Raw genomic sequence first — 56,181 nt, forward strand, 5'->3', positions numbered from 1 at the left:
CATGCACCCGGTGCGCGTGGTGCACGACACCCGCGGCTTCATGCCTGACGATGGCGTGCTTTGTCTCGATAACGGCATGTACAAGATCTGGTATGCACGCTACTACCGCGCGCGCCAACCCAACACCATCCTGCTGGACAACGCGCTGGCCACCATGGGTGCCGGTTTGCCCTCCGCCATGGCGGCCACCATGGTGTATCCGGAGCGCAAGGTGCTGGCCATCTGCGGCGACGGTGGCTTCATGATGAATGCGCAGGAGCTGGAAACCGCCGTGCGGCTCAAGCTCAACCTGGTGATCCTGCTGCTGCGCGACGATGCCTACGGCATGATCCGCTGGAAACAGGCCGAGATGGGCTACGCCGACTACGGCATGGTGTTCGGCAACCCCGACTTCGTGCAGTTCGCCCAGGCGCATGGCGCCCACGGCCATCGCCCCGCCAGCGCCGATGAATTCCTGCCCACCTTGCAGCGCGCATTCGACGCCGGTGGCGTGCACCTGATCGACCTGGCCATCGACTATTCGGACAATCACCGCATCCTCAACGAAGAGATCCGCCGGCTCAGCGCCGCCGTCTGATCGCTGGAGTTTCCCCATGCTCGCCAAAAGCTATCCCTACTACCTCGCCAACCAGCCGCAGACGTCCAAGGAAACGATGGACGTGCTGGACAAATACAACGGCAAGGTCGCCACCCGCGTGGCCGTACCCGATGCCAAGGCCACCGAAAAGGCCATTGCCGCCGCGGTAAAGGCCACCCAGCCGATGCGCGAGTTCAAGCCCTGGGCTCGCCAGCAGGTGCTGCAACACTGTGCGCGCCGCTTCGCCGAGCGACGCGAGGAACTGGCCTATGCGCTCTGCGTGGAAGCCGGCAAGCCGATCAAGGATGCCGATGGCGAAGTCACCCGCCTCATCGAAACCTTCACCATCGCCGCTGAGGAAGCCGTGCGCGTGAATGGCGAGACCATCACCCTGGACATCGCCAAGCGGCTGGACGGCTACAACGGCTACACCAAGCGCGTGCCGCTGGGGCCGGTGTCCTTCATCACGCCGTTCAATTTTCCGCTCAACCTGGTGGCCCACAAGGTGGCGCCCGCCATCGCGGCGGGCTGCCCGTTCGTGCTCAAGCCGGCCGAGCGCACCCCCATCGGCGCGCTGATCATTGGCGAGGTGCTGGCCGAAACCGATCTGCCCAAGGGCGCGTTCTCCATCCTCAACCTGGACGGCAAGCATGCCGGGCCGCTGGTGGAAGATCCGCGCTTCAAGCTGCTCTCCTTCACCGGCAGCCAGATCGGCTGGGACCTCAAGGCACGCGCCGGCCACAAGAAGGTGACGCTTGAACTGGGTGGCAACGCCGCCTGCATCGTGGACGCCGACCAGGGCCCGCACCTGGATCGGGTGATCGACCGCCTGGTGTTTGGCGCGTTCTACCAGTCGGGCCAAAGCTGCATCAGCGTGCAGCGCATCTACGTGCACGAATCGCTGTACGGCGAACTGAAGAAGCGCCTCGTGGCGGCGGTGAAGAAACTGAAGGCCGGCGACCCGAAGAAGAAAGACACCTTCCTCGGCCCCATGATCGACGAAGCCGCCGCCACCCGCCTGCACGACTGGATCGAAGAGGCCCGCAAGGCCGGCGGCAAGGTGCTCTGCGGCGGCAAGCGCCAAGGCGCCATGCTGGACGCCACGCTGATGGAGAACGTACCCACCAGCGCGAAGGTGCATCGCCAGGAGGTATTCGGTCCGTTCGCCCTGCTGGCGCCCTTCGACGATTTCGACCAGGTCGTGGGCATGGTCAACGACTCCGACTATGGCCTGCAGGCAGGCATCTTCACCGACAGCCTCACCCACGCCATGCGCGCCTGGAACGAGCTTGAACAAGGCGGCGTGATCGTCAACGACATACCGAGCTTCCGCGTGGACAACATGCCTTACGGCGGTGTCAAACTCTCTGGCATCGGCCGCGAGGGCGTGCGTTACGCCATCGAGGACATGACCGAAGTGCGGCTGATGGTAATGCGCGAGCTCTGACAGCCTTATCGCGATCTGCGTGTGGCTCGCGCCGGCCCGAAGGGTTGCGCTGGTGTGCCCGCCAACGCAACGCGGGCTACGCGGAGATCGTGCACAGGCTCTGAGCAGGCGCCGAGCGCTTCGTGCACGGGTGGCGCCGCCCGCGCCACTGGTGTTCAATCAGCGCATCCCTTCGCGGCGGCGACCCCGTGCCGCCGCGATTCCTTACGGAGTCATTCGATGCTCGCCAAGTTTGCTGCCTGCTGCATCGGCACCCTGGCTCTGGCCAGCCATGCCTGGGCTCAGTCCAGCCCCGCCAGCGCGGCATCGAGCCCGGCGCCCGTGGTGAACCTGCAGGGCGTTACCGTCACGGGCGCCCAGCCCGGGCCGCCGCTGTGGGAGGTTCGCTCCGGTGGGCATGTCATGTGGGTCATCGGCTCACTCAGCCCCCTGCCCAAGCAAGCCACCTGGCAATGGACCGAGTTGGAGCGCGTGATCGGCCAATCTTCCGAATTGCTGGAGGAGCCCTCCGCCCGCCTGAAGATGCCGCCCAGCCTGTTCAATCGCCTCGCCATGCAACCCAATGCGCGCCTGAACCCCGGCGGCGCATCGCTGCGGCGGCTGCTCACGCCTGAGCTCTATGCGCGGTGGGAAACGCTGCGGCGCCAATACATGAAGAACGACGACGCGTTGGACTTCATGCGCCCCATTGTCGTGGCGCAAAAGCTCTACGAAGCCGCCCTCGACGCCAACGGCCTGAGCGAAGACATCGACGTCGCCGACATGGTCGAAAAGATCGCCAAGCGTCACCACACGCGCGTGGTCATGGCACGCTACGAATTGGTCGTGTCACGTGCGCCCGGGCTCTCCGGCAGCGTGGAACAGAGCCAACAGGAAGGCATCGCCTGCCTCGACGAAACCATGCACTTGGTGGAAAGCGACCTACCCAAGCTGACCATGCGCGCAAACGCCTGGTCCACCGGCGACATGAAGACCCTGCAGGGCCTGATGCGCACCGAACATTACGAGCCCTGCGTGGTTGCCGCCATCAACGGCGACTTCGCTCACCAACTCAACATTCCCGACCTGCCCAAGCGCATCGAGGCGGCATGGCTCAAGTCCGCGCAGGATGCGCTGGATCGCAACCGCTCCACGGTGGCGGTGCTGTCGATGGATCAGGTGATGGCGCCAGACGGCTACCTCGCCAAGCTTCGCGCAATGGGTTACGTGGTGCGGCCGCCGGAAGGCCTGCAAAACTAATCGGGCACTGCGGCGCACCCTCGACGGAGGATGCGCCGCGACTGTGTGCTTACTTGCCGTTGTACATCGAGGCGGCGTCGGCCTTGAAGGCTTCGGCACTGCCCGAGCGGCTGTAGAACATGTGGCCACCCGGATAGACCGCCAGCTTCACGCGCTGAGCCTGCCCGAAGGTCGGCATCTGGTCGATCACCAGACGCGAAGTGAAGTACGGGCACGACAGGTCGTTGTAGCCGTGCACGATCAACACCTTCATGTTCGGGTCGTTACCGATCGCCTTGCGCAGATCCGCCACCGGCTTGTCGTCGGGGTTGCCGCGCTCCCACTCCTTGTTCACGGTGTAGGAAAGCGCTTCGTAGTGCGCGTCGGTCTTCCAGCCCACCTCGCGCGTGACGAAATCCACCATCGCGCTGGTGGTTGGCGCGAGCAAGGCGTCGAGGATGGGATCGCCCGAACGACGCTCGGCCGAATCGGGGAACGGATCGAAGGCGGTGACGTTGGAGTCGTACACGCTACCGATCTTCTTATCGGTGCGATGCACTTCGCGCAGGTAGGTGCCGATGTCCACACGACCATCCAGCTTGGCCACCACCGATGGCTCCAGACCGGTATAGCCAGACACCTTCTGCACCATGCGCGAGATTGCGCCCGGATCGGAGCGGCCAGCCAGGAAATCGGTCACGAACTGGGTACGCACGTAGCTCTCGACCTCCCCCATGGATGCCGGCGACAGGCGACCTTGCTTCTCCAGGTGGGCGGCCGTCATCGACGGCAGGTTGATCATCCACGGCAGCGGCGACAGCGCATCGCCATCGCCAATGGCGGCCGGGTCGAGATACGGCGACACCATCACCAGGCCATTCACGCCCACGCCCATCTGCGTCTGCAGGTTGTAGGCAATGCGCGGCGCACGGTAACCGCCGTAGCTTTCACCCATGACGTACTTGGGCGAGCGCAGGCGGCCATGCTTGACCAGCCAGTCGTACACCACACGCGAGAGATACTTGATGTCCGCCTCGGTGGAGTAGAAATCCTTCTTGGTCTGGTCTTCGTCTTCCAGCGAGCGCGAGAAGCCCGTGCCCACCGGGTCGATGAAGACCAGGTCGCTCATGTCCAGCCAAGTGTTGGGGTTGTCCTTGGTCACCGCCGCATCGGAAGGCGCATCGCCATCCACGCCGAACTGGATACGCTTGGGGCCGATGGCGCCCATGTTCAGATACACCGACGACGCGCCCGGGCCGCCATTGAAGGCAAACGTGACCGGTCGATTCGCCGCGCCGCCGGGCACCACGTAAGCGGTGTACACCACGTCGGCGATCTTCTTGCCCTTGGCGTTGCGCACGGTAATGGTGCCGACCGTGGCTTCGTAGCTGAGCGTACGGCCGCCCACGCGCACGCTCTGCTTGATGGTTTTGTCGGCAGGCAGCGGCGGCAATTCGCTGTCGGACTTCTTTTCGGCGCCGGCCTCGGCGGCCGGCTTGGCATCGGCCGCCATCAGGGCCGAGCAAGGCGCAAGAGCCAGGCCCGCCAGCAACAAGGCAGAACACCAGGCGGTTCGCCGCCCCACGCGGCGGCTACGGGTGGCAACGGACAGATCAGGTGTCATCGGGCATCTCACAAGGGCATTCGACGGAACTTCGCGGACGCTACCGGCCCGCACTCCCCTACTGTCCCCGGGACAGCCAGGCAGGCAACGGTGCGAAACCCATAGATGCGGCATGCCGCACGCGGGTCACCAGTGCCATTGGACAGGGGTCAAGTTCTCGCGACGCCCGGCAATACCGCGAGCCGCCCTGGAGCCTGCTCTCGATCTCGGCGTGCCCCGCACGCTCACGTGCCGCGCAACCGATGCTCAGCTCAGAAATCCAGGGTCAACGATGCGCCCACCGGCACGGCCTGCCACTGCGCACTGAGTTCGAGCAGGCGGGCGCGCACGGCTTCCAGCGTGGCGGCGTCGAGTGGCAGCATGGGGCAATCGCGCGCCTGGCAGGTGACGCGATACAGGTCGATCAGGTCGCCGGCCTCACCGTTCCAGCCCGCCCATCCGTCCGCCTGGAACACCTCCACCAGGCGCTCCACACCATCGCTTTCCGCCTCGCCCGCCATGCGCTGGTTGGCATCCTCGCCGTGGGCCACGCGCGAAATGAAGCCACGCTTGTGCAGCGTGCTTTCCACGGCGTAATGGACCATGTCGTGAGGAATGATGCCTTGCTTGGGGCATTGCACGACATGCGCGGAACCGCCCGCACGGAGCATGTCCATGCGGTCGTATTTGCCGCTGCCTTTGGTGAAGACCAGTTGCATGCGAGACCCTCGCGAGGGTGACGGGTGTTTGCCCGCGTAGCCTACGCCCATCGGGAGCCTTTCACGCCATTTCCTGCCAGCGGTAATAACGCCGATGGGCCAATTGCAGCAGGCCCATGTCCTCCTTGGTGTCCCCGTAGGCATACACCACGGGGTAAGCGGCCACGTCCACCTTCGCTTTGACCCGCCGGGGCTTTTCGGCATTGACGCACTGCGCGCCACGATAGCCACCGGTCAGGCATCCTTCGTGGCTCTCCAGCTCCGAGCAGATCAACTCCAATTCGTGCTGGCGACACCAATGGCGGAGATACACATCCAGCCCGCCCGATACCACCACGACCCGATCGCCCTGCACCTTGTGCCAGCGAATGCGCTCCAGCGCGTTGTCGCGCAGCACGCCGGGCAATACTTCATGCGCAAAACGCTGCCCAAGAGCATCAACCTGGGAAACCGGCACACCGGCAAGGCCAGCACGCACGGCGGAGCCACGCATCAGGTTGGGCGACACAATGCCCAGCTTGTAACCCAGCACCATCGGCGCCAGCAGCGCAGTACCCAGCGCACGACGCCGAGGCGGCACGGCAAATTCGATGAACGGGCGGAACATCTCCTTGTGGGTAATGGTTCCGTCGAAGTCGAACAAAGCGAGATTCAAGGCGCACTCCCTGGCCATGGCTGGAATCGCACCAGCGGCCCGAGCCATCGATGCGTGGCGCATGCTCCCCAAGCGGCCCCACCATCGTCAAGTGCGCATCAAGCTGCGCTGACAGACTCCGCTTGGCGCAGACGCGTCACATCGCGCAGCGGCGGTGCGCCGAAATGCCGGCTGTATTCCCGGCTGAATTGCGAGGGGCTTTCGTAACCGACACGGTGCGCTGCCGTGGCGACATCGCATTGCCCCGCCACCAGCAAGCGCCGTGCTTCGTGCAGGCGCAGTTGCTTCTGGTATTGCAGCGGGCTCATCGCCGTAATGGCGCGAAAGTGATGATGCAGCGAGGACGCGCTCATGTTCACGCGAGCGGCCAGATCCTCGATGCGCAGCGGTTCATCGAAATGACGTCGCAGCCACTCGATAGCTCGCGATACCTGATGACTCTGGCTGCCCGAGGTAGCCATTTGCGCAAGGCGCGCCCCCTGTTCCCCGGTAAGCAGGCGATACAGCAGTTCGCGCTCGATCAGCGGCCCGAGCACCGCCAGGTCGTCCGGCTGATCCAGCAAACGTACCAGGCGCAGCAAGGGATCGAGCAGGCCACCATCCAGCGGACTCAAGGAAATACCTGTCGCGGAGGCCGCCACCGGGCGCAGGGTGGCGATGTCCGGCAGCCATTCGCGAATGCGCTGCAGGTCCAGGCGGTAATTCAGGCACAGGCACGGCTCGTCACGGGTCGCCCGCTGCACCTGAGAGGACACCGGCACATCCACCGACGTCACCAGATAGGACGCCGGCTCGTGCACGAAGCTTTGCTGACCGAGAAGGATCTGCTTGGCGCCCTGCAACGCCAGTCCCAGACCGGGCTCATACATGGCGCAGGTCGGGGCGCCGGTGGAATCGGCGCGGAAGAAATTCAAGGCCGGCCATGCCGTAGGCTGCACGCCCTCGTGCGGCGTGAATCGTTCAACCAGGCTTGTCAATTCCTGGCGATCCTGCTCCAGGCGGTCCTGGCTAGGGACAGGGGATACGTTGATATTCATGGGCTTGCCAAACATCGAATGGAAAGAGATTGCCTGTTTCTCTACATCCGCGCGAGTAAAACCTGAGCACTTTGCAGGATCGGGCAAGGATCTCGCAGGAATCGGCTACCCCCAGGCCACGGCGCTTGCCCATACTGCGCCCCTTCGCCAGACCCCGCATCCAAGGAGTTACGCATGGCTCTCAGCATTCGCGGCTTTGCCGCCCAGTCCGCCACCACCCCACTGGCGGCTCATACGTTCGAGCGTCGCGAGCCGCGCCCGGACGACGTGGTCATCGACATTCTCTACTGCGGCGTGTGCCACTCGGACATCCACCAGGCGCGCAACGAATGGCACAACAGCATCTACCCGATGGTGCCGGGTCATGAAATCGTCGGCCGCGTGAGCGCGGTGGGCAGCCAGGTCACGCGCTTCAAGGTGGGTGACGCCGTGGGCGTGGGCTGCATGGTCGATTCCTGCCAGCATTGCGCATCCTGCAACGCCGGCCTGGAACAGTACTGCGAGGAAGGCCCCACCTGGACCTACAACGCCATGGATCGCCGTGACGGCCTGCCGACCTTCGGCGGCTACTCCGAGCGCATGGTGGTGTCGGACAAGTTCGTGGTGTCCATCTCCGACAAGCTAGACCTCAAGGCCGCTGCGCCGCTGCTGTGCGCGGGCATCACCACCTGGTCGCCGTTGCGCCACTGGAAGATCGGCAAGGGCAGCAAGGTGGCAGTGATCGGCCTGGGCGGCCTGGGCCACATGGGCCTGAAGTTTGCCAAGGCGATGGGCGCCGAAGTGACGTTGTTCACCCGCACCGCCGACAAGGAAGCGGAAGCGCGTCGCCTGGGCGCCGATCACGTGGTGCTTTCCACCGACGACGCACAGATGGCCGCCGTAACGCGCCAGTACGACTTCATCCTGGACACGGTGCCCTCACCGCACGACCTCAACCCCTACCTCAACACGCTCGCCTTGAACGGCGTGCTGTGCCTGGTGGGCCTGCTCGAACCGATCGAGCCGCCGGTACAGGCGGGCATGGTGGTGCTGGGGCGTCGCTCGATCGCCGGCTCGGCCATCGGCGGCATTCCCGAGACGCAGGAAATGCTCGATTTCTGCGCCGAGCACGGCATCGTCAGCGACATCGAGATGATCGATATCCAGGACATCAACCACGCCTATGACCGCATGCTCAAGAGCGACGTGCGTTACCGCTTCGTGATCGACATCGCTTCGCTCAAGAAAGCGGGCTGACCCCTGCCCCGCCATCACCCCGGCGGGACACCGGCGCCGCTGACGGCAACGTCAGCGGCGTTTCTTTTGCGCCCCACTCACGACGCTTGTGGTGCAGCGCTCGTGCTGCCGAAATGCCGATGCGCCTGGCGCGCTTCACGCAATCGCTGCGCATGCGCCGCCAGCAGGTCGCCGCGCGTGAGCATGCCCACCACGCGTCGCGCGTCTTCTCCCGTCACCACCACCAGGCGACCTACATTGGCCTCCACCATGTGATCGGCGGCATCGCGCAAGCTGTGATCCTCGCGCACGACCAGTGGCGCGCGCCGCAGCAGCGATTGCACCAAAGCGTCGTCATGCACGTGAGGATCGAGCAGATCACGGCGCGTTACCACGCCAAGCAACAAGCCTTCGCCATCCACGACGGGAAAACCCTGATGACTGGCGGACGCCTGCGCCGAAGCCATCCACGCACGCACCTGTGCCAGCGTGTGTGCACCCACCAGGCTCACCACTTGTCGGCTGCACGCCTCGCCCACCGAGATGCGCTCCAGATGATCGGCGGCGTATTCGCTGGGTACGCGTACGCCCCGACGAGCGATCTTCTCGGTCATGATGGTGTGGCGCATCAGCAAGCCTGAGACGAGATATGCCATGGCGCAGGCACCCAGCAAGGGCAGCAAGCCATGCGGCTGTTGTGTGGTCTCGAAGGCGAATACCACGGATGCCAGAAAGGCGCGCGATGCGCCCGCGAATATCGCCGCCATGCACACCAGCGCTGCCACGCGAGGGTCCACGTGCAGCCACGGTAGCCAGTTCACGCAAGCGATGCCCAGCGCACCACCCAGCGTGCTGCCAATGGTGAACAACGGTGCCAGGGTGCCGCCGGACGTACCACTGCCCAATGCCACCGACCAGGACAGCAGCTTCATCACGCACAGCGCGAGCATCGTGCCGAGACTGAGCTGCCCTGCAACTGCCGCGGTGATGTTGTCGTAGCCCACGCCCAGCGTGGCGGGCATCACATAACCCACCACGCCGACCACCACACCGCCCAATGCAGGCCACCACATCCAATGGATGGGCAGCTTCTCGAAACCGTCCTCGATGGCATAGGTCAACCGCGTCACGCCCACACTGACCACGCCCAGCAAGGCGCCCATCACCAGGTAGGCCAATAGCGCGGCAGGCGATGGCGTTGCTATCTCTGGCATCGCAAAGGTGGGCGCGTTGCCTTCCAGCACGAAGCGCAGCCCCGTGCCGGCAAACGCCGCGAGGGACACTGGAATCAGCGACCGCGCGCGCCGCTCGAACAACAACAGCTCGATCGCCAGCAGCACCGCCGAGATCGGCGCGGAAAACACTGCTGCCATGCCGGCGGCGGCACCGGCGGCAAGCAGCGTCTTGCGCTCCTCCGCGGTCACGTGCAGCCATTGGCCAAGCAGGGAGCCCAGGGCACCACCGGTGGCGATGATGGGGCCTTCCGCGCCGAAGGGGCCACCGGTGCCGATGGCCACCGCCGAAGAGACGGGCTTGAGCCAGGTCATGCGCGGAGGAATGCGGCTTTCGTTGAGCAGCACCTGCTCCATGGCCTCGGGAATGCCGTGACCGCGTATCGCCCGCGAGCCCCAGCGCGCCATGGCCCCGACCACCAAGCCACCCAGCACCGGCACCACGATCACCCACGCACCAAGGTGATGGCCGACCGGACTGCTGAACGCCGTGCTCCAGCGGCCGTAGAAAGCGAGATTGGTCACCAGCCCGATCAACGCGGTCAGCAAGCGCGCCACCAGCGCCACCAGCAAACCCAGGCCCATGGCCAGCGCCGCCACGCGCAGCACCCGTCGATCGAGCGGACGAAAGTGACGCGGCATGTGGGCCGCCACCAACGTGGGGTCCAACGAAGGGGCGAGCGAAAGCGCCGCACGCGAGTGCGGTTCGGGCGTCGTATCAGGGGGCATCGGAAAACCGGTCAGCGAAGAATGCCGCGCAAGGTTACGCGGTTACGCGCTTGGTAGCTGGCTGGAAAATAAACGCCAGAACCTGCGAATCAGGTATCCAGCGGCGGCGCCTTGGGCGCATTCCAACCCATGAAGTTGTAGACGTCGTAGCGCCAGATGCCCAGGTACTCGTGCAACGCCGCATCGGCAAGCAGGTAGTTCCAGGAATCGGGTACCGCTTCACGGCGTGCATTGAGCCAATCGCCTGCCACCGGCTGCGGGTGAATGCCAAAGTGCGCAAAGTAGAGCAACGCGCGGCGCAGGTGAATGCCCGAGGTGACCAGCACCAGGTGCTGCGGTGCATAAGCCGCCAGCAATGGACGGCTGAATTGCGCGTTCTGCCAGGTGGTCATGCTGCGCGTTTCCAGCAGCAGGTCCGCCTGCGGCACCCCGAGTTTGCGCAAGGCGCGAGCATAGACCACCGACTCGGCCTGCCCATGATCCTGGGAGTCGCCGCCGGTTATCAGCACGCGGCATTCGTTGCCGGTGGCCTTGCACTCGTTGTAGAGCTGCGCCGCGCGCAACACGCGACCATCGGCAAAATAGGAGGGCTGCAATGGCTCATCACCCGCCACCACCGTGCCGCCACCCAGCAACACGATGGCATTGCGCGGCGCCCAGGCGATGGTCGGCTCCACGTCATACGGGCTTTGCAGGCTACGGATCAACCAGCGCGGCACGGCGCCGCACCCCACGGCGAAAAACAACACTAAGGTGATGCCCACCATCACGTGGCCACATCGCCGCCAGCGCAGGCGATACAGCAGTGCCGCTGCCAGCAACAGCACAAACAGAATGCCCAGCATGGGGTTCCCCACGGAATGGAAAGTCATGGCATCTTAGAGCCTGACCGCTGGCCGAGGCGATAGCGCACGCTACCTATCGCTATAGGCCGACGACCGAAGTCCCGTAAGGAAGGCGCATCGAGGGAGCCGCAGGGATAACGCTGATGACCACGCTCGTTTTCGTGCACGGCTGGAGTGTCACCAACACCAGCACCTACGGCAGCCTGCCCCAGCGGCTCCAGTTACAGGCTCAATCCGTGGGTATTGCGCTGGACATCGCCGACATCTGGCTCTCCGAATACGTGAGCTTCGACGATGCAGTGACCATGCCCGACATCGTGCGCGCCTTCGACCGCGCGCTACGCGACCTGCACCTGCGTGACAGTCAATTCGCGTGTATCACCCACTCCACCGGTGGGCCGGTGGTACGCGAGTGGCTGCGTGCGCAGCGCGAGCGGCCTGGCGCGTTCAGCACCATCCGACTCACCCACCTGATGATGTTGGCGCCAGCCAATTTCGGCTCGGCCCTGGCGCAACTGGGCAAGGGCGTGCTGGGCCGGCTACGTGCCTGGACCGAAGGCGTGGAGCCCGGGCAGCGCGTATTGGATTGGCTGGAGCTAGGTAGCGCCGAATCGCTCGCGCTCAACCTGGATCACATCCATGGCGACGACCTTGCCGCGCGTGGCCAGTACCTGTTCGTGCTGACCGGCGACCGCCCGGATCGCTCGCTCTACGACCACATCAACAGTTATACCGGCGAAGATGGTTCCGATGGCGTGGTGCGCATCGCCGCCGCCAACCTCAATGCACGCCACGCCCTGCTGGCACACAACTCCGGCGATGCCAGCGACACGCTGAGCCTGCACGTCACGGCCGCGCCGCGCACGGCATTCAAACTGATTCCAGGCGCATCACACTCGGGCACCGCACAGGGCATCATGGCCGCCGCACCGGAGGCCACCGTGGACGCCTTGCTGCGCTGCCTTGGCGTGGTGGATACCGATGGCTACGCACAGCTCTGTGATCGCTTCGATGCGGAAAACGCCGCCCGCGATGCCGATAAGGTGGAGTTCGAAACCGTGGGGCCGTTTCCTCTGCGTACGCATATCCACGACGCGCGCAGCATGGTCATCGTGCGCCTCACCGACGAAGCCGGTGAACCGCTACTCGGCACCCGCTTTCTGCTCGGCGCCGGCACACCACCCAATGCCGACTGGATGCCGCAAGGCTTCATGCTGGATCGACAGGCCAACAGCCGCCAGCGTCACGTGGTCACGTTCTTTTTCAACCACGACGTGCTGGCCGGCACATCGCGCGTGGCCGACCCCAGCCACAGCCGCCGAACGTTACGCGCTGCCATCGCCTCGCACCGCCCTTACAGTGCCACAGTGGAGCCGGCCGACCTCGGCGGCCTCGTGCATCACGCCGTGGCATCCATGAGTGAGGGCATCGACCTGTTCGATCTGCTGGGCCCACACCAAACCACCGTGCTCGACGTGGTGCTGCCCCGCAAAGTGCACGAGGGCGTGTTCCGGCTGACTCAGCGCCTGGAGCCCGAGGACTTTCACCAGCCCGTGCCAGGCGCACCTGTGCCCTGAACCTTTTCGGCGAGCCATGACAGCCCTGCCGCTACATGCCATCACCGCAACAACTTGCGTGACGAAAGGAAGGGTCGTCACGCCCTGTCGGCATGCGCCGGCATCTTCAGGGAGGAACGATGCGCACGTGCATGTTGCTGATCGTTGTGGCCGGTCTGTCGTGGTGGTATGTCGACTACAGCTATCGCATAACCGAAACCCAGGTACGCGAGCTCTATACGACCCAACAGGATGCCATCCAGCAGTTCGATGCCGAACGTCAGTGCGCGCAAATGGACGATGACTTCCAAGGCCGCCTGATCATCCGACAGGGAGGACAGTCGAGCGAACAGCAACTGGATCAGAAGCAGGCATGTCGCCTCATCACCCTTTCGACCAATCTGGCTCAACGCATGGCCAACCGCACCAGCGGCCGTGCTGCGCCGAGCGCGGACATCGAGATCGAGAGCATCGAGCTCTCGCCCAACCGCAAACGGGCGACCGTGCAGAGCATGACCACCGTTCAGGTCGGTGAGATGACGGTGTCGCGTGACCGTTCCACCGACACGCTGATACGCCGCCAAGGCCGCCTGCGGGTACTGTCTTCGGAATCCAACACCTGGGCCTACGCGCCGCAGTAGGCGCCCTGCAACCCCTTTCTATCGTGCGGGCCGTTTCACGAACATGCACCCGCACCAAGGCCCAGATGCCACCTCTTGCCCGCTCGCCACACGCCGCCATGTTTATCGGCACCCCCGGTTTGGCTTAACCTCGCCGCCGATGGATAACCCGCCCGATGACGACGCCGCCCTGATGCTTGCCTACGCCAAGGGCGAGCTGGCCGCTTTCGATGCGCTGTACGCGCGCCATCGCGGCACGCTATATCGCTTCCTGTTGCGCAGCGCGCGCGATCCCCGCGTGGCGGAGGAGTTGTTCCAGGAAACCTGGAGCCGTGTGGTGGCCGCGCGGGCTCGCTACACCCCGCAGGCCCGCTTCAGCACCTGGCTGCTGCAGATCGCCCACCATCTGCTCATCGACAGCCATCGCCGCAAGCGACCCGTGACCGGCGAGGATGCCGCCGCGCTGATCGAGCAATGGCCTGCGCCCGAACATGAGCAACCGGACCGGGCGCTATCGGACTTCGAGCGCCGCCGTCGACTGCAGATGGCCATCGAGGCCCTGCCCGACGAGCAGCGTACAGCGGTATTGCTGCGTCTGGAAAATGACCTCAGTGTGGAGGAGATTGCACAGGTGACCGGCGTGGGCCGCGAGACCGCCAAATCACGCCTGCGCTATGCCATGAACCGTTTGCGCGAGCAGTTGGCCGAATGAATACGCACGATCCCCGCGACGATGCATCGCTGCCCGACGAAGACGCCCTGAAGGCGCTCTACGGCAACCTGCCGCGCAAAGAACCCTCGCCAGCGCTCGACCAGGCCGTGCGCCGTATGGCCGCCGCTGCCCTGCGCGAGCCGGGGCGCCATCGAGTGCCGCGCTGGCCACTGAGCGTGGCCAGCGCCGCTGTGCTCGTGGTCGCCGCCGGGTTGGGTTGGCGCCTCTACCAGCAACCGTCCACCGTGCCGTCGCTGCCGTCGCCATCGGCGGTGACCATACCGCCGGCCACGGCGACCGCCCCCGCGTTGCCAGCGCCGCCGCCCAAGCTGTCCGCCGACGAAGCGCGCTCGCCGGAGGCCTATGCACCGACACCTCAGGCCGAACAAGCGCAGGCGCCCGCCCATGCGGCCAAGCGCAGCGCCAAAGTGGCGACTCAACTTGCCGAGCAAGGCAAACCGACTTCGCTCGTTACACCCTCGTCCGTACCGGCGGCGCCGCCTGCGCCACCCGCACCTGTCGCCATGAGCGCGGCGCCCGCGCCGGAAGCAGCGCCAGCCGCCAGCCATGCCATGCGAGCCATGGGCGCCCCGGCCGCCATGACATTCGCTCGCGCAGCGCCGCCCACTGGCGACCCAACAGCCTTCAACGCCACGGACACCCCAGCACAAGAGCTGGAGAAGATCCGCCAGCTTTTTACCCAGCAACGGCGCGACGAAGCGCTGCATCGACTGGCGGCTTTTCGCCAGGCTCATCCTGACGTTGCCATTCCGGACGACCTGAGCGCCCAAGTACCCGATCATGAGTGACACGCTGTACACCCTCGCCAGCGCTTGCCAGCACAGCGAGGACATCAAGAAAAGCCGTTTCCTCGCTCAAGCCGCACCCGTGCAGACGCCCGAACAGGCGTTGGCTTTCGTTCGCCAGGTGAGCGACCCGGCCGCCACGCACAACTGCTGGGCGTATCGCATCGAACAGGATTACCGCTTCAACGACGATGGCGAACCGGGCGGCACCGCGGGCCGCCCGATCCTGCAAGCCATCGAAGGCCAGGGCATCGATCGTGCCGTGGTGGTGGTCACGCGCTGGTACGGGGGCATCAAGCTCGGCGCCGGCGGCCTGGTGCGCGCCTATGGGGGCACGGCGGCCGAATGCCTGCGTCGCGCCGTCCGCCTGCCCATCGTGGCCATGACCCGCCTTGAGCTTCGCTGTGACTTCCCCGAGCTGGCCTTGCTTAAGGCCCGGCTGCGCGAACTGGAGGCGGAATGGTTGCGCGAGGCGTTCGACGCAGAAGGTGTCGTATTGGAGATCCTCTTGCCCGCCACCCGCGTACCCGAAGCGCAAGCGCGCGTCACCGATATCAGTCGCGGCCGCTACAGCGCCCGTGTACTGGATTGAATCGCCAGCACAACACCCCACTTTGATGGACATGCGCCACACCGGCGCGCATGCCAAGCCAGGGAACTCATGACCGATACCGCCGACAGCAAGCGTCCGACCCGCCGTATCGGCGCCCTTCGGCAACTCTGGCCCTTCGTCAAGCCGCATCGCTCGCTCGCGTTGGGCTGGCTGGCGTTCCTGGGTATATCGTCCTCCGCCACCCTGGTGCTGCCGATCGCGGTGCGCCACATGATCGACCAGGGCTTCGGCAACGCCAGCGCGGCGGCCATCAACACCACCTTCCTCGGCTTGTTCGGCGTGGCACTGGTGTTGGCCTTTGCCACGGCCGCGCGCTACTACTGCATCACATTGCTTGGTGAGCGCGCGCTCGCCGCCATGCGCGCCAAGCTGTACGCGCATGTGATCCGCCTGGACGTCGGGTTCTTCGAACGCAGTCGCGTGGGTGAGTTGATCTCGCGATTGGGCACCGATACGGAAGTGGTGCAGGCGCTGATCGGCTCGGGCATTTCCGTCGCGCTGCGCAGCGCGGTGATGCTGCTGGGCGCCACTGCCATGATGGTGTGGACCAGCCCGCGCCTGGCCGGCCTCACCGCCTTGGTGATCCCGGCGGTGATGCTACCCATCCTGGTATTTGGCCGACGCGTGCAAAAGCTTTCGCGTGCCAGTCAGGACCGCCTTGCCGAAACCGCTGCAATCGCCAACGAAACGCTCAACGCAGCGCCCGCCGTCAAGGCTTATGCACGCGAAGACATCGAAAGCATCCGCTACGGCAGCGCCATCACGCGCGCACTCGCCACGGCGCGCCAGCGCATCGGCATGCGCGCCATGCTCACCGCCACGGTGATCGTGCTGTTCTTCGGTGCCATCGCGCTGGTGTTGTGGGCGGGTGCGCGCGACGTGCTGGCCGGTACCTTGGGGCCGGGCGTGTTGAGCCAGTTCGTGCTCTACGCCTTCTTCGCCGCGGGCTCGCTGGCAGGGTTGTCGGAAGTGTGGGGCGACGTACTTCGCGCCGCCGGCGCCATGGAGCGCATCGGTGAATTGTTTGCCGAGCGTGCCGAGATCACCAGCCCGGCGCAGCCCACGCCGCTGCCCAAACCCGTGCAGGGCGCGCTGCGTTTCGAACAGGTCGGCTTCCATTATCCCAGTCGCCCGGACAGCGCAGCGCTGCACGATTTCGACCTGCACATTCGCCCGGGCGAAACGGTGGCGCTGGTCGGCCCCTCCGGTGCGGGCAAGAGCACGGTGTTTAACCTGCTGTTGCGCTTCTACGATCCGCAACAAGGGCGCATCACGCTCGACGGCGTGGACTTGCGCGCCCTTGCACTCCCCGAGCTGCGCGGCACCATTGCACTGGTACCGCAGGAAACGGTGATCTTCAGCGGCAGTGCCGCCGACAACATTCGCTTCGGTCGCCAGGACGCCGACGACGATGAGGTGCGCGACGCCGCACGCGCCGCTGAAGCGCACGAATTCATCAGTGCGCTTGGCCAGGGTTACAGCGAAGAGCTGGGCGAGCGTGGCGTGCGCCTTTCCGGCGGCCAGCGCCAGCGCATCGCGATTGCGCGCGCGATCCTGCGCGACGCACCGCTGCTGCTGCTGGACGAAGCGACCTCGGCACTCGATGCTCAGTCCGAAGCGGCCATTCAACAGGCCCTGGAACGGTTGGAAAAAGGCCGCACCACCCTGGTGATCGCGCATCGACTGGCGACCGTGCAACGCGCCGATCGCATCGTGGTGATGGATGGCGGCCGCATCGTGGCGCAAGGTTCGCACCAGAGCCTGCTGGCCGAGGGTGGTCTGTACGCCGAACTGGCACGCCTGCAATTCACCGCCTGATACCGACTCGGCCAGACGTTATATGTCGTCCGGCCAGCCAGCGAGGAAAGGTCATCCGCGCGCCCAGGCCGTCATCAGGGCGCGCACTTCATCGGTATCGGTGCGCGTTTCGCCGGTGTCCATGTCCAGGCCATCCGGCGATCGGTGCTGCATGCCGGAGGCATAGCTGCGCTTAGCCGAGGCGTGCAACTCACTCGCGCCCGTCAGCGTTGCGACAGTGGCGATATTCGCCGGCGTGATGCCCGCTCCAGGCATCACCTTAATGCGCCCACCAGCCTGCGCGATCAAGGCCTGCAAACGGGCAGCACCGGCCATGGCCGAGCGTTCACCACCCGAGCTGAGCACGCGCTCGGCCCCCAAGGCGATGATCGTCTCCAGTGCCCTGGCTTGATCGGGCACCAAATCAAAGGCTCGGTGAAAGGTCACACCCAAGCCATCGGCGGCGTCGATCAACGTGTGGCAGCGCGCTTGGTCCACCTCACCATGGGCATCGAGCACGCCGATGACCACACCATCGCAACCCAATGCCTTGCAGGCCTGGATATCGCGCCGCATGGTCGTCAGCTCGCCGTCGCTGTAGAGGAAGTCACCCGCACGCGGGCGAATAAGCACATACAAGGGCAGCGCCACCTGCTCGCGCACCAGGGCGATCTCGCCATGCGATGGCGTGAGGCCGCCCAGTTCGAGCGCCGTGCACAACTCGATACGACCGGCGCCACCCGCTTGTGCGGCCAGCGCGGAATCCAGCGAATTGGCAGCAACCTCCAGCAACCGACCCACAATCAGTACACGCTCTTGGAGGGCAACAGGCCATCCTGGCGCTGCGCGTCACACACCGCGTACGAGAAGCCGGACTGAATCGCGAAGGCGCCCACTTCACCGTGCCGGTTCATGGCAAGAAAGCCCACTTGCAGATCCTTGGATGCATTGGGGCGCCTCTTCACGATACGCATCACGGCCTCCTCGCAGGCTTGCTGCGGCGTGCGCCCCTGACGCATCAGCTCCACCACCAGGAAGCTGCCTGCGTTGCGGATCACTTCCTCACCCACACCCGTCGAAGTGGCAGCGCCCACATCGCCATCCACATACAAACCGGCGCCGATGATCGGGCTATCGCCCACGCGACCGCGCAGCTTCCACGCCATACCGCTCGTGGTGCACGCGCCAGCGAGGCGGCCATGTGCGTCGATGGCGAGCATGCCGATGGTGTCGTGGTTGTCCTTGCCGCCCGGCATGCCGGTCTTGCCGTAGTCATGCACCTCGCTGTTGATCGAGGGTTGATAGTGCGCGGTCTTGAGCCACTCCTTCCAGGCTTGCTCGGATTCGGGCGTCAGCAGTTCTTCCTTCTTGAAGCCTTGCTCCAACGCGAACTGCAAGGCGCCCTCGCCCACCAGCAAAACGTGCGGCGTGCGCTCCATCACTCGGCGCGCCACCTGGATGGGGTGCGCGATATGTTCGAGCGCGGCCACCGCGCCGCAACTGCCATCGGCATCCATGATGCTCGCGTCGAGCGACACATGGCCGTCGCGATCCGGGTAGCCGGCGCGACCGACGCTGTGATTCTTCAGGTCTGCCTCCGGCACCATCACGCCGGCTTCCACCGCGTCCAGCGCATGGCCACCCTTGGCCAACACCGACCACGCGGCCTTGTTGGCGGCCACGCCAAAGTCCCAGGTGGAGACTACGCGGGCGCCGCCTGAAGCCGCTTTGGTGGCTTCAGCGCGCACCGCCGAAGTCTGTCCGGCCAGCGCAAGAGCGGAGGCCCCCAACAAGGAAGCCTTGAGGAAATCACGACGGTCTGCCATTGCTCACTCCAACATGCGGTGTGGTTGCTGCATCGCAAAAAAAGAAACCCCGCGTCCTTCGACGCGGGGCCTCTGGGTTACATCGATGACCAGCGCGAACGCTGGCTCGCCGAGATCAACCTGCGATCTCAACGCCCGAAGCCTGGGCACCCTTGGGGCCCGTGGTGACTTCGAACTTCACGCGCTGGCCTTCCTGCAGGCTGCGGAAGCCCTTGGCGTTAATAGCCGAAAAGTGGACGAACACGTCCTCCCCACCGTCCTCGGGTGCGATGAAGCCGAAACCCTTGGCGTCGTTGAACCACTTGACCGTACCGAAACGCATTGCGTGAACCTCTGAATCATGGACTGGATGCACCACGGTATAGCGCTGAACCACCTTGACCCCTTGGTCCGCCGCCCCTGGCACAAGCGGAAGTATCAACATGTTTGATGTGAAAGCGCAATATGGGCGATGCCCTAGTACGAATAATTCCCGGACGATTGATCAGGATTTGAGCAGTACGCCGAGGATGCGGGGTACTTCCGCCGTGGCCGCCGCAAGGTGGGCGAAAATTTCGTCGATGCTGATCTCCGCCTCGTCACCACAGCCCGCTGCGAAGTTGGCCACGAGGGCCAGACAGGCATAGTCGAGGTCCAGCTCGCGCGCCAGCACCGCCTCGGGCATACCGGTCATGCCAACCAGGTCACATCCGTCGCGTTTCATGCGGGCAATTTCCGCACGCGTTTCCAGGCGCGGCCCCTGCGTGGCGCCGTAGCATCCGCCGTCAACGACCGCCACGCCGGCTGCCGCGGCAGCGGCGATCAACTGCACACGCAACGCCTGCGTGTAGGGTTCGCTGAAGTCGATGTGCCGCACTTCCGCACCTTCAACGTCACAGAAACTCGTGTAGCGATCGTAGGTGTAGTCGATGATCTGGTCGGGTACCACGATCACGCGCGGCCCCATGTCCGCACGGATGCCGCCCACGGCGTTCACGCCAATCACCTTGCGGGCGCCGAGCGAATGCAACGCCCACAGATTGGCGCGATAGTTCACGCGATGCGGCGGCAAGGTGTGACTTTCGCCATGGCGTGCCAGGAAGGCCACGCGACGACCGGCGAAGTCGCCAATCACCACGTCGCCCGACGCCTTGCCGAACGGCGTATCGACGCTATGGCGACTGGTGTTTTCCAGGCCAGGGAAGTTGTACAAGCCGCTGCCGCCGATGACGGCCAGATCGATAGTCACGGGAATATCCTGTCGTTCTAATGAGAATGCATCACGCCGTGGCGGCGAGCCGCTCGGCAAAACCTTGCAGGTGCCGGCCCAGCGCCTCGCGCGTGCGCTCGTCGGCGAGCCGGCCTTCGATGATCTTCGTGTGCGCCTGGAACACCAGCACTTCGCCCTGGGGCTCGGTGCGCGCGCCAGCGCGACGCAGCACCTGCCGCAGTTGGTCCTGTGCGCGCACGGTACCGGTGATGCCGGGGCTGGCGCCCATGATGCACACCGTCTTGCCGGCCAGCGGCGATGCCTGGCGCGATTTGCCCGCGCGCGAGGCCCAGTCGATGGCGTTCTTGAGCACGCCGCTGATACCGCCATTGTATTCGGGGCAAGCCAACAGCAAGCCGTCGGCCGATGCGATGGCATCCTTGAAGGCGGCCACGGGCGCCGGATCGCCCTGCTCTTCCACGTCCTGATCGAACAACGGCAATGCGTGCAGCCGATGAATCGAGATGCGCATGCCTGAGGGCGCGAGCTCCTGCGCCGCATGCAGCAAAGCGGTATTGAACGACGCTTGTCGCAAGCTTCCCGAAATGCCGAGGATATTCATGCCACCACTCCCTGCGCGTTGACCGGCCCGAACACGGCTGGTATCGATGTCATTTCAATGCGTAGATGCCCGGCAGGTTACGACCCTGCTCGTGGAAATCCATGCCGAATCCGAAGACGTAGCGATCGGGCAACTCCACGCCGTTGAAGTCCGAGGCGATGCCCTCCACCAGTCGATCGTGCTGCTTGGTGCACAGGCTGGCGATCAGTACGCGGCGGGCGCCGCGACGCAGGCATTCGTCGCGCACGGCTTTCAAGGTGTGGCCTTCGTCGAGAATGTCATCCACCAGCAGCACGGTGCGACCGGCGAGATCCGCCACCGGCTCACGCAGCCAGTGCAGCTCGCTACCGGAGGTGGCGCCACGGTAGCGGGTGGCGTGCACGTAGTCGAATTCGAGGTCGGTGCGAATGGCCAGTGCGAGATGGCCGGCAAAAATCAGCGCACCGTTCATCACGGTGAGGAACACCGCGCGCTCGCCATCGAGTTCGGCGTCGATGCGACGCCCCATGTCGGCAATCACCGATTCGAGTGCGGCGCGGTCGAACAACAGGTCCGCGTCGACGAGAGCGGACGCGAGGGAGGGCTGGTTAGCGGTCATGCCGGCGGGTTTCCTTCCACGGCGTGAAGCGCCGTGATGCGTGCGATAAAACGCTCGCGTTGCGGGTTGTCATTGAGTCCGTCCCAGGTGGAGGCGACGGCGCCTTGGAGGGCGGCCAGGCGTTCCGGTGCGGCGGCGGCACGGCCCTGCACGGCGTCGATGGCCTCCTCTACGACCTCCGGGAAGCAGGCCAGCACGAGATCGCAACCGGCATCGAGGTGGGCGGCGACACGCGCAGCCACACCGCCGGCGGCGCCAGCGGCCGCCATGCTGATGTCGTCACTGATCACCGCGCCCGCGAAGCCCAGTTCGCCGCGCAGGATGTCGACGATCCAGCGTCGCGAGAACCCCGCCGGCTGTGCATCGACGCTCGGGTAGATCACGTGCGCCACCATCACAGCCTCGGCATGCGCGGCGATGCCCTCCATGAAGGGCACGAGATCGTCGCGACGAATCTCATCAAGTGGGCGCGGGTCCACCGCTGCGGCCTTGTGCGTATCGACGGCAACCGAACCGTGCCCGGGAAAGTGCTTGAGCACGGTTGCCATGCCGCCCAAGTGCATGCCGCGAACATAGGCCTGCGACAACTCGGCCGTGATCGCCGGGTCGGCGTGAAAGGCGCGAGGGCCGATGGCCGCATTGCCGCGGGCCAGATCCACCACCGGCGCGAAGCTGAAATCCACGCCGCAGGCGCGCAGTTCGCTGGACATGACCCAGGCGTGTTCCTCGGCCAGGCGAACGGCATTCTCAGGGTCCCGATCGTACGCCGCACCAATGGACGACAGCGGCGGCAGGCGGGTAAACCCTTCGCGGAAACGCTGAACGGGCCCACCTTCCTGGTCCACCGCGATGAGCATCTGCTCGCCACCCACGTCGCGAATGGATTCCACCAAGGCCATGAGCTTATCGCGCGAGACGAAGTTGCGCGCAAAGAGCACCACGCCGCTGACACCCGGCGCCTTGAGCCAGGCGTGCTCTGCATCCGCGAGCGTCGGGCCGGCCAGGCCGATCATGAGCATCAGGCGTTCTCCCCTGCCGCTTCCCGCTCTTGCGGCGACCAGCGCGCGTACGGGTGATCGATCAGGTTCACGTTGTAGTAGCGCGCCAGATGGCTCACCTCGCGCCCCAACCAATGGGGACGCGGGAACGATGCATCCGGCGCGTTGAGTTCGACTTCGGCCACCACGAGGCCGGCGTTGTCGCCAAAGAATTCGTCGATCTCGAACAAGGTGCCATCGACGGTGACGTGGTGGCGAATCTTCTCCAGCACGCCGTCGCACAGCGTCGCCAGCATCTGCTCGGCATCCGCCAGCGGCATGGGGTATTCGAACTCCGCGCGTTCGATGCCCAACTGTGCCGACTTGATGTTCAACCAGGCGTGCTCACCGGCCCGGCGCACGCGCACCGATGCGCGTGCCGCGCCGTCGCGCAGCGCTTGCGCACCCACCAGATAGCCCTGGGCGATGCGTTCGCTCTGTGTCACTGCATCGCGCCACGCGTCGCCGCTGAGGAGGAATTTGCGCTCGATTTCGATACCCATGATGCAACCGGTCCGTGAGAGGTGGATGACGTGGCTCAGCGCTCGAACAGCGCGATGGATTCGACGTGGGCAGTGTGCGGGAACATATCCATCACCCCCGCCGCGCTCAGGCGGAACCCGTGCTTCTGCACCAGGATGCCTGCGTCGCGTGCCAGCGAGCCGGGATGACAGGAGACATACACGATGCGCTGGGTGTCTTTGTGCGGAAGGTATTCCAGCACCTTGTCGGCGCCGGCGCGCGGCGGGTCGAGCAGCAGCTTGTCCCACGACTGTTTGGCCCAGGATGCCTGGCGCTGGTCCTCGAACAGGTTGGCCACTTCGAAACGCGCATGGGTAATGCCATTGCGTGCGGCGTTCTCGGCGGCGCGTTCGACCAGGCCGTGCTCGCCTTCCACGCCCACCACTTCCGCCGCTCGGCGCGCGATCGGCAGGGTGAAATTGCCCAGGCCGCAGAACAGGTCCAGTACACGGTCGCTGGGCTGCGGATCGAGCAGCTCCATGGCGAGCGCCATCATGCGGCGATTCATGCCGGCGTTGACCTGCACGAAGTCCAGCGGACGGAACTCCAGCTCCACGTCGTCCACCACCTCGACTCCGCTGGGAATACGGAACGCCAGGCGTGGATGCTCGGGCCACAGCGGGTGCACGCTGCTGACGCCGCCGGGCTGCAGGTAGATATCAAAGCCATGCGCCTGACCAAAGGCCACCAGGGCGGCACGATCTCGTTCGCTCAACGGCGACATATGGCGGAATACCAAGGCCACGGCGTCATCGCCGGCGGCAAATTCAATCTGAGGGATGTCCTTGGCCGCATCCATGTCGCTCACCAGCTCCGCCAGAAGGCCGATCTTGGGGCCCAGCGCCGGATGCACCACTTCGCAGTGGGTGATGTCGGCGACGAAGCGTGGGTTGCTTTCTTCACGGAAGCCCACCAGCACGCGGCCCTTCTTGGCCACGGCGCGCACCGACAAGCGCCCCTTGCGGCGGTAGCCCCACGGCTGGTCGGTGAGCGGTGGCAGCCAACGCTCAGGCTCCACCTTGCCGATGCGTTCGAAGTTGTCCTTCAGCACGCGCTGCTTTACCTCGATCTGCGCGGTGGCGTCCAGATGTTGCAGCGAGCAACCGCCACACTGGCCGAAATGACGGCAGCGCGGCTCGACGCGATGCGGCGAACGCGTCAGCAACTCCACCACCTCCGCTTCATCGTAATGACGGTGACGCTTGCGGATGCGCAGCTTGACGTCCTCGCCCAGCAGGGCGCCGCTGACGAAGACGGCCTTGCCGTCAATGCGGGTAACGCCTTTGCCGTCGTGGCTGAGGTCGGTAATGGTGGCTTCGAATTCGTTCATGGGGTGGTAACGGCTCCCGGAAACGCGCGCGCCCGGATCATGGGACCCGGGCGCGACAAACGGGTGAAAACGAGGGCGAACGGTTTACTTCTGCTTCCAGGCGCCCGAGGGGTCCTGATAATACCAGCCCGCGCGCGCCCGCTCGATCCAGCCCTTGGCAAACGTGGCGCGGATCTGGCCCTCCCATTCGGGGTGGCTGTTGGCGTTGGCGACTTCGCGGTAGAGCGCGTTGCGGTCGCGATTCTCATCCGCCACCGTGGCGTTCAGGCCAGCGCGCTGGTCCAGCGGCACCTTGCCGGCATCGCGCACGGCAATCAGGCCGTCCTGGGTGAAGCCAATGGCCCCACTGTCGAACAGTGCCGCCAGGCTGCCCTTGAAGCGCGCCTGCATGCGGCTGTGGATCGCCTCGGTGGTCGGCGTCTGGATGCGGATGTTGGGCGCGTCGGCGGCATAGGCGGCCGGCACCAGCAGATCCAGCAGCATGGCGGAGGGCTGACTGCCCTTCTTGGCGGGCGCCGGTTGCGGCTCCTGCTTGGGAGCGGTGGCAGGGGTGCCGTCGATGACGGTGCCAATGAACTGATCGGCCGCCTTCTGCGCTGCCGCCTCGGGGAAATACACGTTGATGGTGACGCACCCCACCAAGGCCACCAGTACGGTGGTCAACAATCCATAGACGAGCTTGCGCATGTTCGACTCCTTCGGGGGTGGGGACTTAACGGGTGTGCATTCAATGGACTTCCGGTCCATTGCCTTCGATGGCGGCCTTGAGGCGACGCACCAGGGTGGGCCAATCCACCTGGGTCTGGTGACCGATCACCTGCAGGCGCGGCAGGCCGCTACCTTCGACAATTGTGTAGCCATCGGCCGTGGTGTCCAAGCCGCCCATATGGCAGACCGAGGCCTGAAGTGCGCAATTGAGGCCAATGCGCTTGTAACCGAAGGTCTTGAACAGTTTCAGCACGGCGCCCTGCAAGCCTGCGGCCATGCCGCCGCCACCGACGGCGGTGAGGTTGTTCACTGCGCGCTGACTGATGCGGCCACCGCTGTTGGCGAGCAGGCTGGCCTTGAAGGCTACCGGATCCCAATTGACCAGGCGCAGATCCTCGATGGAGCCGTCCATGCGACCAGTGATGCTGCCGAAATCGAACACACTGGTCATCGCACCCAGGTCCAACTGGCGCAGCTGCACATCGCCGGTCAGTACCGGACTGGGGCTGAAGGGCCCTTGCAACGTCATGCGGGTGATGTCGACGAAGCCATCGAATACGTTGACCGACAAGCCGCCTTCCAGGTCGAAGCGATCGTCCACCCAGCGCAACGCCGGGATCGCACCGCCCAGCGTGCCTTGGAATTCAGGCCAGCCCATGGCCCGCGAGAACGCCGCCATGTCGATGCCGGTGAAGACCAGCGAGGTCGACAACCGGCGGCCCTTGGCTGCCGCTGGACGCCATTCCAGCTCGCCCAGACGAGCTTTGCCATTGAGTACAGGCAATTCCAATGGACGCTGCAGGCTCAGCGTGCCGCCATGGCTCTGCCAATGCCCTTGGGCCGCGCCATTGGCGATGCGATAGAGCTGAAGACTCTGCCACCCCAGCGTGGTGGCGGGGCGATCGCCCTCGGCACGCCAATCCAGACCACCGCGCAGCCCCTTGATAGCCAGCCGACCTTCGCCGTCGGCAAGGTCCATGCCTTCGGTTTCAAAGGCGAAGCTGCGCAAGCCACTGGCGTCCACATCGAGGCTGCCAGTGAGCTGACCTTCCATGCGTGCGTCGCGGATACCCAAGGTAGCCAACCAGGCTTGACCGTAGCGTTGGTAAGCCGCGGGGAAGCGCGACTGCACTCGATCCAGCTTCAGCTTCTGCAATTCACCCTTGTTGTTGAACGCCATGGCGCCGTCGAACTGCAAGGCATCAGCATCGGCGACGCGCAACCGATTGAAGTCTACCGCGCCATTGCGCGTTCCCGCCGACAGGCTCAACTGCACCGGGTGATCGGGCAAGCGGGCATAGATGGGGCCCAACAGCAGCTCGCCACCACGAAGCCCCGCATCCAGATCGATACGCGATGGGCTCAGGGTGGTGTCGATGTTCAAACGACCATTGCCGTTCACGCCCTGCCCGGCAAGCGTACCGCCAGGGGTGTCGAAACCCGCACCACTCAGCGCGAACTGCCCCGAAGCCTGAATCCCCTTGTCGGCCAGGTCCAGCGCGAGGTCGGCGTCCAGCTTGCCCGCCGTGGCGCGTCCGGACCACACCGTGCTCAACAGACCCTGCAACCACACGACCGGCACGCCTTTTAGGCTGATCTGCGCATGCGTGGGCTGATCGAGCGGGAGGGCCGTGCTGGCCTGGGAGCTGCCTTGATTGATGTCGATCTGCAGCGTATTGGCCGCCTCGTCCACCACCATGCTGACCTTGGCATTGCCAAGCGCCGCACCTGGCGCCCCGGCCAATTGCACATTGCCGTCGAACAGCCAGCGCATGCGTACATCGCGCGCGAGCGTGCCGCGCAAATCCACGCCAATGCGCTTCCAGCCCATGGCTGGCACATCGGCCTTGGCGGCACGCAGGTTAAGGTTGAGGCCACCCTGCCCGTCCTCGCCGAGCCGAGCCTGCATGTCTTGCAGCTTGAGGCCAGGAATGTTGACGACCTTGGCTCCCAAGGCGACGTCCGCCCGCGCGGGCAACGCCAAGCCTGGCCCGAGCAAGAGGCAGAAACTGAGCAATAGATGGCTTGATGTGAGGCGCATGAGGCGTCATTCTGCCAAAATCAGCTGAACGACACGGACTAGTCATGCTTAACCCGCTTTCCAGCGAAGCACCACGCCCCTCTGGTGCGCCCGAAGTACCCCGCGCCCTGGTCGCCGACGACGACCCGAGCAGCCGATTGTTCCTGGTGGAAGCGCTGCGCAGCCTGGGGCTGGAAGCCCAAGCTTGTCACGACGGACTGGCCGCGATTGCGTTGGCCCACGAACAAGCCTTTGACCTGCTATTGCTCGATTGCCGCATGCCCGGCGCAGGCGCCGAGCAGGTGTTGGCGGCACTCCGGCAGGACCCGGGCGCCCGCTCCACGGACTGCACAGCGGTGGCCACCAGCGCCGAAATGGATATGGCCCAGCGCCAGCGGCTACTGAGTGCCGAGTTCAGCGAGGTGCTGCAAAAGCCCTGCAGCCTGGCCGACCTGCGCCGCATCCTTTCCCTCGTGCAGGCCGGTAGCGGCAGCATGCCACTGCTGGATGACGCCCAGGCGATCGCCACCATGGGCGATGCCGAGGTGGTCAAGGCCATGCGCGCGCTGCTGCACGCCGAACTGGTGGGGCTTTATCAGGAACTGGATGGGTTGATGGGGGATTGCGAGGCGTTCGCCGACCGCCTGCACCGATTGCGCTCCTCCTGCGGTTTCTGCGGGGCGGCGGCGCTGGGCTCGCAGGCCACGGTGCTGCAACGCCATCTCAAGCTCGGGCACCCCGGGGCGCTGGCTCCGCTGTCACGCTTTCGCAAAGCCCTGGTGGCGACCATCGACGCCCTTGGCCCTCACGCGCACTGAGCGGCAATTCAGCGCCGCGACATGGCGGCGCCCAGCACATGCCAGGCTTTCAACTCGCCGCCACCCAGGTGGAAGCGGATCACCTCGCGCATCATCACGCGCAAAGACGCCATGCCTGCCGTATCCGGCATACGATCCTCGGCGAGTGCGATGAGATCCCGGCCGAGCAACGCATGAGGTGTGCCCGCCCGGCACGGTGCGGGTCCGGACTCGGCCACGTAGTGGTAGGCCTGCTCCGGGTCGAGCGGCTCCCCGGATTCACCTTCGAACTCCAATTGCAGCGCGTAGCCCACCGCATCGAGCAGGTCGCGCTCGAACCGCCGCAGACTCCAGGCCAAGGGCTCACCGCTGGCCAGTCGCGGCAAGGTTTGCGCGTAGGCATCGAATAACGATGGCAGGGGGTCCTGCCGCCCGGTGAGGCGAACCACCAGTTCATTGAGGTAGAGGCCGGCCAGCCCCGCGTCCCCCAACAAGCGCCAGGGTGTTTCCACGGTGTCGGCGGCCTGCAGTGTCGCCAGCTCACCTCGCGCCAGGAAATCCAGGGCCAGCAACTGGAATGGCTCCAGTTGAGCGCGCTGCACGCGCGCGCGCTCGCGGCGTACGCCCCGGGCCACCACGCCCAATCGACCGTGATCGCGGGTCAGGCATTCGAGCAGCAGCGAGGTTTCGCGATAGGGCCGCGCATGCAGAACATAGGCCGGCTGCTGTTCGATACGCATAACGGGGCGCTATGCCCTCAGTCGGTATAGCCGAGCTTCTTCAGCATGGCTTCGTCGTCCACCCAGCCTTCGCGCACCTTCACCCACAGGCGCAGGAACACCTTGCGCTCGAAGGCGCGCTCCATATGGCGACGCGCGGCACTGCCGATGTCCTTGAGCTGGGCGCCGCCGGCACCGATCACGATGGCCTTCTGGCCGTCGCGCTCCACCCAGATCACCGCGTGGATTTCAGCCACGCCATCCGGGCGATCCTTGAACTGCTCGATCTCCACCGTGGTGGCATAGGGCAGCTCCTGGTCCAGCCGAAGCATAAGCTGCTCGCGCACCATTTCAGCGGCCAGGAAGCGTTCGCTGCGATCGGTGATCTCGTCCTCACCGTAAACCGGCGGCTGCACCGGCAGGCGCTTGAGGATGCCCTGCTCCAGCTCCTTGAGGCCCTTCTGCTTGAGCGCACTGATGTAGTACACGTCATCGAAGCTGTGATGGGCCATCAGCTCCGCCACGAAAGGCAGCATGGTGGACTTTTCCTTGGCCAGGTCCACCTTGTTGATCACCAGCAGACGCGGCACCTTCTGCTCGACCAGGGCGTCGTACAGGGCCTGGTCTTCGTCGGTCCAACGCCCCGCCTCGATCACCTGCACCACCACATCGACCTCGCTGATGGCCGAGCGCGCTGCACGGTTCAGGCTGCGATTCATGGCGCGCTTGGCGCCACGGTGCAGGCCCGGGGTGTCCACGTACATGATCTGGCCGGCTTCGCTGGTCGCGATGCCCAGAATGCGATGACGGGTGGTTTGCGGGCGCGGGCTGACGATAGACAGGCGAAAGCCGATCAGCGCGTTGAGCAGAGTCGACTTGCCCACGTTGGGGCGTCCCGCCAGGGCCACCGTGCCGCAGCGGAAATTGTCATGGGGAAGCTCGGCGGGCGCGCCAAGGTCGAGATCGTCGTTGTCGTTCATGGTCTGGAACCTGTATCGGCCTTCCCGCGCATGCCGCCGAAAGGCGACCCAGGCGGACGGGAACGGGAGAAGTGTAAGTCGTTAGCGTGCTCCGGCGATAACGCCGGAACATCGCGGCTGGCGGGCGCCCCTGCAACGGGGCACATGGCGGGCTTTCAGCCCTGCCACTCCTGCAACTGTTGCAGCACCGTTTCGGCGGCCGCCTGCTCCGCGGCGCGACGGCTACTGCCGCGCCCCTCGGCGCGTATGGCCGTAGGCTCGGCGATGTCACAGGAAACGTCGAAGGTCTTGGCGTGATCTTCGCCGTAACTGTCGATCAATTCATATTGCGGCAACGGCCAGCCGCGCGATTGCAGCAGCTCCTGCAGGCGCGTCTTCGCGTCCTTGGAGGAGCGTGGAATGGCCGCCACCAATGGCTCGAACAAGGCGCGCACCACGGCGCGGCACTCGGCGAACCCGGCGTCAAGGTAGACGGCGGCGATCAGCGCCTCGAACGCATCCGCGAGGATGGATTCCCGCCGGAAGCCGCCGCTTTTCAGCTCGCCCGAGCCCAAGCGCAGCTCGTCGCCCAGTTCCAGCTCGCGTGCGATCACGGCCAGGGCCTGGCCGTTCACGAGCTGGGCGCGCAGACGCGACAGCTCGCCCTCGCTGGCCTGAGGGTGCGCCTCATAAAGCAGCTCGGCCACGATGACGCCGAGCAGCGCGTCGCCGAGAAACTCCAATCGCTCATTATTGGGCTTGCCCACGCTGCGGTGGGTCAAGGCCAGTTGGGCGAGCGACGGGTCGCGAAAACGGTGGGCGAGCTTGGTCAAATCAGGGCCTGTCTTTAACTACCGACGTTGCCCTGCAGATTCACGCTCTTGTCGAAGTGAAGCAGGAAGTCGATGTTGTAGATGAATGGGATGCGCTTCTCGTAGCTCACCGAAAGGACGGCAGCATTGTTGATACGCTTGATGGTGATGTCCTTGGGCTTGATGGTGGCATCGTCCACGTACTGAAAGCCCATCTTGAACATCAAGTCGCGACGCAAGTCATCGAGCGACTTACCCTCGACACCGCTGGAAGCCACCTGGTTCATGGCCTTGCTGACGCCCATGTACTCGGTATACGCCGGCACCAGCTTCATGGCCATGTAGCCAAAGAAGCCCACCACCACCAACACCACCAGGAACCCGATCAGGGTGATACCTGTCTGCTTCGATTTCATAGTCCCCTCGCTACGCCGCCAGGCGGCATCGACCCTGCAGTGAATCGCCGCGTGCCGGCCCACGGCCCGGCAACCCGCACGATAGGCGCATTGTCGCTGCAAGTCACCGCGGCCGTCACGACCGCGGCGTTAACGCCCGTCACGGTTTTCAATGAATGACCGTGCCCATGCGGTGGAAAGCCACGCCCGACCCGGTCCAGCTGAGCCAGATCAGGAAGGCCTTGCCCGCCAGATTCTGCTCGGGCAGGCAACCCCACCAGCGGCTATCCGTGCTGTTGTAGCGGTTGTCGCCCATGACGAGATAGCAGCCATGCGGCACCACCAGCGGCACGCGTGCATTGGGCAACGGCGGCGGGATGGCGTAGTTGGGCATGCGGGCCGTGAGGTGATTGACCACACCGCCCTGTCCATTGGGCAGATGCTCGTTCCACACCGTGGCGCCCATTTCCAGCATGAGGCGCGATTCGTTGCGTTTGGGGTCGCCCTCGTACGGGCCGACCAGATCCGCTGCCACCGGCTCGCCGTTGATCACAAGCTGGTCACCATGCATCTCCACACGGTCGCCGGGCATGCCGATCACGCGCTTGATCCAGTTCTGGCTCGGCACGGGGGCATGCGGATCGGCGCAGCTCTGGTCGCCGCTGCGCACCAGCTTGCCGCCGTCCTCGCAGAGGTAACCGGGGAAGCGGAACACCACCACGTCGCCGCGCTTGGGTTCACCCAGGCTCAGAAACTTGTTGTTGAAGGCCGGCATGCGCAGGCCATAGGTAAACTTGTTCACCAGGATGAAGTCGCCCACATCGAGCGTAGGCATCATCGAACCGGAAGGGATGCGGAAGGGCTCGGCCACGAACGAGCGCAGCAGCAGCACCACCAACACCACCGGGAACAGCGAACGCGCCCAGTCGACCGCCACCGGCTCGCGCACTTCCGTGCCCGCGGCCTCGGCCTTTTCCTTGCGCTGCTTGTAGAAGAACAGGCGATCCAGACCCCACACCACGCCGAACAGCACGGTGAGGCCAAGCAGAATCGCCGAAAAGTCGAAATCCATGCCCTACTCCAAGGTTGCTCGGCGAGGGGGACGCCGATTCCGCAGGTTTGTTATTTGTCCACCTTCAATACGGCAAGGAAGGCCTCTTGGGGAATTTCCACGCGGCCGACCTGCTTCATGCGCTTCTTGCCTTCCTTCTGCTTCTCCAGCAGCTTTTTCTTGCGGCTAACGTCACCGCCATAACACTTCGCCAGTACGTTCTTTCGCAGCGCTTTCACCGTGGAGCGCGCGACGATTTGGGCCCCAATGGCGGCCTGGATCGCCACGTCGAACTGCTGACGGGGGATCAGGTCCTTCATGCGCTCGACCAGGTCGCGGCCACGACGTTCGGCGTGGATGCGATGCACGATCAGGCTGAGCGCGTCCACGCGGTCGCCGTTGATCAGTACGTCCACGCGCACGAACGGGCCGGCTTCGAAGCGCTCGAAGTGATAGTCCATCGAGGCGTAGCCACGCGACACGGACTTCAGGCGATCGAAGAAGTCCAGCACCACTTCGGCCAGCGGCATTTCATAGGTGATCTGCACCTGGGTGGCCAGGTACTGGATCGAGCGCTGCACGCCGCGCTTTTCTTCGCACAGCGTGATGATGTTGCCGATGTAATCGGGCGGCGTGAGGATGTTGGCGACGATGATCGGCTCGCGAATCTCGGCGATCAAATTGGCCGCCGGCAGCTTGGCCGGGTTGTCCAGCATGAGGATGGAGCCGTCACCCTTGACCACCTCGTACACCACCGTGGGTGCGGTGGTGATCAGGTCCAGGTCGTACTCGCGTTCCAGGCGCTCCTGCACGATTTCCATGTGCAGCATGCCGAGGAAGCCGCAGCGGAAACCGAAGCCCATGGCCTCGGAGCTTTCCGGCTCGAAGAACAGCGCAGCGTCGTTCAGGCGCAACTTGTCCAGTGCCTCGCGCAGCGCTGGATAGTCGTCGGCCGACACCGGGAACAGGCCCGCGAACACGCGCGGCTGCATGGTCTGGAAGCCGGCCAGCGGCTTTTCGGCCGGTTTGCCGGCCAGGGTGAGCGTGTCGCCCACGGGGGCGCCATGCACATCCTTGATGGACGCGGTGATCCAGCCCACCTCGCCCGGCGAGAGCTTGTCCAGCTTCTTGCGCTTGGGCGTGAACACACCCACTTCGCTCACTTCGTGAGCGCGGCCGGTAGACATCACCAGCAGCTTGTCGCCGGGGCGAATTTCGCCCTGCATCACACGCACCAGCGACACCACGCCGAGGTAGTTGTCGAACCAGGAGTCGATGATCAGGGCCTGCAGGCGATCGGTGTCGCCCACTTTCGGCGGCGGGATGCGCGCGACGATGGCTTCCAGTACTTCGACCACGTTCTGGCCGGTCTTGGCGCTGACGGCGACGGCGTCCGTGGCATCGATGCCGATGACGGCCTCGATCTCGCCCTTCACCTTTTCGGGATCAGCCGTGGGCAGGTCGATCTTGTTCAGGACCGGCACCACCTCCAGCCCCATTTCAACCGCCGTATAGCAGTTGGCCACCGACTGGGCTTCCACACCCTGCGCGGCGTCCACCACTAGCAGCGCGCCTTCGCAGGCAGCCAGCGAGCGGCTGACTTCGTACGAGAAGTCCACATGGCCCGGAGTGTCGATGAAATTGAGCTGGTAGGTTTTGCCGTCACGCGCCTTGTACGGCAGCGAAACGGACTGGGCTTTGATGGTGATGCCGCGCTCGCGCTCGATCGGATTGTTGTCGAGCACCTGCGCCTCCATCTCGCGCTCGGTCAGTCCACCGCAGATCTGGATGATGCGGTCGGCCAGTGTCGACTTGCCGTGATCGATGTGGGCAATGATGGAGAAATTTCGGATCAGTTCCATGGAGCACGCTAGCTGCGTTCACTGCCGTGCGCGGCGCGCAGGCAGCGCATCACCGGGATGGTGACACGAACCCGGCATTATCGCATGGAACAGGCATGGGCCGAATGGGGGCATTTTGAGCCCTCGAAACATGGCTGGAGGCCATATCCGGTCCGGGAGGGCCCATCAGGCCCACAGGCCGCCCCGCGCCGGAAGGATGGTGACCCAAGCACCCACCTTGCCGGCGCAGTTGGCCGCTGCACTGCCATCGGCAGCGGCCAAGGGGCGTTTACTCGTCCTTGCCGCCGGGCACCGTGAGGCCCACGAAACCGCTCTGGTCGCCATGCCGGACCAGCAGCAACACCGTGTCGCCCGGCTTGGCACCCTTGGTGGCGTCCCGGAACCCGCTGACGCTTCCCACTTTCTTCTGGTTGACCATAAGGATCACGTCACCCGGCTGGAGACCAGCGCGCGCGGCGACCGGGCCGGTAACATTGCTGATGGCCACGCCTTCGCCCGTGCGCAAGCCCAGTTGCTGGCGAGTGTCGCTATCCAGGTCTTCCACGGCCAAGCCGAGCGCACTGGCCGTGGCCGCACCACCGGCCGCCGGGCGATCAGCGTCAGTAGAGGCCAGAGCGGCATTCTTGTCGCGCGGCATCTCGCCCACTGTCACCGGAACATCCAGCTTCTTGCCGTTACGCAGGATCTGCAGGTTGGCCTTGGTGCCTGGTGGCGTCTGACCGACCAAGGGCGGCAGGTCCACGCTGGAGTTGATGCTCTGGCCGTTGAACGACAGGATCACATCGCCCGGCTGCAGGCCCGCCTTCTCGGCGGGGCTCCCCTTGCTGATCTGGGTCACCACGGCACCGCTGCCATTGTCGAGGCCAAAGGCTTTGGCAACGTCATCGCTGACGGCCTGAACCATCACCCCGAGCTGTCCGCGCGAGACATATCCCTTCTCCTTGATCTGCTTGACCACGTTCATGGCCACGTCGATCGGAATGGAGAACGCCACGCCCTGATAGCCGCCAGTGTTGGAGTAGATCTGCGAATTGACGCCGACCACCCGCCCTTGCAGGTCGAACAGCGGACCGCCCGAGTTGCCGCGGTTGATCGGCACGTCGGTCTGGATAAACGAGGTATAGGGCTGATCCTGGCTGCCCAGGTTGCGACCCACGGCACTCACGATGCCCTGGGTCACGGTGTAGTCAAAACCAAACGGTGAACCGATGGCCAACACCCACTGCCCCGCCTTGAGTGCTCGCGAATCCCCAATACTCACCGCCGGCAGGCCGCCCTTGGCGTCCACCTTGAGGAGTGCAATGTCATATTGAGGGTCGCTGCCCACCACCTTGGCGGTGAGCGTACGGCGATCCTGCAGGCGCACGGTGACCGTGTCTGCGCCGTCCACCACATGATTGTTGGTGAGGATGTAGCCATCCGCCGATATGACGAAACCCGAGCCCAGCGATGTGCGCTGCTGATCTTCCGGCGACGGCATCATCGGCATGCCGAAGAAGCGGCGGAACATCTCCATGGACGGGTCGTCGTCGCCCGCGCCAGGCATATCGGGCATGCCGCCGCGCTGGGCGCTACGTCCCTTGCTGGCCTTCTTGCCGGTGTACTTGGCCTCCACGTGCACGACCGCCGGGGCGTTCTTCTGCACGATGCCGGTGAAGTCCGGCAGGCTTGGGGCGGCAGGCGCCGAGGTCTGGGCTTGTACGCCACCCGCCAATGCCAGGCTCATCAGTACGCTGCACGACAGGGTGCGCAGGGCAAGTCGGTTCATCGATTCCTCCATGGGTTGCACGCACGCTTCCACGACAGCCCGAGGCACGGGCTGACGTAGCGCATTTCTTTGGGAAAAGGATCAAGGCGCATAGGCAAGCGCTCGACCACGTGACTTACTGGGCGCTGTCCGGCGCCTGCTCAAGCGGCTGCTGCGCCTGATCGGGGTGGATCAACAGGAGATAACTGCCATCACCATTGCTGACAGGACGACGCCCAAGTCGGTACGGTGACATGCTGTCACGCGAATACAGCAAGTTGCCGCCATCACCTTCCAGGGTGGCCGACGCCTGCTGACTCAACTTGTAGGGCGAGTCGGCATAGGCATTCACCCAGGGCGGTGCCACGGCGGGAGCCTCCGAGCGGGCCACCTGCATGCCACTGCTGGAGCCATTGGCGGCTATGGAGGACGCGGCCACATGGGGCACCGCGCGATCGGCACCGGAGCCTGCGGGCTGGGCGATCATCAAGGCCGCGACGGCCACGCTGGCGGCAATGGCACCGCCGGCAGACCAATGCAGCCAATGCCGACGCTTGCCCTGAGCCGCCACGCCTTCCTGCTCGATGACCAGCATGATCCGAGCGGCGAAATCGCTCGACGCCACCATCGGCAATTGCCGGCGCAATCCGTCGCGGGCCACGTGATAGCGCGACCATGCCTGCTGCAGCGAGTCATCGTGGTCGAGTCGCCGCAGCAGGAAGCGCAGCTCCTCCTTCGACAGCTCGCCGTCCATGCCGGCAGACAGATTTTCGCGTTGGTTATCACTCATGGTTTTTTGTCCTCGCGGTCGGACAATAGTGGCCGCAGTTTCTCATCGATGGCTTCACGTGCCCGAAAGATGCGAGAGCGCACCGTTCCGATCGGACACCCCATGGCTTCGGCGATTTCCTCGTAACTGAGGCCATCCACTTCACGCAGGGTAATTGCTGTCCGTAATTCCTCAGGCAGCGATTGGACAGTGGAAAACACCGTTTGTTCAATTTCCTGTCGCATGAGTTCGCGCTCGGGGGTTGCGCTCTCCTGCATGCGATCGGCACCGGAAGTAAAAACCGCATCATCGATGGCGATATCGTCGGCCGGCGGCCGCCGGCCAAGGGCCACCAGGTGGTTCTTGGCCGTATTCACGGCAATTTTGTACAGCCAAGTATAGAAAGCACTTTCGCCGCGGAATGATCCAATAGCTCGCCAGGCACGGATAAACGCTTCCTGAGCGACATCCTCGGCCTCGGCATGATTCTTCACATAGCGGCCCACCAGGCCGATGACCTTGTGCTGGTACTTGCGCACCAGCAGGTCAAAGGCCCGTGTGTCCCCTCGTTGGATGCGCTCGACCAGCGCGCTGTCCAGTTCGTTTTCGCCCATCCGGGCCCTCTCCTTCGTCGATGCTGCTACGCGCCCTGAGGATGTCGCAGGATGGAAGCGAGTTGCTCAGACAAGAACTACGCGCTCTAGTTCAGCACGCCCTCACGCGATTACCAACCCCGCGGGGGCCCACGCCCAGGGGTGGTCCAGAGGGAACGCAGAACCAGGCCTGCTGGCGGACGTGACCTTTGGGCGAGTCGGCACAGCCAGCCAAAAGGGCGAGCAACCACCTACCACCCGGAGCCTCCATGGTCTGGATATGGGGGCCCGAGGGGCCGGCGCAAGTCAGCTGACGGTGTCACCCACGCCGGCCAGCAGGCTCTGGCGCTCCTGCAGCAGCTTGTCGAAAGCGGGCTGGGGCAAGGGACGGCAGAACAGATAGCCCTGCAACTCATCACAGTGGTTGGCGCGGAGGAACTCCATGTGTTGTTCCAGTTCCACGCCCTCGGCCACCACGCCTCGCTTGAGGCGATGGGCCATTTCGATGGTGGCACGCACGATGGCTTCGTCGTCCGGGTCCACACCGATATTGCGCACGAAGCTCTGGTCGATCTTGATGCGATCGGCGGGCAACTTGCGCAGATAGTCCAGGGAAGCGGCGCCGGTACCGAAGTCGTCGATGGCGATGCGACAACCGAGACGATGCAGGCCCTGCAGGTTAGCTACGAGGTTGGGGGCCGCCTTGATGCTGATGCTCTCGGTGACTTCCATCTCCAGCAACCCCGGCTCAAGCCCGCTCTCGTCCAGGGCGGAGGCCACCATGTCGAGCAGGTTGGGCTGCATCAACTGCACGGCCGAAAGGTTCACGCCCAGACGCAACCCCAGCCCATAGCGACGCTCCCACTCCTGCGCGTGGCGACACGCCGCGCGGAGCACCCACTCGCCAATGGAAACGATCAAGCCTGTTTCCTCCGCCAGCGGGATAAAGAACCCCGGGCCGATAAAGCCCAGCTCCGGGTGCTCCCAGCGCACCAGCGCCTCCATGCCCACGATGTCCTCGGTGACCGCGTCGACCTGTGGCTGGTAGAACACGCGCAGTTCGCCTTTGTGCTCGGCGTGGCGCAAGCCGGACTTGAGCGCCAGGTTCTGCTGCTGGGACTGCTCGGCCCTGCCCTCGAAAATCTGATAGTTGTTGCGGCCCAGGCTCTTGGCCGCGTACATCGCTTCATCGGCGTGCTTGAGCAGGGTTTCGGCATCCGGCGCGTCGTCCGGGAAGAAGCTCACGCCGATGGAGGCCGTCACTTGCAGCTCGGTGCCGTCATCGATGCGCAACGGTGCACTCATCACTTGCACCACCTTTTCGGCGATGCGCAACACGTCCTCGTTCTTGACGATATGGCGCAGGATCACGACGAACTCGTCACCGGCGTAACGCGCCACTGTGTCGGATGCGCGCACCGAACCCCGCAGACGCTGGGTGGTGGTGAGCAATACCTGATCACCCACGGCATGCCCCAGGGTGTCGTTGATGGTCTTGAAGCGATCCAGGTCGACGAACAACAGGGCGAAGGACTCGCCCGTGCGGTTTGCTTCACGGATCACCGTATCCAGGCGATCGTTGAACAACAGGCGATTGGGCAGGCCCGTCAGTGCATCGAGCAGACCCTCGGCACGCCCCTGCTCTCGCGTGTGACGCAGCTCCAGGGCGTGCGCGAAGCGCGAGGCCGCGCATCGCAATACCGGTTGCATGATGGCCAGCGCCGGCAGCGGCTGCCTTGACCCCACCAGCAAGGCGCCCAGTACCGTGCGTCGCTCGTCCTGCAAGGGCCAGCCAGCAAAGCCGGCCAGTCCGAGCTGGCCCAGCAAAGGGTCTACCTGCGCCAACCGCGCCGCATCGGATTGATGCAGCATGGCCTGCCCTGAAAGCACCAGCCGCAGCGAACTTTGCAGATGTGGACCGGGCCACGCGGGCTCTTCGCCACGCCAGTACTGCACCAACTGCACGGGCGCGCCGTCATCCTGGCGAGCCGACCACACCGCGACGTAATCGAGGCCCATCTCCTCGTAAAGCAGCCGGGCTGCCTCGGCAATGCCTTCATCGCCACTGCCAGCACTGAACATGCGGGCGAGCAACGCCAGGGCCATTTCGGCCCGAGCGCCAGCACGCGCGCTGCGAAACACCAGCGCCACCGCATCGCGACCGCCATGGCGCACCGGACGCGCACTGGCCTCCCCACCATCCACGCCTCGCACGGAACGGCGACGACACGCATACCAACGCCGCGCCCCCTCGGCGATGACCTGTTCGGCGCTCACTTCGGCAAAGGCCAACACTTCCTGCAGCGGACGCCCGCGCAATTCGTGGTCCGCCAAGCCGCTGTGACGGGCCAGCGCAGGGCTGTACTCCAAGATGCGCCCCCGCACCGGATCGACGATCAACCATTCATTGTCGAGTTCGTCAAACGCGAAACGGTAGTCGCCCAAGCCAATGTTGCCGCCTTGGCCGTTGGCGCCCGCCTGTTGCACGCGCTGCCAGCGGGCCATGAGTTCATGCTCGATCTGGGAGGCATACAGCCAGTCGGCCACGCCAGCCGGCAGCACAATGGGCTTGAGCATGGCGGCATCGTCGAGCACCGCGATGAGCGGTGCATTCGCGCAGGCCGGAAAGCTTCGCAGCGCATCGATTCCCGCCATGGCCTCGCGCCCGTCGCCATCGAACACCATGACGATCAGGGCCAGTGGCGCACGCCCTTCCAGCAGGATACCGGCGTGGGTGGCGTCACGCGCCGAATGCACGACGAAGTGACCATCGCGCTCGAACGTATCAAATAACGCACGGCGCAACTCGCGCTGCGCGGCCACAACCAGGATGCCTGCAGGTGTCGCCATGTCAGAGCAACCAGCGGCCATCGCGCAGGCGCGGACGCAGCGCTGGTTTGGACTGGCAGCTCAACCGCACCAGCACATCATTGAAGCTGGCCACCAGGGCGGGCTGCGGGTCGAGCAACACGACCTTACGGACGTGCCCGGTGGTGGCGCGCGCCAACTGGCGCAGCAGGGTGGCGTCCCCCATACCCAACGGCAACGGCACACGTTGCAACAGATAGACGCCAAAGTGGTGGCTCTGTTGCACGTAGCGCAGTGCGATGCTGAGCCGCTGGGACCCGGGCAGGCCCGTATGTTCCTCTCGCAGGTTGCCCAAGCCCCCTTCCGGGTTCCACAGGTACACCGCCTGGCCGCTGCGGCGTACCAGCGGTCGCAATTGCGCCACCAGCTCGATCTCCTCAGCGCCCTCCAGGGCGACCAGGTTGCCGCGCGCAGCCAGAATGCGCTCGAGGATCTCGGCGCCGGGCGTACTGACGGTAGTAGGGATAGGTGCACTCATTCGTAGGGTAAGTTACGGGGTCTGGTGGCGTTCGCCTAGGCAGATCGTGAAGCCTCGCCTGATTCTGTGAGCCATTCCATGCGGCAGCGCACACGACGCCGTCTCGTTCCAAACGGGACACCCCTTTCCATACGGTGCCGTCTCGCAATCCTCGCTACGGGAGGGTATGGTGCGAACTTTCCTGGTTACCCCAAATCCCCATGTTCGAAGGACTGCGCTTCAATCACTGGAAGACGAACCTGGATGACAGCGGCATCGTCACCCTGTCGCTGGACTGCGCCGGCAGCAACGTCAACACGTTCTCCCGGGTGGTGTTGGACGAGCTTGGCCAGATCATCGAGCGCCTGGCGATCGAGAAGCCTGCCGGTGTGCTGATCCATTCGGCCAAGCCGTTCGGCTTTGCGGTCGGTGCCAACATCAAGGAATTCGTCACTTACGCCCAGCAAGGCACCATCCTGGAAAGCATCCAGTATGGGCAACGTGTGTTCGAGTCGCTGGCCCGCCTGCCCTGCCCGACCGTGGCGGCGGTGCATGGCGCCTGCATGGGCGGCGGCACCGAGTTGATCCTGGCCTGTCGTCAGCGCATTGCCGCTGACGATGACAAGACGCGCATTGGCCTGCCCGAAGTGATGCTGGGCATCTTCCCGGGCTGGGGTGGCAGTGCGCGCCTGCCTCGCCTCATTGGCGCGCCGGATGCACTGCCTATCATGCTGACCGGCAAGGCCTTGTCCGCCAAGCGCGCGCTTGCCCTGGGCGTGATCGACCGTGTGGCGCCACCGGCGGAACTGCTGGCCGAGGCGCGCGCCCTGCTGCGTCGCCCGCACGTGCGTCCGCTGGCGCAGCGGGCCAAAGCCTGGGCTACCAACACCTGGGTGGCACGCCAGATCCTGGCACCGGTGGTGCTGAAGCAAACCGCCGCCAAGGTGCGCAAGGAACACTACCCGGCCCCATTCGCACTGATCGATACGTGGAAGCGGGGCGGGCCCAATATCCAGCAGCGCCTGAAGCTGGAGGCGCGAGCGGTTGCCAAGCTGGCCGAAACATCCACGGCGCAGAACCTGATCCGCATCTTCTTTCTCCAGCAACGCCTCAAGGGACAAGGCAGCGGCGTCGACCATGGCATCAAGCACGTGCACGTGGTGGGTGCCGGCGTCATGGGGGGCGATATCGCTGCCTGGGCGGCCTTCAAGGGTTTCGACGTGACCTTGCAGGACCGCGAAATGAAGTACATCCAGCCCGCACTGGATCGCGCCCGCCAGCTCTATGAAAAAAAGCTCAAGAATGCCGACAAGGTGGAGGCGACCGTGCGCCGCCTGCGCGCTGACGTCGAAGGTTCAGGCGTAGCCAGTGCCGACCTTGCCATCGAAGCGATCTACGAGAACGCCGAAGCCAAGAAAGCGCTCTACGCGAGTATTGAGCCGCAGTTCCAGTCAAATGAATTGCTCGCCACCAATACCTCCAGCATTCCGCTGGACGAACTGCGCGTGGGCCTCAAGGCGCCGCAGCGCTTTATGGGTCTGCACTTCTTCAATCCAGTAGCGCAGATGCCGCTGGTGGAAGTGGTGCGCCACGATCAGCTCGACCCCGCCGCCGAAAAGCGCGCCCTGGCGTTCTGCAAGGCCATCGGCAAGCTTCCCGTCGCGGTGAAGGGTACGCCGGGCTTCCTGGTCAACCGTATTCTGATGCCCTACTTGCTAGAGGCTATGCGCCTGTACAGCGAGGGCGTGCCCGGCCCCGTGCTGGACAAGGAAGCCAAGAAATTCGGCATGCCCATGGGCCCCATCGAGCTGGCCGATACCGTAGGCCTGGATGTTTGTGCATCGGTGGGTAAAGAGCTAGCGCCCTTCCTCGGCCTGGAACTCCCTCCCGGCCTGGAGGACAAGCTCGCGGCCGGCAAGCGCGGCAAGAAGGACGGCCAAGGCATTTATGTATGGCAGGACGGCAAGCCGCAGAAGTCCGAAGTGGACCCGGACTACGTTGTGCCCGCCGACCTGCAGGACCGCATGATCCTGCCCATGGTCAACGAAGCCGTGGCCTGCCTGGCTGATGGCGTGGTCGACGATGCCGACCTGCTCGATGCAGGCGTGATCTTCGGCACCGGTTTTGCGCCGTTCCGCGGCGGCCCGATTCAGTACTTGCGCAGTGAAGGCGCCACGGTAATCAAGGGCAAGCTCGAACGCCTGGCACAACGCTACGGCGAGCGTTTCGCGCCCAAGAACGGTTGGGATTTGCCTACGCTTGCGCAAACAGGTTTTGTCTTGCCCGAGGTTCCCGAACAGGCGGAGGACGCGACCACTTGATCGGTTGACGCTCTCGCATAAAAAAGCCCGGCATGAGCCGGGCTTTTTTCTATCCGAGCAACGCCGCAAACACGGCGCCGCCTTTCACCACATCAGATCGTCGGGCACGCCATCCTCGCCAACGCCGCCCTCACTGCCAGGAGCCACCAGCAAGGCGATCTGGTGCGCATCGATGGCACGCACCTGCTCCGCGAGCTCGCGCGTCACCAGCAGATAACGCCCCTGCTGTTGCACCACACCCAGCTCGCCCGCATTGAGCGCACTGAGCTGCTCGGCATCCACATGCACGCGACGAATTTTGCCGCCGTACTCAAAGTGGCGAACGTGCTCGACATCGGCCTTGTTGAGCGTCTTGCCCTCCAGCAACTGCTGGATCTTGGCCTTGCGCTCTCGGCGCAGGCGGGCATCTTCGGCGGCCGCCTGCTCTGCACGCTTGCGCTCCTGGGCTTCTGTCTGCGCACGTATGGCGTACGCCTTGGCGAGATCGATCTCGCCTCCGTCACGTGACGGCTTACCCGGCTGTTGCGGCTTGCCACCCTGCTTGTGCTGTGGGGGTCTACCGGCATGCTTATGCGGCTTGCCACCTTGCGGTGCTGCCGGACGCTTTTCTTCGCGGACCTGTTTGACGATGCCGCTCTTGAGGAGCTGATCGCGCAGGGATTCGGCCATGATCAAAACTCGATTGCGTAACGGGGAGAGGGATCAATAGTGCGGCGGGGGCGGCTCGCTGTGCGGATCGTGACCCGACGACACACGCAGTGACGACAACTCGCTGCGCAGGTCTTGGATGATGCGCTCCAGCGTCGCAATGCGCACTGACTGCTCGGCGTCGGCCGTGGCCAACGCACTGACCGTATCGTCAATAAAGGTCAGGCGTACTTCAAGCTCGGTGAGCCGCTCCAACAGTGTTTCATCACTCATGCTTACCGCCTCAGACTACGGCCGCGACCGATGCCGTAATAGGCCAGGCCAGCTTCCTCGACCGCCTCAGGGTCATAAAGGTTGCGACCATCGAAAACGGCGGCCGTTCTCAACATGCTGCGCACCCGCGCGAAATCAGGGCTGCGGAACGCCTTCCACTCGGTCACGATGGCCAGCACATCCGCGCCTTCCAGCGCCTGATAGGCATTGCCACACAAGACGAGGTCGGGCCGTTCACCGTAAATGCGTTGCGTTTCGTGGCGTGCTTCCGGATCGAACGCACGCACCGTTGCACCGGCAGCCCAAAGCGCCTCCATCAGGTTACGGCTGGACGCTTCGCGCATATCGTCCGTGTTGGGCTTGAACGCCAACCCCCAGAGCGCGATGGTCTTGCCGGCAAGCTGCCCGTGGAAGTGACGCGAAATCAGCTCGTACAACTTGGTCTTCTGATCGTGGTTCACGGCCTCGACCGCGCCCAGCAGGCGCGCGTCATAGCCCACGCTGCGCGCGGTGCGCTCCAAAGCCTGCACGTCCTTGGGGAAGCAAGAGCCGCCATAACCCGCACCGGGATAAATAAAGTGATAGCCGATGCGAGGGTCGGAACCGATACCTTGACGCACAAGCTCCACGTCGGCGCCCACCCGCTCCGCGATGTTGGCGATCTCGTTCATGAAGCTGATCTTAGTGGCCAGCATGGCGTTGGCCGCGTACTTCGTCAGCTCGGCCGAGCGTTCATCCATCACCACGGTGCGATCATGGTTGCGATTGAAGGGCGCATAGAGTTTGCGCAACACGTTGATCGCGCGCTCGCTCGAGCTACCGATGACGATGCGGTCCGGTCGGAGGCAATCCTCGACGGCATCACCCTCTTTCAGGAACTCGGGATTGGACACCACATCGAACTCGATCGACGCGTCGCGCTTGGCAAGTTCTTCGGCAATGGTCTGGCGAACACGGTCGGCCGTACCCACCGGCACGGTCGACTTGTTGACCACCACGGTGTACCTATCCATGTACTGACCGATGGTGCGGGCCACGCCAAGAACGTACTTGAGGTCGGCACTGCCATCCTCATCGGGCGGCGTGCCCACGGCGATGAACACCACCTGGCCATGCGCGATCGCCGGCGCAGGATCGGTCGTGAACTCCAACTGGCCGCTGGCGAAATTGCGCTTGACGATGGGCTCCAGACCCGGCTCGTAAATGGGTATTTCACCCTGCCGGAGACGCTCGACCTTGCCTGCATCGATATCCACGCACATCACATGGTTACCCATTTCCGCCAGGCAGGCGCCGGTGACCAGGCCTACGTAACCAGTGCCGAAAATCGTGACCTTCATTGTCGCGGGAAGTCCTGAGTGCAAGACCGCAGATTCTAGCAGGCCATAAGGTGGCAGATGCCTGACGGCACGCCCACGCCGGCCGAAAAACAGCGGGGCGCGACCTTCGTCGCGCCCCGCTGGGTATCACCAGTGAATCGCTAGGCGATTACTTGGCACCACCCTGTTCGCCAGCCGGGGTCGCACCGGTCTTGACCAGGGTCACGTCGAAGATGATCGTGGCGTTCGGCGGGAAGCCGTTCTGCGGCTGCGCACCATAGGCGATGTTCGACGGAATGAAGAACTTGTAGTGACCGCCGACCTGCATCAGCTGCATGCCTTCGCGGAAGCCCGGGATCACGCCAGCCAGCGGGATCGAGGCTGCGCCACCGCCCTCGTGCTTGGCAGAATCATCGAACACTTCGCCATTGACGAAAGTACCGACGTAATTCACCTGCACGGTGTCATTCGGACCCGGACGAGCGCCAGTGCCCTGGCTGATCACCTGGTACTGCAGGCCCGATGCGGTCGTCTTCACGCCGGCAGCGGTCTTGTTCTTGGCCAGGAAGGCGTCGCCTTCGGCCTTGTTCTTGGCGGCGACCTGGGTGTACTCGGCCTTGGCCTTGGCCTGCAGGTTGGCCACAAAGGCGTCACGCACCTGCTTGGCTTCGGCCTCGCTCATGGTCGGCTTCTGGCCCGACAGCGCCGACTGCAGGGCGCGAGCGACGGTGGCGGGGTCGACTTCCTCACGAACCAGCGGCGGGAGCGAGCTGGCCAGGTCCCAACCGACCACATAGCTGGCCTTGGTCTTGTCGACCGCGGCCGGGGCGGCAGCTGCAGGGGCGGCGGACTTCGCAGCCTGTGCGTGCACGCCAGCGGTCATGCCCAGTGCAACAGCCAGCGCGGCCGCCGTCAGCGTGGGACGCAGAAAATGCTTCATGTGGAACTCCCTCGTATTGGATATGCCGGCGCTACCGGACTAAAGCCCCCCCGATGGAGGCAGGCCCCGCATTGTGAGGCGCTTGTCGAGTCTTGGCAACGATGTGGGGCATACGACCGTCATCCGTGATTAAAAGTTCACGGAACCGGCATTTTGACGTGGATTTTTACGATTTCTGCACGATCCCGGGGGTACCGCCACCCTCCTATACCGCCGGCGGCGTGTTACTAGCCATGCCCATCACCGGAACGACCCGATTTTTCCAGGGTGTCGCGAAGTGTCGCCTGCAGTCTTGCGTGCACCTGAACCAGTCCTCGCCACAGTAGCCAGGCCAGCAACAGCAACACGAGGATCAGCACCACCACAACCTCCCGTGGCGGCAAGATCGTTGACGCTAACGCCGCCACCAGCAGGCCCAGCACCCACATCGTCGCCACGGGAATGAAACGTGCCAACACCGCGCGGATACGCATGTTGTACGTGCCCCCGATGCGCTCGGGAATACTCAGCTCCGCCAGCAGCATGCCCAGCGCCGTCGCCTTGCGGTAGGCAGCCACGATCATCGGCAACGAGACCAGCGCCGCGATGGACCAGGCCACCGTACGCTTGACCAACGGGCGATCCGCCAGGAACTCCCAGTGGAACAAGCCGCGTCGATATAGGTACGACATGATCAGAAATACTGCCACCACCAGCATCATGTTGATGATGACGTGCCACACCAGGCGCCGAATCATCTTGGCCACCATGACGCCCTGCCCGCCCAGACTTAACTGACTCATCCAGCCTGTATACGCACGCAGTACTCCGGTAAGCCCCTTCGGCAGAAACCTACCAAGCTGATCTGCCAGCGGGTCGGAAGCCCTAATCAGGTAGGGAGTAAGGAAGGTGGTGATGGCCGACACCGCCACTGCAACTGGATAGAGAAAGCTGCTGGTGACCTTGAGCGTGAGACCCAACGAGGCGATCACGAAGGAGAACTCACCGATCTGCGCCAACCCCATGCCCACGCGGAGCGACGTGCGCCCGCCATTACCCGCGACGAACGTGCCGAAGCTGCACGTCAACACCTTGCCCAGCACTACCACCACCGTCACGACCAGGATGGGCAGCCAATATTCCCGCAACATCGCCGGGTCGATGAGCATGCCGATCGCCACGAAGAAGATGGCGCTGAAGACGTCCCGCACCGGCATGATGATGTGCTCGATGCGCTCAACGCTCTGCGACTCACCCACGATCGCACCGATCATGAAAGCGCCCAGTGCGATGCTGTAGCCCATCTGGGTCACCAAAAGGCAAAAGCCGAAACACAGGCCTAGCACAGCAACCAGGAGCACGTCGTCACGACTGACGCGTGCGATGTAGTCCACTACGGGCGGCACCAGTAACAAGCCCACGACCAGCGACACCGCCATGAACAGCGTGAGCCGCCCGATGGCGCCCATCGCCTCTCCGGCCTCAAGGCCGCCTGTACTGGCGATGCCGGTGAGCAGCGCCATCAGCACAATGGCGAGCACGTCCTCGATGATGAGGATGCCGAACATGAGCTGGGCGAAGCGCTCGCGCTTGAGGTTCAGGTCTTCGAGCGCCTTCATGATGATGGTGGTGGAAGACATCGACAGCATGGCGCCGAGGAACAGCGCATCCATCCAGCTCCACCCAAAGAAGCGGCCTATCTCATAGCCCAGCCACAGCATCAGGATGATTTCGCATAGCGCCGCTACCAACGCGGCGCCGCCAACTTCGCGCAGCTTCTTTAGGCTGAACTCCAGCCCTAGCGCGAACAGCAGCAGGATCATGCCCAGCTCGGACAACGTGCGAATCGTCTGCTCGTCGTGGATGAACACCACGGGGAACGTATAAGGCCCCACCAGCACGCCGGCGATGATGTATCCCAGCACCACCGGCTGACGCAGCAGCTGGAAAATAACCGTCGTGAGGCCCGCGATCAACATGACGGTCGCGAGGTCCTGGATGAAGTGCAGATCGTGCATCGATGAAATCCGAGGGGACGTCACCCAAGACTAGCAATCGATCGCGACATGCACAGCTTTTTGCGATGCACGCGACGCCATCGATATCGCCTGATGAGGCGACTTGCTCAAAAATGCGACACCTCAAGCGAAAAACTGCAAAACAAGAAATCACGTAACTTGTTGTCGTGATTGGTTCGTGAAAAAAAATTGAAAAATTATCGACGGGAACGCTTGACGAAATGGCGATCCCTATCTATTCTTTCGGGCTTCCAGAGGCACACGGGGCCATAGCTCAGCTGGGAGAGCGCCTGCATGGCATGCAGGAGGTCGGCGGTTCGATCCCGCCTGGCTCCACCAAATTTAGACAACGTCCCCATCGTCTAGAGGCCTAGGACATCACCCTTTCACGGTGGCGACCGGGGTTCGAATCCCCGTGGGGACGCCATTCTAAAGACCTTCCAGGCAACTGGTTCGGTCCAAGGAATGGGGTCTAGAGTAGTGGATCTGGAAGAAGTTTGAGTGTGGAGCGGTAGTTCAGTCGGTTAGAATGCTGGCCTGTCACGCCGGAGGTCGCGGGTTCGAGTCCCGTCCGCTCCGCCACTTGAATCACACAGAAGCCCGCCATTGGCGGGTTTTTTGTTGCCTGCGCGAAAGCCCTTCCTGGCCCTGGCTGCCGGTATTGGCAGCCACCCGCACTCACTGCCCAAAGACCACTTACCGCCCCAACGACTCGTCCGGTGAGCGGTGATCCTCCAGTCGCTCCAACGTCCCCTTCGAATGCCCTTGCTCGGCCAGGTATTCCAGCCAGCGCGAGAGGAACCCGTTCATGCGCAGCCGGTGCTGAAGCACCGTATGGGCAGGCGGGAACGGCCCAAGCACCTGCCACAGATGCCGACCCGGATGGCAATGCAGCGCCTCGGCCACATGGGCGTCGGTGTACATGCGCAACTGCGCCGATGGCGACGGCTGCCCGGTGTGGGCATCCACGAAGTTATAGGTGAGCTCCAACTCCAGCGTGTATGGGTGGCGCTCCTGAATCTGCAGCCGCACATCCAAGCCATCGTCCACGCTGGACACATAGAACCCCGCTGGCAGTTCCTGGGGCGCAAACAGCCGGACCAATCGGTGGTAGTTCTCCGCATACAGGCCCATCAGGAAGCCGAAGCGACCCGGTAACAGAGCATTGCGACTGTCCAGTACGGCACTCATGGGCGGCGGTGACTCCTCTTAGAACATGGTTCGTTCGATACCGAAGCGGTCGAAGATCTTGCTGGCGATCTCCTCGATGGAAACGTGGGTCGTGTTGAGATTGGGAATGCCCTCGCGACGCATCAACTTGTCTGCCTGCGCCAACTCCCAACGACACTGCTCCAACGTGGCATAACGGCTGCCGGCGCGTCGCTGCTCGCGAATCTGCGCCAATCGCTGCGCATCGATGGTGAGGCCGAACAGACGATCCCGATAGGGACGCAGGCGAGCCGGCAGCTCCAGTTTGTCCAGATCATCGTCGGTCAGCGGGTAATTGGCGGCGCTTACCCCGTAATGCAAGGCCATGTAGAGGCAGGTGGGCGTTTTACCCGAGCGGGAGACTCCCACCAAGATCAGGTCGGCCTGGGCGTAATCCACGTCAATGCCGTCATCGTGCGACAACGCATAGTTGGTCGCATTGATGCGCGCCTCGTACTTGTCGAAGTCCACCAGACCATGCGAGCGGTTCACTGCGCCGGAACGCTTGGCGCCGAGCTCTTCTTCCAGCGGCCCGATGAATGGAGCGAACACATCAAGCATCAGCGCCCCGCTTTCGGCCACGATCTCGCACAGATCACGCGAGGCCATGGTGTTCACCACGATCGGGCGCTGCCCGGTCTGGGCATAACGGGTCTTGATGCGTAGTGCGGCGGCCTCGGCCTTGTGGGGGTCATCCACGAACGGCAGGCGGTGCTTTTCGAACTGCACCCCCTCGAACTGGGCCAAAATGCTGTTCCCGATTGTCTCGGCGGTAATACCAGTGGAATCGGAGATGAAAAAAACCGTTCGCTGCATGGGTAATCCAAAGTCCCTGAGGGTTCCTGGCACACACCTTAGCTCAACGTGAAAAGCCTGTCTTTGCTTGACTCACGGCTGACTGGTATGCAGTTGGCGCCGGTTTTGCCCCGAATGGTCTTCTTGTGCTGCGCACCATCCGCAGCGGACAATACCAGTTCTTTGTTGCCTGGTTTTCGGATAAGCCGGGCCAAACCTGCTTCAAAACCTACGAGCTCTTGAGGAGACTCCCTTGAACGACCTGGTGCTTTGGCTCGACACGCTGCGCATGACCGACCTGGGCAAGGTCGGCGGCAAGAATGCGTCGCTCGGCGAGATGATCGGTAATCTCGCCAAACTTGGCGTGTCCGTGCCCGGTGGCTTCGCCACCACCGCCGACGCGTTCCAGCAGTATCTCGACAAGAGTGGCGTGGCCAAGCGCATCCAGGCGCGCCTGGCCTCGCTGGACGTGGATGACGTTGAAGCGCTCACCGTCGCCGGTAAGGAAATCCGCGAATGGGTCACCGAGACGCCGCTGCCGTCCGACCTCGACCAGGCCATCCGCGACGCCTACATCAAGCTCTGCAAGGACGCTGGCGCCGACAACATCGCCGTTGCCGTGCGCTCCTCCGCCACCGCCGAAGACCTGCCCGACGCCTCGTTCGCCGGCCAGCAGGAAACCTTCCTCAACGTGGTGGGCATCGAGGACGTGCTGCACAAGGTGAAGGAAGTCTTTGCCTCGCTGTACAACGACCGCGCCATCGCGTATCGCGTGCACCAGGGCTTCAAGCACGAAGACGTGTTCCTCTCCGCCGGCGTGCAGCTGATGGTGCGCTCGGACTTAGGCGCCTCTGGCGTGCTGTTCACCCTCGACACCGAATCGGGCTTCCGTGATGTGGTGTTCGTCACTGGCTCCTATGGCCTGGGCGAGATGGTGGTTCAGGGCGCGGTGAACCCCGACGAGTTCTACGTGTTCAAGCCCACCCTCAAGCAGGGTAAGCCCGCCGTGCTTCGTCGCGCACTGGGCGCCAAGCAGCAGCGCATGGTCTATTCGGACAAGCCGGGCGAGCGCGTCAAGATCGAGGAAACCCCCGCCGAGCTGCGCAACCGCTTCTGCATCAACGATGCCGATGTCGAGGAACTGTCCAGGCAGGCACTGATCATCGAACAGCACTACGGCCGACCGATGGACGTGGAATGGGCGAAGGACGGCAACACCGGCAAGCTGTACATCGTGCAAGCCCGCCCGGAGACGGTGAAGTCGCGCGCCCAGGCGACCCAGCTCGAGCGCTTCCACCTCAATGAAAAGGGTGAGGTGCTGGCCGAAGGTCGCGCCATTGGTCAGAAGATCGGTAGCGGCAAGGCTCGCGTGATCCGTTCGCTGGCCGACATGAACAAGGTGCAGCCGGGCGACGTGCTGGTGGCCGACATGACCGACCCCGACTGGGAGCCGGTGATGAAGCGCGCCGCCGCCATCGTGACAAATCGCGGCGGCCGCACCTGCCACGCGGCCATCATCGCCCGCGAGCTGGGCGTGCCGGCCGTGGTCGGCACCGGCAACGGCCTGGAAGCCATTCCCGATGGCGCCGAAGTCACCGTGTCCTGCGCCGAAGGCGATACCGGCCTCATCTATAAGGGCCAGCTCAAGTTCGACCGCGTCACCGCCGACCTGGGCGACATGCCCGAGGCGCCGCTGAAGATTATGATGAACGTGGCCAACCCCGAGCGCGCCTTCGATTTCGGCATGCTGCCGAACGCCGGCATCGGCCTTGCCCGCCTGGAAATGATCATCGCCAGCCACATCGGCGTGCATCCCAAGGCGCTGCTGGAATACGCCAAGCAGGATGCCGAAACCAAGCGCAAGATCGACGAGCGCATGGCCGGCTATGCCGACCCGGTGTCGTTCTACGTGGACCGCCTTGCCGAAGGCATCGCCACCATTGCCGCCTCGGTGTTCCCCAAGCCGGTGATCGTGCGCCTGTCCGACTTCAAGTCCAACGAATACGCCGGCCTGATCGGCGGTTCGCGCTACGAGCCGCATGAAGAGAACCCGATGATCGGCTACCGCGGCGCCAGCCGTTACGTCGACCCGGGCTTCGCCGAGTCGTTCGGCCTGGAGTGCAAGGCCGTCAAGCGCGTGCGCGAGGTGATGGGCCTGGACAACGTGTGGGTGATGATCCCGTTCGTGCGCACCCTCGACGAAGGCCGCAAGGTCATCGACGTACTCGCCAAGAACGGACTCAAGCAAGGCGAACACGGCCTCAAGGTCATCATGATGTGCGAGGTGCCCTCCAATGCCCTGCTGGCAGCGGAATTCCTCGAGATCTTCGATGGCTTCTCGATCGGCTCCAACGACCTGACCCAGCTCACCCTGGGCCTGGATCGTGACTCGAGCATCGTGGCCAACCTGTTCGATGAGCGCGACCCGGCCGTGAAGAAGTTGCTGGCCATGGCCATCCAGACCGCTCGCGAAAAGGGTAAGTACGTGGGCATTTGCGGCCAGGGCCCGTCCGATCACCCGGATCTGGCCGAGTGGCTGATGGATCAGGGCATCGAATCGGTGTCGCTCAATCCCGACACGGTGGTGGACACCTGGCTGCGCCTGGCCAAGCACAAGGCAGGCTGATCGTTCCGACGGCAGTACTCAGGGGCGGTGGCGACACCGCCCCTTCTTTTTGCCCACAAGACCATGGGCGCCAGCCGCTGAAACTTTTCACCCGCGGGCCAGTCAGTTCCCTCACCTGGGACATCATGGAGGGACTGACATGCGCGCCTTCATCGGCTTGATCTCGCGCAACCGCGGACTCATCGCCTTCACGCTATGCATGCTGGTGTTTCGCAGTGCCATTGCGGATTGGAACGTTGTGCCTACGGGCTCCATGCAACCCACCATCCGCATTGGCGACCGCATCATGGTCGACAAAGCCGCCTACGACTTGCGCCTGCCCTTCACCCATCTCTCCCTTCTCCATCGCGCAGACCCGCAACGCGGTGACATCGTGGTGCTCGACTCCAGCGCCGCAGGCGAACGCTTGGTCAAGCGGGTGATCGGCATCCCGGGCGATCAGATCGACCTGGTGCACAACCGCCTCACCGTCAACGGCAAGGCCGCGCTCTACGAGACCGCGACCGTCAGCGGGATACGGGACGATCGAGAGGACCCTGCCCTCTATGCCGTCGAGCAAGTGGGCACCCAACGACACCTGGTGCGCTGGTCGCAAGCCCAACAAGGCCACACTGTCGATTTCGGGCCGGTCACCGTGCCACCCGGCGAATATCTGCTGCTGGGTGACAACCGGGACAACAGTGCCGATTCCCGCTACTTCGGATTCTTCCCGCGCGGGGAGATCACCGGCCGCGCCACCCGGGTCGCACTCTCCCTGGACCCGGGCAACCACTACCTGCCTCGCGGGGACCGCTGGGGCGCCGCCCTGCGCTGAGCGTTCCGACGAAATCACCCAAACCAGTTGTCAGCCGCCGTCACACCGCGTAAGATTGCCGGCTCGCGTGGACCACACGCACCGCTTCGGAGAGGTGGCAGAGTGGTCGAATGTACCTGACTCGAAATCAGGCGTACGTGTAAGCGTACCGTGGGTTCGAATCCCACCCTCTCCGCCAGTAGCAAGCAAAGCGCCCCCTCGTGGGGCGTTTTGTTTTATACGGTGTCCGGATGCCTCGCGATCACGCCGATCAGGAGTGATGAGCGCCTTTATCGACGCATCGCCACGCTGACTCGGCACCACGCCAAACGCCCACAACGTCTTTGCGCATTCGCGCCTCTTCCGTCATGCTCGCAACGAAAGGCCACACCAGGCACCCCATGATCGAGTTCGGACACGGAACGCACGTCGGCCTGCGTCGCACGCGCAACGAAGACACCTACTATGCCGACGCATCGCTGGGCCTGTTCCTGGTGGCCGACGGCATGGGTGGTCATCAGCATGGCGAAGTCGCTGCGGCCATCGTGCGCGATGCGGTCGCCGACCTGGTGACACGTGGCCATACACTGGTCGAGGCGGTGCGCGCGGCGGACGCGCGACTGATCCAGCATGGCAAGGGCTTTCGCGATACACGCCCCATGGGCACCACGATTGCCGCGCTACGCCTGCACGCGGAAAGCTATGAGGTGGTCTGGGTGGGCGACAGTCGCGTGTACCTTTGGCAGAAGCAACTGCGCCAGGTGAGCCACGACCATTCGCTCGTGCAGGAACTGGTGGCGGCGGGAACGCTCGATGCCTCGCAGGCGGCACGGCACCCGCAACGCAATGTCATCACCCAGGCACTCGGTATCACCGCTGCCGAGCAATTGCATATCGGTATGGCGCGTGGTCGCCTGCAGCCGGGCATGAGCTTTCTGCTATGCACGGACGGGTTAACCGAGGAAGTGGGCGATAACGCCATCGCCGCCGTCGTGTCTCGTCAGGATCTGTCGGCCCAGGAAAGCGTGGAGCACCTGCTGCTCGCCGCCCTGGATGGCGGCGGCAGCGACAACGTTACTGCGATATTGGCGCGCGTGAATTGATCAGTTGATAGCGGGCGGCGCATCCGCACGTCGCCACACGCAACTGCCACCAGCGCTCTTGTCTAGCGCGTCGAGGCGCTTTTCGTGCAGCTCCAGCTCCTCGCCCGTGGCGCGCAGCACGCGGGGGCGACGATCGAGAACGATGGGCGCCAGGGCCACGGAAGCACCCTGCTCTTGCGCACCCTCAAAGCCGAGGTCGAGCACGACCTGGCCGGAGGTCATGGCAAGGTATACCTCTGCCAGCAGCTGTGCGTCGATCAAGCCGCCGTGCAGGTCGCGTGCGGAGTTGTCTACGCCAAGACGCTTACACAGCGCATCAAGACTGTTGCGCTGCCCGGGGTAGCGCTCGCGCGCCATCAACAGCGTATCGATCACCGGGCATCGGTCGCCTATGCGCCCATAAGCGCCGCCGAGTCGGGCCAGTTCTGCATCGAGAAAGCCCACGTCGAACGTAGCGTTATGGATGATCAGTTCCGCGCCGTCGATGAAGGCGAGAAAGTCCTCCACAACGTCGGCAAAGCGCGGCTTGTCGAGCAGAAACTCGTCCTCGATGCCTGTGACCTGCCGTGCGCCTTCATCGATCGCGCGATCAGGGTTGAGATAAGTTTGATAATGGCGCCCGGTGGGGCGTCGCTCCACCATCTCCACGCAGGCGATTTCGATCAGGCGATGACCCTGACGAACCTCCAGGCCGGTGGTCTCGGTATCAAGCACGATCTGTCTCATGCCTTGTCCTTGTACTGCTCGGCCTGCTCGCGCGCGGCGACATCCACTCGTTCGTTCTCCGCATGGCCGTTGTGTCCCTTGACCCAATGCCAGCGCACCTGATGCGACTGCGTGGCTGCCGACAGGCGCTGCCACAGATCCTGGTTCTTGACCGGCTTTTTGTCAGCCGTGAGCCAACCATTATTGCGCCACTTGGGCACCCACTCCTCGATGCCCTGCATCACATAGCGCGAATCAGTCGTAAGCGCGACCTTGCAGGGCCGCGTCAACGCCTCCAGCGCCGCAATCGCCGCCATGAGTTCCATGCGATTGTTGGTGGTGTCGGGCTCGCCACCCGATAGCAGGCGTTCGGTGCCCTTGGCGCGCAACAGGGCAGCCCATCCGCCCGGCCCAGGGTTGCCCAGGCACGCACCATCCGTAAAAGCTTCCACGTCGGTCATCGTCACTCGTCAATCAATCCCATCATTTTTCAAGAAGCCACATTCCGCCGAGCACCCGGTGCCAATCCCACGTTCACCGGCGCAGGCACCGGCTTTGGTTTGAGACGAATGGGCGTCGCCACGCGACGACGTTTGCGTGCGATCAGCACGTAACCGCCACCGAAAGCGTGGGACGCATCCAGGCCGACACTACCACCGGGCCAGAGCGCACCCACGCGCTCGACCCGTTCGATGTCCAACTCAAAGCGACGCACCCAGCGCTCCAACTGGATGGGCGAGTGCACCGCCAACCTTCGGCCACGTGCGCGCCACAACATCCATGGCATCCACGCACTGAAGGGGTGCAGCCCCGTCAATGCAAGCACGCCGCCAGGTGCGAGGACGCGCGAGGCCTCCTCCAGCAGCTCCTGTGGCGTGCCCGACACTTCCAACGCGTGACGCAACAAAACCAAGTCGAACGCATCGTCCAGAAACGGCAGCGGCTCGTCACTACGGGCACGCACGTCGCCCTCATAACCATCGACCCCGATGCGCAGTTTCGCCCAGTTACCCAGCAGCGGAAGCATGGGCGGGGAATCATCCGAAGTCGCACTAAGCAACAACGCATGGGTTCCCGCGCAACGCTGCAACCCAGGCACTAGCGCCACCGCCTCTTGCGCCAGAAGGCTGCGCAAGGGGGCACTGGCATAGATGTCTTGGTCGCGCTGAGACATGCCCGTGGCGGCTCGC

At 64.2% G+C, this 56,181-nt stretch carries 53 protein-coding genes and 4 tRNA genes (1 of these 57 cut by a window edge); 19 read left to right on the forward strand and 38 right to left on the reverse strand.

All coding sequences use genetic code 11. From position 1 onward, the window contains the following. The 3 genes from AC3G2C_RS18385 to AC3G2C_RS18395 all read left to right on the forward strand — a co-directional run. Nucleotides 1-577 carry the 3' end of an acetolactate synthase large subunit gene (locus tag AC3G2C_RS18385; RefSeq protein ID WP_488386082.1) on the forward strand. 1,067 nt of this gene lie to the left of the window's left edge, so the window shows 577 of its 1,644 coding nt (coding positions 1,068-1,644); the start codon falls outside the window, past its left edge; the stop codon is at nt 575-577. Between the two features lie 16 nt (nt 578-593). Beyond that, on the forward strand, nt 594-2,024 hold the full coding sequence (locus AC3G2C_RS18390) for an aldehyde dehydrogenase family protein (RefSeq protein ID WP_488386083.1): 1,431 nt from the start codon (nt 594-596) through the stop codon (nt 2,022-2,024). A gap of 219 nt (nt 2,025-2,243) precedes the next feature. Next, entirely contained in the window at nt 2,244-3,263 is a 1,020-nt protein-coding gene (locus AC3G2C_RS18395; RefSeq protein ID WP_488386084.1) for a TraB/GumN family protein, read from the forward strand. A 49-nt stretch (nt 3,264-3,312) separates the two neighbouring features. Here the strand turns inward: AC3G2C_RS18395 and AC3G2C_RS18400 are convergent, their stop codons facing one another. The 4 genes from AC3G2C_RS18400 to AC3G2C_RS18415 all read right to left on the reverse strand — a co-directional run bounded on the left by AC3G2C_RS18400 (nt 3,313) and on the right by AC3G2C_RS18415 (nt 7,256). Continuing rightward, a complete protein-coding gene (locus AC3G2C_RS18400) occupies nt 3,313-4,866 on the reverse strand; it encodes a S10 family peptidase (RefSeq protein WP_488386085.1) in 1,554 nt (517 codons plus the stop codon). A gap of 251 nt (nt 4,867-5,117) precedes the next feature. After that, entirely contained in the window at nt 5,118-5,564 is a 447-nt protein-coding gene (locus AC3G2C_RS18405) for a hypothetical protein (RefSeq protein WP_488386086.1), read from the reverse strand. Between the two features lie 61 nt (nt 5,565-5,625). Beyond that, the gene (locus AC3G2C_RS18410) at nt 5,626-6,219 is read right to left on the reverse strand and encodes an HAD family hydrolase (RefSeq protein ID WP_488386087.1); all 594 of its coding nucleotides are present in this window, start codon (nt 6,217-6,219) and stop codon (nt 5,626-5,628) included. Nucleotides 6,220-6,317: 98 nt separating this feature from the next. Then, the gene (locus AC3G2C_RS18415) at nt 6,318-7,256 is read right to left on the reverse strand and encodes an AraC family transcriptional regulator (RefSeq protein ID WP_488386088.1); all 939 of its coding nucleotides are present in this window, start codon (nt 7,254-7,256) and stop codon (nt 6,318-6,320) included. A 174-nt stretch (nt 7,257-7,430) separates the two neighbouring features. On the opposite strand from AC3G2C_RS18415, the gene AC3G2C_RS18420 reads away from it, so the two are divergent. After that, nucleotides 7,431-8,492, forward strand: a complete 1,062-nt coding sequence (locus AC3G2C_RS18420; RefSeq protein WP_488386089.1) for an NAD(P)-dependent alcohol dehydrogenase — start codon at nt 7,431-7,433, stop codon at nt 8,490-8,492. Nucleotides 8,493-8,569: 77 nt separating this feature from the next. On the opposite strand, the gene AC3G2C_RS18425 is transcribed toward AC3G2C_RS18420, so the two are convergent. Both AC3G2C_RS18425 and AC3G2C_RS18430 read right to left on the reverse strand, forming a co-directional pair. Next, nucleotides 8,570-10,432, reverse strand: coding sequence for a chloride channel protein (locus AC3G2C_RS18425; protein ID WP_488386090.1), 1,863 nt, complete (start codon nt 10,430-10,432; stop codon nt 8,570-8,572). Nucleotides 10,433-10,521: 89 nt separating this feature from the next. Then, nucleotides 10,522-11,304 (reverse strand): YdcF family protein, encoded by a 783-nt coding sequence (locus AC3G2C_RS18430; protein ID WP_488386091.1) that lies wholly within the window; start codon nt 11,302-11,304, stop codon nt 10,522-10,524. A 116-nt stretch (nt 11,305-11,420) separates the two neighbouring features. On the opposite strand from AC3G2C_RS18430, the gene AC3G2C_RS18435 reads away from it, so the two are divergent. From AC3G2C_RS18435 to AC3G2C_RS18460, 6 genes are all read left to right on the forward strand, one after another. Further along, nucleotides 11,421-12,854: a lipase family protein gene (locus AC3G2C_RS18435; protein ID WP_488386092.1), complete on the forward strand. Its 1,434-nt coding sequence runs from the start codon at nt 11,421-11,423 to the stop codon at nt 12,852-12,854. Nucleotides 12,855-12,985: 131 nt separating this feature from the next. Next, complete coding sequence (locus tag AC3G2C_RS18440) at nt 12,986-13,474, forward strand: hypothetical protein (protein ID WP_488386093.1); 489 nt, start codon at nt 12,986-12,988, stop codon at nt 13,472-13,474. 139 nt (nt 13,475-13,613) lie between these two features. Further along, on the forward strand, nt 13,614-14,165 hold the full coding sequence (locus AC3G2C_RS18445; RefSeq protein ID WP_488386094.1) for an RNA polymerase sigma factor: 552 nt from the start codon (nt 13,614-13,616) through the stop codon (nt 14,163-14,165). Continuing rightward, a complete protein-coding gene (locus AC3G2C_RS18450) occupies nt 14,162-14,974 on the forward strand; it encodes a hypothetical protein (protein WP_488386095.1) in 813 nt (270 codons plus the stop codon). Before AC3G2C_RS18445 ends, AC3G2C_RS18450 begins: the two co-directional genes overlap by 4 nt. Then, nucleotides 14,967-15,563, forward strand: coding sequence for an IMPACT family protein (locus AC3G2C_RS18455; protein ID WP_488386096.1), 597 nt, complete (start codon nt 14,967-14,969; stop codon nt 15,561-15,563). Before AC3G2C_RS18450 ends, AC3G2C_RS18455 begins: the two co-directional genes overlap by 8 nt. Nucleotides 15,564-15,632: 69 nt before the next feature. After that, nucleotides 15,633-17,402: an ABC transporter transmembrane domain-containing protein gene (locus AC3G2C_RS18460; protein ID WP_488386097.1), complete on the forward strand. Its 1,770-nt coding sequence runs from the start codon at nt 15,633-15,635 to the stop codon at nt 17,400-17,402. A 51-nt stretch (nt 17,403-17,453) separates the two neighbouring features. On the opposite strand, the gene AC3G2C_RS18465 is transcribed toward AC3G2C_RS18460, so the two are convergent. From AC3G2C_RS18465 to AC3G2C_RS18515, 11 genes are all read right to left on the reverse strand, one after another. Next, nucleotides 17,454-18,185, reverse strand: coding sequence for a copper homeostasis protein CutC (locus AC3G2C_RS18465; protein ID WP_488386135.1), 732 nt, complete (start codon nt 18,183-18,185; stop codon nt 17,454-17,456). Further along, the gene (locus AC3G2C_RS18470; protein ID WP_488386098.1) at nt 18,185-19,207 is read right to left on the reverse strand and encodes a glycosylasparaginase; all 1,023 of its coding nucleotides are present in this window, start codon (nt 19,205-19,207) and stop codon (nt 18,185-18,187) included. Before AC3G2C_RS18470 ends, AC3G2C_RS18465 begins: the two co-directional genes overlap by 1 nt. A 115-nt stretch (nt 19,208-19,322) precedes the next feature. Beyond that, nucleotides 19,323-19,529: a cold-shock protein gene (locus tag AC3G2C_RS18475; protein ID WP_019465945.1), complete on the reverse strand. Its 207-nt coding sequence runs from the start codon at nt 19,527-19,529 to the stop codon at nt 19,323-19,325. A 162-nt stretch (nt 19,530-19,691) separates the two neighbouring features. Further along, nucleotides 19,692-20,435 (reverse strand): S-methyl-5'-thioinosine phosphorylase, encoded by a 744-nt coding sequence (locus AC3G2C_RS18480; protein WP_488386099.1) that lies wholly within the window; start codon nt 20,433-20,435, stop codon nt 19,692-19,694. 31 nt (nt 20,436-20,466) lie between these two features. After that, nucleotides 20,467-21,018 (reverse strand): NADPH-dependent FMN reductase, encoded by a 552-nt coding sequence (locus AC3G2C_RS18485; protein WP_488386100.1) that lies wholly within the window; start codon nt 21,016-21,018, stop codon nt 20,467-20,469. A 49-nt stretch (nt 21,019-21,067) separates the two neighbouring features. Next, a complete protein-coding gene (locus AC3G2C_RS18490; protein ID WP_488386101.1) occupies nt 21,068-21,616 on the reverse strand; it encodes a hypoxanthine-guanine phosphoribosyltransferase in 549 nt (182 codons plus the stop codon). Further along, nucleotides 21,613-22,635 carry a beta-N-acetylhexosaminidase gene (nagZ, locus tag AC3G2C_RS18495; protein ID WP_488386102.1) on the reverse strand — a complete coding sequence of 341 codons (1,023 nt, stop codon included), beginning with the start codon at nt 22,633-22,635 and terminating at the stop codon, nt 21,613-21,615. The genes AC3G2C_RS18490 and nagZ overlap by 4 nt, the downstream gene beginning before the upstream one ends. After that, a complete protein-coding gene (locus AC3G2C_RS18500; RefSeq protein WP_488386103.1) occupies nt 22,635-23,156 on the reverse strand; it encodes a CYTH domain-containing protein in 522 nt (173 codons plus the stop codon). Before AC3G2C_RS18500 ends, nagZ begins: the two co-directional genes overlap by 1 nt. Before the next feature lie 35 nt (nt 23,157-23,191). After that, on the reverse strand, nt 23,192-24,505 hold the full coding sequence (rlmD, locus tag AC3G2C_RS18505; RefSeq protein ID WP_488386104.1) for a 23S rRNA (uracil(1939)-C(5))-methyltransferase RlmD: 1,314 nt from the start codon (nt 24,503-24,505) through the stop codon (nt 23,192-23,194). A gap of 84 nt (nt 24,506-24,589) precedes the next feature. Beyond that, on the reverse strand, nt 24,590-25,192 hold the full coding sequence (locus AC3G2C_RS18510) for a YdbL family probable chaperone protein (protein ID WP_488386105.1): 603 nt from the start codon (nt 25,190-25,192) through the stop codon (nt 24,590-24,592). Between the two features lie 40 nt (nt 25,193-25,232). Beyond that, a complete protein-coding gene (locus tag AC3G2C_RS18515; protein WP_488386106.1) occupies nt 25,233-27,254 on the reverse strand; it encodes a translocation/assembly module TamB domain-containing protein in 2,022 nt (673 codons plus the stop codon). A gap of 44 nt (nt 27,255-27,298) precedes the next feature. Here AC3G2C_RS18515 and AC3G2C_RS18520 point away from each other — a divergent pair, with 44 nt between their 5' ends. Then, the gene (locus AC3G2C_RS18520; protein ID WP_488386107.1) at nt 27,299-28,051 is read left to right on the forward strand and encodes a response regulator; all 753 of its coding nucleotides are present in this window, start codon (nt 27,299-27,301) and stop codon (nt 28,049-28,051) included. 8 nt (nt 28,052-28,059) lie between these two features. Here the strand turns inward: AC3G2C_RS18520 and recO are convergent, their stop codons facing one another. From recO to AC3G2C_RS18575, 11 genes are all read right to left on the reverse strand, one after another. Further along, a complete protein-coding gene (recO, locus tag AC3G2C_RS18525; RefSeq protein ID WP_488386108.1) occupies nt 28,060-28,770 on the reverse strand; it encodes a DNA repair protein RecO in 711 nt (236 codons plus the stop codon). Between the two features lie 17 nt (nt 28,771-28,787). After that, nucleotides 28,788-29,729, reverse strand: coding sequence for a GTPase Era (gene era, locus AC3G2C_RS18530; RefSeq protein ID WP_488386109.1), 942 nt, complete (start codon nt 29,727-29,729; stop codon nt 28,788-28,790). Nucleotides 29,730-29,884: 155 nt separating this feature from the next. Next, the gene (rnc, locus tag AC3G2C_RS18535) at nt 29,885-30,541 is read right to left on the reverse strand and encodes a ribonuclease III (protein WP_488386110.1); all 657 of its coding nucleotides are present in this window, start codon (nt 30,539-30,541) and stop codon (nt 29,885-29,887) included. Between the two features lie 14 nt (nt 30,542-30,555). Next, a complete protein-coding gene (locus AC3G2C_RS18540) occupies nt 30,556-30,936 on the reverse strand; it encodes a DUF4845 domain-containing protein (RefSeq protein WP_488386111.1) in 381 nt (126 codons plus the stop codon). A gap of 148 nt (nt 30,937-31,084) precedes the next feature. Then, nucleotides 31,085-31,987, reverse strand: coding sequence for a signal peptidase I (gene lepB, locus AC3G2C_RS18545; RefSeq protein WP_488386112.1), 903 nt, complete (start codon nt 31,985-31,987; stop codon nt 31,085-31,087). A 50-nt stretch (nt 31,988-32,037) separates the two neighbouring features. After that, complete coding sequence (lepA, locus tag AC3G2C_RS18550; RefSeq protein ID WP_488386113.1) at nt 32,038-33,828, reverse strand: translation elongation factor 4; 1,791 nt, start codon at nt 33,826-33,828, stop codon at nt 32,038-32,040. A gap of 268 nt (nt 33,829-34,096) precedes the next feature. Further along, complete coding sequence (locus AC3G2C_RS18555; RefSeq protein ID WP_488386114.1) at nt 34,097-35,596, reverse strand: DegQ family serine endoprotease; 1,500 nt, start codon at nt 35,594-35,596, stop codon at nt 34,097-34,099. A gap of 115 nt (nt 35,597-35,711) precedes the next feature. Further along, nucleotides 35,712-36,365 (reverse strand): sigma-E factor negative regulatory protein, encoded by a 654-nt coding sequence (locus AC3G2C_RS18560; RefSeq protein WP_488386115.1) that lies wholly within the window; start codon nt 36,363-36,365, stop codon nt 35,712-35,714. After that, on the reverse strand, nt 36,362-36,958 hold the full coding sequence (gene rpoE / locus AC3G2C_RS18565) for an RNA polymerase sigma factor RpoE (protein ID WP_488386116.1): 597 nt from the start codon (nt 36,956-36,958) through the stop codon (nt 36,362-36,364). The genes AC3G2C_RS18560 and rpoE overlap by 4 nt, the downstream gene beginning before the upstream one ends. Nucleotides 36,959-37,243: 285 nt before the next feature. Further along, entirely contained in the window at nt 37,244-39,787 is a 2,544-nt protein-coding gene (locus AC3G2C_RS18570; protein ID WP_488386117.1) for a putative bifunctional diguanylate cyclase/phosphodiesterase, read from the reverse strand. A gap of 1 nt (nt 39,788) precedes the next feature. Further along, nucleotides 39,789-40,283, reverse strand: coding sequence for a hypothetical protein (locus AC3G2C_RS18575; protein WP_488386118.1), 495 nt, complete (start codon nt 40,281-40,283; stop codon nt 39,789-39,791). Nucleotides 40,284-40,483: 200 nt separating this feature from the next. Here AC3G2C_RS18575 and AC3G2C_RS18580 point away from each other — a divergent pair, with 200 nt between their 5' ends. Further along, nucleotides 40,484-42,583, forward strand: coding sequence for a 3-hydroxyacyl-CoA dehydrogenase NAD-binding domain-containing protein (locus AC3G2C_RS18580; protein ID WP_488386119.1), 2,100 nt, complete (start codon nt 40,484-40,486; stop codon nt 42,581-42,583). 84 nt (nt 42,584-42,667) lie between these two features. Here AC3G2C_RS18580 and AC3G2C_RS18585 read toward each other — a convergent pair whose 3' ends face one another. The 5 genes from AC3G2C_RS18585 to AC3G2C_RS18605 form a co-directional block, all read right to left on the reverse strand. Beyond that, nucleotides 42,668-43,252: a DUF2058 domain-containing protein gene (locus AC3G2C_RS18585; protein ID WP_488386120.1), complete on the reverse strand. Its 585-nt coding sequence runs from the start codon at nt 43,250-43,252 to the stop codon at nt 42,668-42,670. 33 nt (nt 43,253-43,285) lie between these two features. Then, complete coding sequence (locus AC3G2C_RS18590; protein ID WP_488386121.1) at nt 43,286-43,504, reverse strand: SlyX family protein; 219 nt, start codon at nt 43,502-43,504, stop codon at nt 43,286-43,288. A gap of 2 nt (nt 43,505-43,506) precedes the next feature. Further along, a complete protein-coding gene (locus AC3G2C_RS18595; protein WP_488386122.1) occupies nt 43,507-44,844 on the reverse strand; it encodes a UDP-glucose dehydrogenase family protein in 1,338 nt (445 codons plus the stop codon). A 148-nt stretch (nt 44,845-44,992) separates the two neighbouring features. After that, the gene (locus AC3G2C_RS18600) at nt 44,993-45,763 is read right to left on the reverse strand and encodes an FKBP-type peptidyl-prolyl cis-trans isomerase (RefSeq protein WP_488386123.1); all 771 of its coding nucleotides are present in this window, start codon (nt 45,761-45,763) and stop codon (nt 44,993-44,995) included. Nucleotides 45,764-45,990: 227 nt separating this feature from the next. Further along, entirely contained in the window at nt 45,991-47,760 is a 1,770-nt protein-coding gene (locus AC3G2C_RS18605) for a cation:proton antiporter (RefSeq protein WP_488386124.1), read from the reverse strand. Nucleotides 47,761-48,023: 263 nt separating this feature from the next. On the opposite strand from AC3G2C_RS18605, the gene AC3G2C_RS18610 reads away from it, so the two are divergent. From AC3G2C_RS18610 to AC3G2C_RS18620, 3 genes are all read left to right on the forward strand, one after another. Next, a tRNA-Ala gene (locus AC3G2C_RS18610) sits at nt 48,024-48,099 on the forward strand. A 12-nt stretch (nt 48,100-48,111) separates the two neighbouring features. Beyond that, nucleotides 48,112-48,187 (forward strand) — tRNA-Glu (locus tag AC3G2C_RS18615). Nucleotides 48,188-48,265: 78 nt separating this feature from the next. Further along, nucleotides 48,266-48,342: transfer RNA gene (locus tag AC3G2C_RS18620), tRNA-Asp, on the forward strand. Between the two features lie 114 nt (nt 48,343-48,456). Here AC3G2C_RS18620 and AC3G2C_RS18625 read toward each other — a convergent pair. Together AC3G2C_RS18625 and ppsR are read right to left on the reverse strand one after the other, a co-directional pair. Next, a complete protein-coding gene (locus AC3G2C_RS18625; RefSeq protein ID WP_488386125.1) occupies nt 48,457-48,951 on the reverse strand; it encodes a DUF1249 domain-containing protein in 495 nt (164 codons plus the stop codon). An 18-nt stretch (nt 48,952-48,969) separates the two neighbouring features. After that, nucleotides 48,970-49,785, reverse strand: a complete 816-nt coding sequence (gene ppsR, locus AC3G2C_RS18630; RefSeq protein WP_488386126.1) for a posphoenolpyruvate synthetase regulatory kinase/phosphorylase PpsR — start codon at nt 49,783-49,785, stop codon at nt 48,970-48,972. Nucleotides 49,786-50,017: 232 nt separating this feature from the next. Here ppsR and ppsA point away from each other — a divergent pair, with 232 nt between their 5' ends. The 4 genes from ppsA (at nt 50,018) to AC3G2C_RS18650 (ending at nt 54,286) form a co-directional block, all read left to right on the forward strand. Further along, the gene (ppsA, locus tag AC3G2C_RS18635) at nt 50,018-52,390 is read left to right on the forward strand and encodes a phosphoenolpyruvate synthase (protein ID WP_488386127.1); all 2,373 of its coding nucleotides are present in this window, start codon (nt 50,018-50,020) and stop codon (nt 52,388-52,390) included. 139 nt (nt 52,391-52,529) lie between these two features. Beyond that, nucleotides 52,530-53,204: a signal peptidase I gene (gene lepB, locus AC3G2C_RS18640; protein WP_488386128.1), complete on the forward strand. Its 675-nt coding sequence runs from the start codon at nt 52,530-52,532 to the stop codon at nt 53,202-53,204. A gap of 88 nt (nt 53,205-53,292) precedes the next feature. Further along, a tRNA-Ser gene (locus AC3G2C_RS18645) sits at nt 53,293-53,382 on the forward strand. 202 nt (nt 53,383-53,584) lie between these two features. Continuing rightward, nucleotides 53,585-54,286 (forward strand): PP2C family protein-serine/threonine phosphatase, encoded by a 702-nt coding sequence (locus AC3G2C_RS18650; protein ID WP_488386129.1) that lies wholly within the window; start codon nt 53,585-53,587, stop codon nt 54,284-54,286. Here the strand turns inward: AC3G2C_RS18650 and dnaQ are convergent, their stop codons facing one another. From dnaQ to AC3G2C_RS18665, 3 genes are read right to left on the reverse strand one after another with little or no spacing between them, the layout of a single operon-like run. Further along, the gene (gene dnaQ, locus AC3G2C_RS18655; RefSeq protein ID WP_488386130.1) at nt 54,287-55,012 is read right to left on the reverse strand and encodes a DNA polymerase III subunit epsilon; all 726 of its coding nucleotides are present in this window, start codon (nt 55,010-55,012) and stop codon (nt 54,287-54,289) included. Further along, on the reverse strand, nt 55,009-55,452 hold the full coding sequence (gene rnhA / locus AC3G2C_RS18660) for a ribonuclease HI (protein ID WP_488386131.1): 444 nt from the start codon (nt 55,450-55,452) through the stop codon (nt 55,009-55,011). The genes dnaQ and rnhA overlap by 4 nt, the downstream gene beginning before the upstream one ends. 29 nt (nt 55,453-55,481) lie before the next feature. Continuing rightward, entirely contained in the window at nt 55,482-56,018 is a 537-nt protein-coding gene (locus tag AC3G2C_RS18665; protein WP_488386132.1) for a class I SAM-dependent methyltransferase, read from the reverse strand. Nucleotides 56,019-56,181: the final 163 nt, after the last annotated feature.

The sequence above is a fragment of the Frateuria sp. sgz306004 genome (assembly GCF_057750885.1).

Excerpts from the sequence above, each read along its gene's own strand:
- AC3G2C_RS18390 (WP_488386083.1), top strand. The coding sequence starts at position 594 with ATGCTCGCCAAAAGCTATCCCTACTACCTCGCCAACCAGCCGCAGACG.
- AC3G2C_RS18395 (WP_488386084.1), top strand. The coding sequence starts at position 2,244 with ATGCTCGCCAAGTTTGCTGCCTGCTGCATCGGCACCCTGGCTCTGGCC.
- AC3G2C_RS18400 (WP_488386085.1), bottom strand. The coding sequence starts at position 4,866 with ATGACACCTGATCTGTCCGTTGCCACCCGTAGCCGCCGCGTGGGGCGG.
- AC3G2C_RS18405 (WP_488386086.1), bottom strand. The coding sequence starts at position 5,564 with ATGCAACTGGTCTTCACCAAAGGCAGCGGCAAATACGACCGCATGGAC.
- AC3G2C_RS18415 (WP_488386088.1), bottom strand. The coding sequence starts at position 7,256 with ATGAATATCAACGTATCCCCTGTCCCTAGCCAGGACCGCCTGGAGCAG.
- AC3G2C_RS18420 (WP_488386089.1), top strand. The coding sequence starts at position 7,431 with ATGGCTCTCAGCATTCGCGGCTTTGCCGCCCAGTCCGCCACCACCCCA.
- AC3G2C_RS18425 (WP_488386090.1), bottom strand. The coding sequence starts at position 10,432 with ATGCCCCCTGATACGACGCCCGAACCGCACTCGCGTGCGGCGCTTTCG.
- AC3G2C_RS18430 (WP_488386091.1), bottom strand. The coding sequence starts at position 11,304 with ATGACTTTCCATTCCGTGGGGAACCCCATGCTGGGCATTCTGTTTGTG.
- AC3G2C_RS18435 (WP_488386092.1), top strand. The coding sequence starts at position 11,421 with ATGACCACGCTCGTTTTCGTGCACGGCTGGAGTGTCACCAACACCAGC.
- AC3G2C_RS18440 (WP_488386093.1), top strand. The coding sequence starts at position 12,986 with ATGTTGCTGATCGTTGTGGCCGGTCTGTCGTGGTGGTATGTCGACTAC.
- AC3G2C_RS18445 (WP_488386094.1), top strand. The coding sequence starts at position 13,614 with ATGGATAACCCGCCCGATGACGACGCCGCCCTGATGCTTGCCTACGCC.
- AC3G2C_RS18450 (WP_488386095.1), top strand. The coding sequence starts at position 14,162 with ATGAATACGCACGATCCCCGCGACGATGCATCGCTGCCCGACGAAGAC.
- AC3G2C_RS18455 (WP_488386096.1), top strand. The coding sequence starts at position 14,967 with ATGAGTGACACGCTGTACACCCTCGCCAGCGCTTGCCAGCACAGCGAG.
- AC3G2C_RS18460 (WP_488386097.1), top strand. The coding sequence starts at position 15,633 with ATGACCGATACCGCCGACAGCAAGCGTCCGACCCGCCGTATCGGCGCC.
- AC3G2C_RS18470 (WP_488386098.1), bottom strand. The coding sequence starts at position 19,207 with ATGGCAGACCGTCGTGATTTCCTCAAGGCTTCCTTGTTGGGGGCCTCC.
- AC3G2C_RS18475 (WP_019465945.1), bottom strand. The coding sequence starts at position 19,529 with ATGCGTTTCGGTACGGTCAAGTGGTTCAACGACGCCAAGGGTTTCGGC.
- AC3G2C_RS18485 (WP_488386100.1), bottom strand. The coding sequence starts at position 21,018 with ATGAATATCCTCGGCATTTCGGGAAGCTTGCGACAAGCGTCGTTCAAT.
- AC3G2C_RS18490 (WP_488386101.1), bottom strand. The coding sequence starts at position 21,616 with ATGACCGCTAACCAGCCCTCCCTCGCGTCCGCTCTCGTCGACGCGGAC.
- nagZ (WP_488386102.1), bottom strand. The coding sequence starts at position 22,635 with ATGCTCATGATCGGCCTGGCCGGCCCGACGCTCGCGGATGCAGAGCAC.
- AC3G2C_RS18500 (WP_488386103.1), bottom strand. The coding sequence starts at position 23,156 with ATGGGTATCGAAATCGAGCGCAAATTCCTCCTCAGCGGCGACGCGTGG.
- rlmD (WP_488386104.1), bottom strand. The coding sequence starts at position 24,505 with ATGAACGAATTCGAAGCCACCATTACCGACCTCAGCCACGACGGCAAA.
- AC3G2C_RS18510 (WP_488386105.1), bottom strand. The coding sequence starts at position 25,192 with ATGCGCAAGCTCGTCTATGGATTGTTGACCACCGTACTGGTGGCCTTG.
- AC3G2C_RS18515 (WP_488386106.1), bottom strand. The coding sequence starts at position 27,254 with ATGCGCCTCACATCAAGCCATCTATTGCTCAGTTTCTGCCTCTTGCTC.
- AC3G2C_RS18520 (WP_488386107.1), top strand. The coding sequence starts at position 27,299 with ATGCTTAACCCGCTTTCCAGCGAAGCACCACGCCCCTCTGGTGCGCCC.
- recO (WP_488386108.1), bottom strand. The coding sequence starts at position 28,770 with ATGCGTATCGAACAGCAGCCGGCCTATGTTCTGCATGCGCGGCCCTAT.
- era (WP_488386109.1), bottom strand. The coding sequence starts at position 29,729 with ATGAACGACAACGACGATCTCGACCTTGGCGCGCCCGCCGAGCTTCCC.
- AC3G2C_RS18540 (WP_488386111.1), bottom strand. The coding sequence starts at position 30,936 with ATGAAATCGAAGCAGACAGGTATCACCCTGATCGGGTTCCTGGTGGTG.
- lepB (WP_488386112.1), bottom strand. The coding sequence starts at position 31,987 with ATGGATTTCGACTTTTCGGCGATTCTGCTTGGCCTCACCGTGCTGTTC.
- lepA (WP_488386113.1), bottom strand. The coding sequence starts at position 33,828 with ATGGAACTGATCCGAAATTTCTCCATCATTGCCCACATCGATCACGGC.
- AC3G2C_RS18555 (WP_488386114.1), bottom strand. The coding sequence starts at position 35,596 with ATGAACCGACTTGCCCTGCGCACCCTGTCGTGCAGCGTACTGATGAGC.
- AC3G2C_RS18560 (WP_488386115.1), bottom strand. The coding sequence starts at position 36,365 with ATGAGTGATAACCAACGCGAAAATCTGTCTGCCGGCATGGACGGCGAG.
- rpoE (WP_488386116.1), bottom strand. The coding sequence starts at position 36,958 with ATGGGCGAAAACGAACTGGACAGCGCGCTGGTCGAGCGCATCCAACGA.
- AC3G2C_RS18570 (WP_488386117.1), bottom strand. The coding sequence starts at position 39,787 with ATGGCGACACCTGCAGGCATCCTGGTTGTGGCCGCGCAGCGCGAGTTG.
- AC3G2C_RS18575 (WP_488386118.1), bottom strand. The coding sequence starts at position 40,283 with ATGAGTGCACCTATCCCTACTACCGTCAGTACGCCCGGCGCCGAGATC.
- AC3G2C_RS18580 (WP_488386119.1), top strand. The coding sequence starts at position 40,484 with ATGTTCGAAGGACTGCGCTTCAATCACTGGAAGACGAACCTGGATGAC.
- AC3G2C_RS18585 (WP_488386120.1), bottom strand. The coding sequence starts at position 43,252 with ATGGCCGAATCCCTGCGCGATCAGCTCCTCAAGAGCGGCATCGTCAAA.
- AC3G2C_RS18590 (WP_488386121.1), bottom strand. The coding sequence starts at position 43,504 with ATGAGTGATGAAACACTGTTGGAGCGGCTCACCGAGCTTGAAGTACGC.
- AC3G2C_RS18595 (WP_488386122.1), bottom strand. The coding sequence starts at position 44,844 with ATGAAGGTCACGATTTTCGGCACTGGTTACGTAGGCCTGGTCACCGGC.
- AC3G2C_RS18600 (WP_488386123.1), bottom strand. The coding sequence starts at position 45,763 with ATGAAGCATTTTCTGCGTCCCACGCTGACGGCGGCCGCGCTGGCTGTT.
- AC3G2C_RS18605 (WP_488386124.1), bottom strand. The coding sequence starts at position 47,760 with ATGCACGATCTGCACTTCATCCAGGACCTCGCGACCGTCATGTTGATC.
- AC3G2C_RS18625 (WP_488386125.1), bottom strand. The coding sequence starts at position 48,951 with ATGAGTGCCGTACTGGACAGTCGCAATGCTCTGTTACCGGGTCGCTTC.
- ppsR (WP_488386126.1), bottom strand. The coding sequence starts at position 49,785 with ATGCAGCGAACGGTTTTTTTCATCTCCGATTCCACTGGTATTACCGCC.
- lepB (WP_488386128.1), top strand. The coding sequence starts at position 52,530 with ATGCGCGCCTTCATCGGCTTGATCTCGCGCAACCGCGGACTCATCGCC.
- AC3G2C_RS18650 (WP_488386129.1), top strand. The coding sequence starts at position 53,585 with ATGATCGAGTTCGGACACGGAACGCACGTCGGCCTGCGTCGCACGCGC.
- dnaQ (WP_488386130.1), bottom strand. The coding sequence starts at position 55,012 with ATGAGACAGATCGTGCTTGATACCGAGACCACCGGCCTGGAGGTTCGT.
- rnhA (WP_488386131.1), bottom strand. The coding sequence starts at position 55,452 with ATGACCGACGTGGAAGCTTTTACGGATGGTGCGTGCCTGGGCAACCCT.
- AC3G2C_RS18665 (WP_488386132.1), bottom strand. The coding sequence starts at position 56,018 with ATGCTTCCGCTGCTGGGTAACTGGGCGAAACTGCGCATCGGGGTCGAT.